The sequence below is a fragment of the uncultured Granulicatella sp. genome, from assembly GCF_963515615.1.
Lineage (GTDB): Bacteria > Bacillota > Bacilli > Lactobacillales > Aerococcaceae > Granulicatella.
Genome location: NZ_CAUPZT010000005.1, coordinates 1 through 57,671, shown reverse-complemented (window position 1 = coordinate 57,671; position 57,671 = coordinate 1). Strand labels below are relative to the sequence as shown.

The following is a 57,671-nucleotide window of genomic DNA, read 5'->3' as shown; positions in this document are numbered from 1 at the left end:
CACCTGATTTAAATGAAAGGCTCATATTTGTACCTGTATCCCCATCTGGAACCGGAAATACATTCAATGAATTGACAAATTCAGCATTTTCACTTAAACGTGCTTCACCAATTTCTACCATTGCTCGAAAATCTTGAGCCGTAATAATATTTTTTGTTACCATTGATTCTTATATCCTCCTGACACACCATCAAAGCTTACGCTTCAATGATTTTTACTCCTTGAACATAAACATTAACAGTGTTCGCGGAAAATCCTAACATCGTTTCTAAATTATATTTTACTTGTTCTTGAACATTGCGACAAATTGCAGAAATTTTAGTACCGTAACCTACGATAATATATACATCAACAGCTACGCCTTCTTCCTCTTGACGAATCACAACGCCACGAGAATAATTTTCTTTTTTCAAAATTTCATTTAAATTATCACGAATATGATTACGGCTGGCCATTCCAACAACTCCATAGTTATCTGTTGCTGCACCACCAACTACAGTTGCAATTACTTCATTGCTTAATTCAATTAACCCTTGTTCTGTTTGAATTTTGACTGTCATTTTAGTAACCTCCTTAAAATTCGTACAATCTATTTTTACAGACTGTTCGATGATTCTCTATCATTTTATCATAAATGATTCATTTTACCTAACTTTTTATGCATTAAAATGCGCTACCAGAATGGATTTAACAAAATATTATACTTTATGTTAGAGTCTAGCTTGCATTCTATCGTCAACTGTGATAAATTATTTAAGTATATGATTTAGTTTAAAAATTATATCAGCTGATCAATGATTTAAATTAAAGGAGGAGAATGACCATGGCTAAAGTATGTTATTTCACTGGACGTCGTTCTGAAACAGGTAACACTCGTTCTCACGCTATGAACGCTAACCGTCGTACTTGGAAACCAAACTTACAAAAAGTTCGCGTTTTAATCGATGGAAAGCCTAAAAAAGTATGGGTTTCAACTCGTGCATTAAAATCAGGTAAAGTAGAACGCGTTTAATTTACACAAATAAAAAGACTGGACAATGTCCAGTCTTTTTTCTTTATTTAATATAAGTAAAACTCTTTCCAATAATGACGGTTGTTGTCAAATTATGGAAAACTGCTAATGTACTTGGCGATAAAAGATTAAACAATCCTAATCCCATTAACGAAGTATTTACCCATACAGTTGTATTCAAGTTTCTTCCTAATTGTTTTTGTAATTTTGCAGAAATATCATCTAAAACAAGAATTCCAGATAAAGTTTCTTCTAAAAATACAATATCACTAGCTTGTCTTGCAATATCTGATGAACTTGCCATTACTACCCCAACATTTGCTTTAGATAAAGCAGCTGAATCGTTTAGACCGTCACCAATCATAAAGACACGATGCCCTTTAGCTTGTAAATCTTGAATCACTTGGTGCTTCTGTTCTGGTTTCACTTCTGTATACACTTCGTCAAATTGAATCAGCGAACAAATGGATTCTGTTCGTTTCTTCGTATCTCCAGTTAATAGAATAATACTCTTTCCACGTTCTTTTAACGATTGTAAAACTTCAATCGTTTCTGGACGCAATGGTGTATCAATTAAGAAAATAGCAATTAGTTTTCCTTTATAGCCTAAATACAATAGGTGATACCATTGAGTATACTCTTCAATAATTCTAGCTTGTTCTTCAGAAATTTCCACGTGATGTTCATTCAACAATTCTAAACTTCCGATAACAACTTTTTCACCATCAATCGAAGATAAAATTCCTTTAGAAGCAACATGCGTTAATTTACCATGCATTTCTTCATGTTCAACTCCATCATCTTCCGCCTTTTGCACCACTGCACTTGCAATTGGATGATAAATATGCTCTTCTAAACACGCCGCAATTCGTAATACTTCTTCCTCTGAATAGCCACGATAAGGTAAAATCTTTTGAATTTTTGGAACCCCTGTTGTTAAAGTTCCAGTCTTATCAAACACATAGGTGTCAATCATTGGATATTCATCTAGTGAACTTGAACCTTTTACAACAATTCCTCTTGTAGAAGCTGCTTTAATAGCTGTTAGGTAAGTCACAGGGGAAGATAATTTTAAGGCACATGAATAATCTACTAGTAAGAACGTTAATGCTTTTTGCACGGATCTTGTTAATAAATATGTCAGTGCCATTCCTATGAAATTATATTTCACCAAGCCATCTGCTTTTTCTAATAATTGTTTTTGTTGTTTCGACTGATGTAATTCACTTGTTTTCATTAATTGAACAATTTGTTGTAAACGTGAATTTTGTTCAGCATTTGTAACTTTTACTAATAATTCACCTTGTTCTACAACCGTATTGGCAAAAACAGTATCTCCAATTTTTTTAGACACAGGGAAAGCTTCTCCAGTTAATGAACTTTCATTTAAAAATCCACGACCAGATACAACTGTTCCATCAAAATAAATTTCTTGTCCTTCAGTAGCAACGAATACATCGCCCACTTCTACTTGATGACTTAACTTTTTGAATCGTTCTCCGTCTTTTTCAATCCATAATTCATAAATATTATTTTTTAGATTTTTCTCTAAATCTTCAACGGATTTCTTTTGAGACCATTCATCTAAATCATCTCCAAGATTTAATAAGAACATAATCGTATCAGCGGTTTTATGATCTCCCATTGCCATAGATGTTACAATTGCAACAAAGTCCAAAATGCTCATAGATAATTTCTTTTCTAAAACAGATTCAAATGCAGCTTTTCCGAATTTCTTCATTTTCCATAATAACCAGAAAATTTTTAATGGTTGCGGAATAAGCACTTTTGCCATTATTTTACGATAAACATGAGAAGCTACAATATCAAATGGCGTAACATTTTTCTCTACTGTAAACTCTCTTTGTTTTTCATTTAAAGCAGCTACATCTAAATGGTCTAGGAAACGATAAACACTTGATTCATGTCCTGTTTCAAAAGTAAATGCAATATGCTTTTCATCTTTATAACAAATAATTTGCGTAATTTCTGGAAATGATCTCTTTTCCTCTTCCAAATACAACTGAACAGCAGCTGTACATCTAAAAGGCACTTCCAAACGCATTCTATTTTTTGATTGAGCCTTATTTAGTACTTTCATTATTGTTCACTTGTTTCTACTGTTGCTAAGTTAGCTGCTTTTTCTTCAGCATATAAGTCATTTGCTTCAGCTAATACATCATCTGCATGTTGTTTCAATTGAGAAACTGTTGCATCTAATCCATCTTTTAATTTGTAAGATACTGCTACAGCTTTTGCAGCAATATGTTTTGTGTCTTTGTTTGCTAAAACTTTAAGTCCTAATGAACCTACTACAACTCCACTAACAAAAACGCTCGTTTTTTTAACGATTTTTCCTAATTCAAATACTTCTCTTAACATAAAAGTCCTCCATTTTATACTATTTTTTAAGTCTATATATAGACTCATATATAGTATACAGTTTTTTATAAAAAATTCAATCATAAACAAAGAATCACTCCCTATTTCTTAAAGAAAATAATAGAGTGATACCTGAATTAATCCTAAAAATATAATTATATAATCGTTTCATCTCCAAGAATCTCTTGTTTGCCCTACAATAATTCCACCAGACTTAAATGAGATTTTCATTTTATCTTCGATAAACTCATTACTAATCAATGCGATTGGAAAATCATAATCTTGGTTGCTCAATGTATATTTCACATTTTTTAAAGTCAATTGCTCTATAGGCCCGGTTGTAATAAAAGATAAATACTTCGTATAGTCTAATTTTTCAATGACATAATCTCCTGGAATTAAGAAAGAAATATGATTCCATTCATCTTCTAACGAAAGATAAGGAATTAATACTTGTAATTCTGGGCGAAACATGGTCCACAAACAACTAATCGCATGGTCCACTCTCCCCCCAAAAGCACCTAATACATGAATCTTTTGCTGAGGATATACCTTAGCAACCCACATCAACGCTTCTTCAAAGTCTGTAAAATCTTTTTCAGAAGGGAATTCAATCATGTTAGAAGCATAATTTTTTAATATTTCTTTATCTTCAACTGAAATAGAATCGAAGTCACCAATTGCCAAATCAATCGTCAACTCTTCCTCCATTAACTTCAAACATCCCCCATCTACTCCAATAAAGTGAAATTTTTGGTTATCTTTTTGTTGGAGTTGCTGATGAAGCCATCTGCGTATAGCACCCTCTTCCAAAGGTCCCCCAATTACTACAATTATCTCCATACTCAAATCCTCTTTAAGCTTCTTTTATAGAATCAATCGCTTTTTTTATATCATCTGCATAGTAAACATAAGATCCAGCTACAGCAACATCTACCCCTGCTTCACGACATAATTTAGCAGTTTTTCCATTTACACCACCATCTACTTCAATTAAATAATGGTATCCTTGTTCATGACGTAATTCAACTAATTCTCTTACTTTATCTAATGTTTCAGGAATAAATGCTTGTCCCCCAAATCCTGGGTTAACAGTCATCACTAATACTAAGTCTACCATTCCCAATATAGCACTAATCGCACTAACTGGAGTACCTGGATTAATCACAATTCCTGCTTTTACTCCTTCAGATTTAATCAGTTGCAATGTACGATGAATATGATTGGTTGATTCAATATGAACAGAAATATAGTCCGCCCCCGCTTTTGCAAATTCCTTTACAAAACGTTCAGGTTCTTGAACCATTAAATGACAATCTAATGTTAATGTTGTAATGGGACGAAGCCCTTCTACAATATTTGGTCCAAGTGTTAAGTTAGGAACGAATTGACCGTCCATTGCATCGATATGAATCCAGTCTGCCCCTAATTGTTCTACTTTCTTAACGTCTTCTCCTAATGTTGCAAAATTTGCACTTAAAATTGAAGGTGCTACTTTCATGTTTTTGACTCCTTTATAACGATTATTTTTTTCTTTGATACATTGGTTTTCTTTGGCTAATTTCTTCATAGAAATCTTGATAATGGTCATATCTTTCTTGCCAAATTTTCCCCTCTTGAACGGCTTCTATCACAGCGCATTGAGGTTCATGTTGATGAGAACATTCTCTAAATTTACAGTGAGTAGAGTATTCTTCAAATTCTGGGAATAAATAAGGTAAATCTTCTTTTTCCACACCAATAAAGTCTACCGTACTAAAACCAGGAGTATCTGCTATCCAAACTTCTTCTACTTCATGTAAAGAAACTTGTCTAGTCGTATGTTTCCCCCGACCTAGTGCGCTAGAAATTTCTCCAGTTTCTTGATTTAACTCTGGAATTAATTGATTCAACATCGTTGATTTCCCAACCCCAGATTGCCCTAAAAAGACAACTAGTTTCCCTTTATAGGAAGCTAGAAATTCACTTTGGTGATCTTTTACTTCTGAAGAATACCATACTTCATATCCTACTTCTTGGTATTTCTTCTTCACTGCTTCAAAGCGTTGTAATTGTTCTTCAGTTAATAAATCTACCTTCGTAATTAATAAAACAGGTTGAATTTCCATTCCTTCTAAGTACACTAAAAATCGATCCACTAAATGTGTTGAAAAATCTGGTTCCACAGCAGACATCACAACGATACCAATATCTACATTGGATACAGGTGGACGAATCAAAGCATTTTTCCTAGGATGAATTTTTTCTAGTACTCCTTCTTCCAGAGTATCACTTGTAAAATCCACAATATCTCCCACCAATGGAGACTGTCCTCTTTTTCTAAAAACTCCACGTGCTCGAGTTTGGTACACTTGATGATCTGACTCGATATAATAAAAGCCACTTAGGGCTCGAATAATTTTTCCTTGAGGCATAATAGCTCCTTTATTTTTGTTATCAGTTACATTATAAAGAGTTTCAATAGAAATTGCTATGCTTTCTACTCGATTTCCTTTTGAAATATCCAGAATGTCTCATTCTGGGTGCTAAAGAAAAAGAGTTTCCATAGTAGTATGAAACTTGCACAGCAAGGCTGCTGCCTTCCTAATACTACTATCAAAAAACTCTTTTTCTAAAAATTATTTTTTTAATAAATACCATCCACTAATAATTGCAACAATGCCCATAAAGGCACTTGCCATATAAAATGGCGCAATAAACGGATTCCAATTCATCCATTCAGGGAATTTTGTCATAATAACAGGTGTCAAAATCACCCCAACATTTCCACCAACTAACACAATACTCGTCGTTAAATGAATCTCCTCTTTTTCAAAAATTCTCGAAATAAAATAGAAAATATAAGACATCGTACCTACAAAACTTACCCCTATTAAAACACTCGCTACATAATATAGAGCGATATGTTTAAAGAAAATAAAAATCAAACTACCCATTGCCATACTAAGTAGCATCATAGGTAAAGTTAAATCTTCAATTTTCTTCAATAACATTCCAAAAATAAAACCAGCAATCGTACCACTGAGTGCTAAAATCGTTAATAAATTACGAGACAGATCAACCTCTAATTGATAGTGCGTTAAAATAAGTGATGGAATCTTTATAGTTAATCCCATATAACTCACCCCTACTAAAAAAGTAAGCAGTGTTAACACAACGGTCGCTAAACGAATGTTACCTTTTTTCTTAGCACGTTGTTCAACTGAAGTGTTTGGAACATATCGATAAAATAATAGGAAAATCGGAATCGCAATTAAATAGGTTAAAAATACCGCTCGTTCACCAAATAGTAATAAATAACCTGATAAAAATGTCATCAATGCTTTTCCAATATTTAAGAAAGCTGTTCTCATCCCAATCATAGTTGCTTTTTCATCTGATTCAAAAAAGTCACTCATTAAACTAATGGATAAAGAATTAAACAATCCAATTCCTGCTCCTAATAACATTCGACTTGTCATTACGAATTTAAAATTCGTTATAAACGCTGGAAGTGGTCCAAAAATAATGATTAAACCAATTCCTAATAATACCGTATTCTTTTTCCCAATTTTATTCATAACAAGATTACTAAGTAACACAAAAATCGTAATCATCATTGCAGGAATGGTTGCTAAACTCTCCACAGAAGCTAAACCTAGTTCTGGATTCATCCCATGGTAATACTCGTATAATTTAGGTAGTACTGGGGAAATGGCTAAATGAGACATTAATAATGTCGAAATACTCACTAATGAAAATTTTGAAATAGTTGATACCTTCATATACCTAACTCCTTAAAAAACATTAACTGAATGATACTAAGAATCGTCAAGTGCTAGTAAAATTCTCTTATTTTCTTAATCCATCCCATAAAACTACTCGCTCATTTTGTAAAGACTTTTGCACATCAATGATTCTTTGATTCGAACTTCCTCTAAATTGCAATGTTAAATCTCTTTTTTTAATATCAAATCGTCCATCTACTAAAATATCAAGTTCCTGTAGCAATGCTTTTTTATCGGGTGTTTCTAACTGTAACTCTTCCCAAGTATAGCCTGTCCATGACCAAATATCTTTAGACTGTCCATAAACACTTCGTAATTTACGAACAAGAGATAAACATACTTGCGTATTCAAAAAAGGTTCTCCCCCTAACAGCGTCAATCCCTGGCAATAACTAGCTCCTATATCTTGTATAATTTGTTCTTCTAATTCTTCTGTATAAAGAATTCCCGTATTAAAATTTTGTGCTTTGACATTATAGCAACCTTCGCAAGCAAATAAACAACCACTCACATATAAGGAACAACGCACGCCTTCCCCATCTACAAAATTATAAGGCTTATAACTAGCAATTTTCCCTTTAGAATATTGCTCACTTGTCCATTCCCCCGGTTTTGGAAACTTCATACCCAATCCTCCTAATTTCTTATATTTCGTTCATTAGAGAGATGTTTAACCCGTGATTTAATTTCTTGGTGTCTTCCGTGAACCATTGGACGAGCTTGAGGATTTCCTAAGTAACCACAAGTTCGTTTAACGACATCACAAGTTTTCGGATTTCTATTTTTACATATTGGACATTCAAATCCTTTTGCAGTTGGTTCAAACTCCCCTTCATAACCACATTCATAGCAACGATCAATCGGTGTATTTGTTCCAAGATACCCCACTCTTTCATATGCATAATCCCAAACTGCTTCAAGCGCTTTTGGATTTTGTTTCATAACGGGATATTCGCAATAATGAATAAATCCTCCTGAAGAATAATCAGGATAATCTTTTTCAAACTCAATTTTTTCAAATGGAGTTGGTGATTTTCTCACATCATAGTGGAAGCTATTTGTATAATATTCTTTATCTGTAATATCGGCTACATTCCCAAATTTTTCTTGATCTAATCGACAAAAACGATCTGTTAAACTTTCACTTGGAGTTGCATAAACACTAAAATGATAGTCATATTCATCCGACCATTTCTTTGTTTTTTCGCTCAATCGTTTCAAAATATTTAAGGTAAATTCTTTTGCTTCTGGATTTGTTTCCCAACAATTTCCAAAAAAGACAGTAGCCGTTTCATATAAGCCAATATATCCAAGAGATACTGTTGCACGACGATGTTTAAATACTTCATCTACCGCTTCATCATTCATCAATCGTTTACCAAACGAACCATAGCGATATAAAATAGGCGCATTCGCTGATTTTGCCTCTTTACAGCGTTCTACCCGATACACTAATGCATCTTTACAAATTTGTAATTTTTCTTCTAAAATACTCCAAAATTGCTCTTTATCATCATCTGATTCTAACGCAATTCTTGGAATATTTAATGTCACGACTCCTAAATTCATTCTTCCGTCCGAAACATCTTCGCCTTTTTCATTTTTCCAACCTTGCAAAAATGAACGGCAACCCATCGGCACTTTAAAGCTACCCGTAATTCTAACAATTTGTTCATAATTTAAAATATCTGGATACATTCTTTTCGTTGAACATTCTAAGGCTAATGTTTTGATATCATAATTTGGATCCATATTTTCTAAATTCACACCACGTTTTAACGTAAAAATTAATTTAGGGAAAATAGCCGTTCTTTGTTCTTTTCCAATTCCTTTGATTCTAACTTTTAAAATCGCTTTTTGAATTTCTCGTTCAAATAATGACATCCCTAATCCAAATCCTAGTGTTGTAAATGGCGTTTGCCCTTGAGAAGTATAGAGTGTATTAATTTCATACTCTAAGGATTGCATAGCATCATAAATATCTTTTTTCGTTTTTTCTAATGCATACGCTTCTTGTTTATTTTCACCATCCACCCATTTTTTAGCATCATGCAAATGTTTTTCATAATTCAACTTAGCATAGGGTGCTAATACTTCATCAATACGATTCGCAGAGCATCCTCCATATTGGCTTGAAGCAACGTTCGCAATAATTTGTGCCATTTGAGCAGTAGCTGTTTGGATTGATTTTGGACTTTCAACATCCGCATTTCCAATTTTAAATCCGTGTTCAAACATTTCCTTAAAATCAATTAAACTACAATTCGTCATTGGCAAATATGGATGATAATCTAAATCATGATAGTGAATATCGCCTTTTAAATGCGCATTTGCAACATGTGGTGGAAGCATCTTTAATCCGAAAGCTTTCCCAACTGTTCCTGCCATCAAATCACGTTGCGTATTAAAGACTTCACTATCTTTATTTGCATTTTCATGAATAATACTTGCATCTCTTTGACTTAATTTCGTTAATCTCTGGGTAACATCCATTTCTTTTTGTCGTTTTTTATCCCACTGAATTCGAGTCGCAAGAAATTGATTCGCTAATACCGTCTCTCCTTCTTTTTCTAAAAATTGAATAACTATATGTTCAATTTCTTCTGATTTGATTTCTGCTAGTTGTAACCTTTCTATTTCTGATAAAATCTTTCTCGTAAGTTCTGCTAGTACTTCTTTACGTTTTTTTGAAAGTTCTCCATATAAACTTTTCTCTGCTTTTTCTAAGCCATAAAAGATTTTTTGATGATTAAAAACTTGTATTCTACTATCTTTTTTTGTTACAAATAATTCTCTCACACTCATTCCTCCTTTACACTTTTTGTAACCCACACCATCATACACCTATATATTGTGTTTTTCAACTATTTTTAAAACTATATATAGTGTTTATTTGTACAAAAAAACTTCTATAGAAACTCTCGTCTCTATAGAAGTTTAATCTTAAACTCTCTAGACTAATGAAGAAAACTCACTATAATCATACTCCCTATGAATTTCTTCATGTTAACTTAGAAAATTTTAATGCTCTGCCTTAATTTCTTTACCTGCTACGGTAGTTGTTTTCAATAAAGCCTGAAGATTTTCTTTCATTACTGAAATATAATCATCACCCTTATCCATTTCTTCTTTTGTTAAAGATTCTAATGGATTTAACACCTCTAACACAACTCCCGTTTCTGTTGCTAGAGTCTTCGCAATTTTTTCTGATGCATTTTCTTCAAAATAAATATAACGAATTTCATTTTCTTTAATATACTTCGTTAATTCAGCTAGACGAGCTGGTGAAGGTTCTGCTTCTGGAGAAATCCCTGCAATCCCTACTTGATTTAAACCATAATCTGTTGCTAAATATCTAAACGCTGTATGTTGTGTCACAAAATTCTTTTGCTTCGCATCTTTTAAAGCTGCTGTGTACTCATTATCTAACTGCGATAATTTTTCTAAATATGCTTGTGCATTTGTTTTAAATGCAGATGCTTTTTCAGGAAATGCTTCGCTTAATTGAGCTGTAATTTTTTCAACTAATAATTTTGCTTTTTTAGGAGATAACCATACATGTGGATCAAACTCATGATCATGTTCATCATGATGTTCTTCACCTTCGTGATCATGTTCATCTTCAATTGGCAATAATTCCATATCTTTTGTTGCTTTAATTTCTTTTACTTTTGAATCTGTTAAACTTTTCATCACAGTTGGAACCCAAGTTTCCATATTTTCGTTATCATAAACTAAAGCATCTGATTGTGAGATTTTTGCAATATCTTTCGCCGTTGGATCATATTCATGAGGTTCAGTTCCGGCACTAATTAATAATGTAACATTCCCTTCTTCTCCAACGATATTTCTAGTAAAGTCATACATTGGGAAAAATGTTGTCATAATATTTAATTTAGATTCTTTTTGAGGTTTTGTAGAAGTAGTTGGTTGAGAACAAGCACCTAATAAAAACGCTGCTCCTAACACTGCTATAATTTTTTTACTTACTTTCATCATTGTACTCCTCTTATTTTTTCTTTCCACGTTTCGCTTCATGAATCAATTTCAACGCACGTTTACGAGTTTTAATATTTGGACTTTTCATTTGTCTATATGCTGTTGCTAGATCTTGTTTCATTTCTTTCCCTCCATTACTATGAATTACCAGCTTGCTTTGACAACACCTGGAATTAATCCTTTATGAGCTAAATCACGGAATTTAATTCTTGAGATTCCAAATTTTCTCATATAGGCTCTTGGTCGACCATCCACCATATCTCTATTTTTCACACGATTTGGATTTGAATTAATGGGTAATTTACGAAGAGCTTCATAATCCCCTGCTTGTTTTAATTCATATCTAATTTGAGCATATTTTTCAACTAATGCTAATTGTTTTTTATGTTTTGCAATTTTTGATTTCTTAGCCATTTGTTCTCCTCTTTTCATTTTTACTTTTTCTTAAATCGTAACATTTACGTTTTATGATTATAGCAGTTCTTTTTTTGTTTTGCAATAGGTTTTTACTGTTTTTTTCAAAGAAAATGAAAAAACTGCTGGTATTAAACCAACAGTTTTCATTTTATTATTGTTTTAATCGACGGTGTTTAGAAACACCAATACGGTTAATCGCTTTGTTTAGTGCAATTTTCGCACGTTCTACTTCACTCTTAGAGCAATTTTTATTTTGAATAATTGCTTCTGCTTTATCACGTGCTTGTTCTGCACGACCCACGTCAATATCACGTGCACGTTCTGCAACGTTCGCAATAACCGTTACGACATTATCACGTACTTCCATAATTCCTCCACCAATCGCAATATAATCGGTAGGTGAATCTTCTAAGAAACGTTTTACCCGTAATTCACCAATTTTTAACGGCAACATGATTGGTGCATGGTTTGGAAGAATTGTAATCCCTCCATCAATGGCTTCTGCACTAACCGAATAAGAACGGTGATTATAAACTTTCCCTTCTGGTGTCGTTACGACGACTAAAAGTTCTCGATTTTCAAGCATGATTAATTACCTCCTCGGTAACCTGCCGCTTGTGCTTTTTTAAGAACATCTTCAATCGGTCCAACATTACGGAATAAGTCCTCAGGAATATCATCATATTCTCCATCAATAATTCCTTTAAAGCCACGTACTGTATCTTTAATAGGCACATATGATCCAGGTTGACCTGTAAATGCTTCTGCAACGTGGAAGTTTTGAGATAAGAAGAATTGAATTCTTCTTGCACGGTTTACAATAATTTTTTCACTATCAGATAATTCATCAATCCCTAAAATAGCGATAATATCTTGTAATTCACGATAACGTTGTAACATTTGTTGAACTTTCATAGCTACTTCATAGTGTTCTTCTCCAACAATTTCTGGAGTTAATGCACTTGAAGTTGAAGCTAATGGATCCACCGCTGGGTAAATCCCTTGCTCCGTTAAACGACGCTCTAAGTTTGTTGTTGCATCTAAATGGGCAAATGTTGTAGCTGGCGCTGGGTCAGTATAGTCATCGGCAGGAACGTAAATAGCTTGAATGGATGTAATAGATCCATCTTTTGTTGAACTAATACGTTCTTGTAATTGTCCCATTTCAGTTGCTAATGTTGGTTGGTATCCTACAGCTGAAGGCATACGACCTAAAAGGGCTGATACTTCTGAACCAGCTTGAGTAAAACGATAAATATTATCAATGAATAATAATACATCTTGTTTTTGCTCATCACGGAAGTGTTCAGCAATCGTTAATCCTGTTAATGCAACACGCATACGTGCTCCTGGGGGTTCATTCATTTGTCCAAATACCATGGCTGTTTTAGCGGATACCCCTGAATCTTGCATTTCATGATAAAGGTCATTCCCCTCACGAGTACGTTCTCCTACACCCGTAAATACAGAAATACCCCCTAATTCTTCAGCAATATTATGAATCAATTCTTGAATTAATACAGTTTTACCTACTCCGGCACCTCCGAATAATCCAATCTTTCCTCCTTTTAGATAAGGAGCTAATAAGTCAATGACTTTAATTCCTGTTTGTAGAATTTCATATTGACTACTTAATTGTTCAAATTTAGGAGCTGGTTTATGAATTTCATCACGTCTAAAATCTTCAGGAAATTCCTCTCCTAAATCAATTGTATCTCCTAATACATTAAATACTCGACCTAAAGTTTCTGTTCCAACTGGAACACTAATCGTACGTCCTAAATCAATAACTTTCATGCCTCGTTGAAGACCATCAGTTGATTCCATGGCAATTGTACGTACAGCACCATCCCCTAATTCAACAGCTGTTTCAAGCGTAATTGTTTTTTTATGCCCTTCTTGATCTTCTTTAATAACATGTAGGGCATTGTGAATATCAGGCACGCCTGCTTCTAAAGGAAATACAACGTCCACAACTGGTCCAACTACTTGCAAAATTTCTCCAGTTCTCAAAAAAATTTCCTCCTTTCACTCTTACTGTTCTTCTAGAGCTGCTGCTCCGCCAACGATTTCAGTTATTTCTTGTGTTATTTGTGCTTGACGACGTTGGTTTAAATCTTGTGTCAAATCACTAATTAAATCTCTCGCATTATCCGTTGCACTTCTCATGGCTGTCATACGTGAAGCATGTTCAGCAGCTTTTGCATCGATAATTGCCCCATAAATTAGAGATTCAGCATATTGAGGCAATAATGTTTCCATAATAATTTCTTTATTTGGCTCAAAAATATAATCTAACTCATATTCTTTCGCTTCATCTTCATCTAAGTCAATAATCGGTAACATTTTTTCAACACGATAATTTGATAATAATGCATTCACATGGTGATTATAACAAACATAAAATTCATCAAATTCACCTTGTCTAAACATTTGTACAGCACTACTTACAATTTTACGTACTTCTTCAAATGATGGAATATCACTGACTTCATTAATTTCTAAACGAACATCAATCCCCATCTTTTTAAAGAAACGACTTGCAGCTCCACCAATCGTTAAAATTACAAATTCATCTTTTGAATCATGATCCGTTTGTAACATTTCACGTGTTGCTTGGAAAATAGAAGAATTATAACTTCCTGCTAATCCTTGGTCAGATGAAATCACAAGATAACCTGTTTTTCGAACGGGTCTCTCAATTAATAAATCATGATAATCAATAAATGATTCATCTTCATCATGAATAACTTCTTCCTCTAATTCTTCATCTTTATGATCATGCTGTGCATATAGTAAGTGAGTGACAACTTCACGGATTTTTTCAGCATAATCATGATATCGACGAACGGCTTGTTCAGACTTAGCTAGTTTTGAAGCAGAAACCATTTGCATAGCACTTGTAATTTGACTTGTTTTTTTCGTTGAAATAATACGCTTCTTCAAGTCGTTTAATGAAGACGCCATACAATTCACCTCTTCTTTCTAGTTCGTATTATTTTGAGCGTTCGTATAGATGAATTTGTTTAAACTTCTCAATTACTTGATAGAAAGCTTCTTCATCAGGAATTTTTTCTTCATCACGAATACTTGCTAAAATATCTGCATGTTCATTTTCTAAATGTTGATACAATGCTTTTTCGAAATCTTTTAATCTTTCAATAGGAATTGAATCTAAAATTCCCTTTGTTAATGCAAATAAAATTGATACTTGATGTTCAATTGGTAATGGTCTATGAACATCTTGTTTTAATACTTCTACGGTTCTCTTACCACGATTTAATTTTTGTTGAGTTGCCGCATCTAAATCAGAGCCAAATTGTGTGAAGGCTTCTAATTCACGGTAACTTGCTAAGTCGATACGTAATGTACCTGAAACCTTTTTCATCGCTTTAATTTGCGCTGATCCCCCTACACGTGATACAGATAATCCAGCAGATAAACCTGGACGAACACCTGAATAGAATAAATCACTTTCTAAAAAGATTTGACCATCTGTAATAGAAATTACGTTAGTAGGAATATAAGCAGAAATATCTCCCGCTTGAGTTTCAATAATTGGTAAGGCTGTTAAAGAACCGCCACCTAGTTCATCATTTAACTTCGCTGAGCGTTCTAATAAACGAGAGTGTAAATAGAATACATCCCCTGGATACGCTTCACGACCTGGAGGACGACGAAGTAATAATGAAATTTCACGGTAAGCTGCTGCTTGTTTTGATAAATCATCATAAACAATTAAAACATCTTTTCCGTTATACATAAATTCTTCTCCCATTGCAGTTCCTGCATACGGAGCAATATAGAGCATTGGAGCTGGTTGTGAAGCACTAGCAGATACAACTGTCGTATAATCCATTGCTCCATAACGTTTTAATGTTTCTACTAAAGCTTTTACAGTAGATTCTTTTTGCCCAATTGCGACATAAATACATAAAGTATCTTTACCTTTTTGGTTTAAAATTGCATCAATAGCAATACTTGTTTTACCTGTTTTTCTGTCTCCGATAATTAATTCCCGTTGACCTTTACCAATCGGAACTAATGCATCGATTACTTTTAATCCAGTTGCTAATGATTGGTGCACACTTTTACGTTGCATTACACCAGGTGCTTCATTTTCTACTGGACGACGTTTTGTTGTTTCAAGTGCTCCTAAGCCATCAATTGGACGACCTAAAGCATCCACAACACGACCAATCAAAGCATCTCCTACAGGAACGTCTAAAATACGACCTGTACGACGCACTGATTCTCCTTCATGGATATTTTCATACGTACCAAAGATAATAACACCAACATCATTCTTTTCTAGATTTTGTGCCATACCATACGTACCATTTGAAAATTCTACTAATTCACCAGCCATCACGTTGGTAAGACCGATGACACGAGCAATTCCGTCCCCAATAAATGAAACTTCACCAATCTCTTCAATATGTTGTTCCGCTTCAAAGGAATTAATTTGGTTTCGGATTCCTGCTGTAATATTACCGAATTCCGTATCCATTGTCTCACCCCTTCAATCCTGTTTGACAAATTTTTTTCTTAAACTGTTCAAGTTTATATAATAATGTTCCATCTAGTAAATATTCTTTTGTCTTTAATTTTACTCCACCTATAACAGTTGGATCGACAGTATTAACATAAGAATCATATTCTTTTTTTGTTTTCTTTTGAAAAGCCTGCGCAATACGTTCGATTTGTTCCTCCGTTAATGGAATCGCTGAAATCATTTCAAGTCGATTAGCTGAGTAAATATCTAAAAATGCTTCTACTGCTTCAATTAAATATGATGATTCATCCGGATGTAAGTACGGTCTTAAATAATCTTGTGTACTTTGGGATAAACTTGAAACAGCTTCTGATAATATTGACATTTTCTCATCAACAGATACTTGTTCTAAGTGCATCAATTGACGAAAACGTGCTGTATTTTGAATGCCTTCTAATACTTCTTGCAATTCTTGTGTAACAATATTTAAAGTTCCGTCATACTTTACTTGTCCATAAAAATGACTGGCTGCTTTGACTAATTCTTTATGAAATTTCACCATCAGCTTTCCAACCCTTCAATAAAGGATTCAATCACATCTTGATGTGTCTGCTCAGTCAACTCTTTATTTAAAATTTGGCTTGCAAGTTGAACGGATAAATCCACGATTTGTCCTTGCATTTGTGCTAAAGCACGTTGTTTCATGGAATCAACTTCACGTTGTCCATCTAGTTTCATTCTAGAAACAACATCTCGTCCTTCTTTAATCATTTCATCTTGCATTTTTGAAGCAGCTTCTCTTGTCGTATTTAAAATTTCTTGACCTTTCGCTTCTGCATTATGAATAATTTCTTTCGCATTTGCTTGAATTTCTTCAGCTGCCTTACGTTTTGCTTCTGCTTCATCTAAATCTTTACTGATTTTTTGACGACGAGCCTCTAATGTAGCTTCAATTTTATCCCAAGCAAAATGTTTTACTAAAAATAGTAATAAGATAATTGAAATTAAGACAATAAGTGTATTTCCAAGAACAGGGCTACCTGTTAACATATACTGAAACATCCATCATCCCTCCTTTTCAACAAATTTATCTTTTAAAATAATTATTTGATGAAAACTAGGATTAAAGCAATTAATACCGCAAAGATTGGCATCGCTTCGATTAAGGCTACCCCAACGAACATTGTTGAACGTAATTCATTACTCATTTCTGGTTGGCGTGTCATTGATTCAATTGTTTTTACGATAACTGCTTGGTTACCAAAAGCGGCTGCTAAAGCTGCCCCTGCTACTGCGATCGCTGCTGCTAATTCTGTCATAAGTTAATTCCTCATTTCTAAAAATTATTCATGTTCTACTTTATGTGCAATGTACACCATTGTTAATGTACAAAATACATAGGCTTGAATTGCTCCGATTACTACAGAAAATCCTTGCCAAACAACTCCTAATGGAATTGCAAAAATATATGTTAAGATTCCAAAACTGGATGAAAACATCACAATTAATCCTAACAATACTTCACCTGCATAAATATTTCCGTATAGACGGAATGCAAGTGTAATTGTATTTGTAAACTCTTCAATTAATTTAATCGGTAACATTAAAGACATCGGACTCAAATAAGAGTTTTTGATATAGCCTTTTAATCCCATTTTTTGAACACCAGAATAGTGTGCAATTAAGGTTGTCATCAACGATAATGCCAAACACACTTCCGGACTTGCTGTAGGAGAAGCAAAGTAACTATGTTCTCCATAATGGAAATAAATCACTAAACCGACTATATTGGCGATTAAAATAAATGAGAAGAGTGAAAATACATATAAGTAATATGACTTGCCCGTTTCTTCATCTACTGCACCGTTTACAATCCCTTTTGTAAAATCCATTAGAAATTCAAAAACATTTTGCATCTTTCCTGGTTTCATAGAAACATTTCTAGCAGCTACCATTGAAAAGATGGTAACTACTAATACTGTCACTAGACAAGAAAGTAAGATTGGAACTGAAAAAGACAAACCAAAAAATTCTATCGTTTTTGGTAAAGCTTCCATAACTCATACTCCCTTATTTATTCCAAATAAAAAACTGACAAATTCCACCTATCGCATTCATTCGCTTCACGGTGATTATTGTCAGAATTCATGGCAATAGTCAGACGCAAAAGCGTGACTACGAGTTTATTTATTTGGTTCCAAATAGGCGATCACCAGCATCGCCTAATCCTGGAAGGATATAGCCGTTTTCGTTTAATCGCTCATCTAATGCCGCAGCATAGATGTCAATTTCTGGGTGCGCTTCTTGAAGAACTTTTACTCCTTCTGGCGCAGCCACAAGACAACAAAACTTAATCGATTCAGGGTGCGCTCCACGTTTTAATAACGCATCAATCGCAGCCACTGCAGATCCTCCTGTAGCTAACATTGGATCAACTACAAATAATTGTCTTTCAGAAATATCTGAAGGCAATTTTACAAAATACTCAACAGGTTGTAATGTATCATGATCACGGTACATTCCAACATGTCCAATTTTGGCAGCTGGAATTAATTCTAAAATTCCGTCAACCATTCCTAAACCAGCACGTAAAATAGGAATGATAGCAACTTTTTTACCCGCCAAAGTTTTCAATGTTGTTTTTACTAATGGAGTTTCAATCTCCACATCTTCTAACGGTAAATCTCTTGAAACTTCATATGCCATTAACATTGAAATTTCATTTACAACCTCACGAAAGACTTTTGTTCCACAATCTTTTTGTCGAATCATCGTTAATTTATGTTGAATTAAAGGATGATCTAACACATTAAACTTACCCATCTTGCTTGCTCCTTCCATAATATATTTTCACTATTTGTTATTCTACAAAAAAATGAATCAAAATACTAGTATATAAATAGGAAAAAAAGAGTTTTTCCCTTAAAATTTCATTAAGAAAATTTTGCTTTCATTTTTTATGTGACTGATTACATTGTGTTATTCATATAATGGAAATTGTTTTGTCAACTCTTGTACAGATTGACGAACTTCGTCTAATTTTCCTTCATCGTTTGAATGAGCTAGTGTTTCTACAATTAATTGAGCAACTGTTTTTGCTGCTTCTTTATCAAAGCCACGTGTTGTAATTGCTGCTGTTCCAACACGAATACCACTTGTTTTCATAGGTGGAAGTGGGTCAAATGGAATTGCATTTTTATTCACTGTAATTCCTACTCTATCTAATAATTCCTGAGCTTCTTTCCCGTTCAAACCAGTAGAAGTAATGTCTAATAATAATAAATGATTATCTGTTCCACCAGAAATTGGGCGAATTCCACTCTCATTAAACACCTCCGCCATTGCTTTTGCATTTTCAACAACATGTTCGATATACTCTCCAAATACTGGTTGAAGTGCTTCATGGAACGCAACTGCTTTAGCTGCAATCACATGTTCTAATGGCCCCCCTTGAATACCTGGGAAGATGGCACTATTAATTTTTTTCGCAAATTCTTGTTTTGCTAAAATTAAGCCACCTCTTGGTCCACGTAATGTTTTATGCGTTGTCGAAGTGACAACATCTGCATAAGGAACTGGGTTTTGATGAGCTCCTTTTGCCACTAATCCTGCAATATGCGCCATATCTACCATGAAATAAGCATCAATACTTTTAGCAATTTCACTAATACGTTTGAAATCAATTTCTCTTGGATAGGCAGACGCACCTGCAACAATTAGTTTTGGGCGTTCTGTTTTAGCAATTTCTTCTAAGGCATCATAATCAATCATTTCTGTTTCCGGATTCAATCCATACGCAATAAAATCATAATCTTGACCAGAGAAGTTAACTCCCATTCCATGGGTTAAATGACCGCCATGACTTAAATCCATTCCTAAAATTTTATCCCCTTTTGAAACAAGCGTTCGATAGGCTGCCATATTCGCTTGAGAACCAGAATGGGGTTGAACATTAGCATATTCCGCTCCAAATAATTCTTTTACACGGTCGATTGCTAATTGTTCAATTACATCGATATATTCACATCCACCATAATAACGGCGATTTGGGTAACCTTCAGCATATTTATTCGTTAAAATGCTACCTTGCGCTCTTAATACGGCAGGTGAAACGAAGTTTTCTGAAGCAATTAATTCAATCCCATGCTTTTGTCGCTGGGCTTCTTTTCCAATTGCCTCAAATACTAGTGTGTCTTCTTTAAACTGTGTCATTAGCTTCACTCCTTTTCTTCAATAGAATTATTCTAACATAGTTTGTCAGTATCCTCAAAATTAGTAGCTTCTCTTTTTCTATAGTTCTTTTTTTATAACACTAGATGCTTTTTCTAAGCGATTCATATACGCCAACCCCGCACCTTCTTTAACACTTGCCTGCGCTAAAATAATAGTCGCATCGGTATGATCTAACGAGCGCAAAGCATTAAATAAATGATGATTCATATCTACAAGAGAATCTTTTTTACCTAATGAATAAGACTCTTTCACTTTAGAGCTCACTACATCTAAAATATCAGTCGTTGCCATCACTGCAACTTGTTCACCTTGTTTTTGATATTCTTCAATAAGTGAATGCCAAAACTCTAAAGAACCTTCCACCACAACGACTGGGGTAGTTGGAGCATAGTGGCGATATTTCATTCCCGGTGATTTAGGCGTTACTTTTTCCCCGGTTGTTGTTTTCATATAGTCCACTAATGGTCCAATAATTGGTTCTATTTCTTCTTTTGTAATGACTCCAGGACGTAGAATAACGGGACCTTCTTCATTCGTTAAATCAATTACTGTAGATTCAACACCGACACTTGTATCTCCACCATCTACGATACCCGCAATTCTTCCGTCCATATCTTCCACCACATGTTCGACTCTTGTCGGGCTAGGCTTTGTCGATTGATTAGCACTTGGTCCAACTAATGGAATTCCAACTTGTTCAATTAATGATAATGTCAACTCATGATTTGGCATTCTAAACGATACAGTCGGTAGTCCTGCTGATAACGCTGGTGCATAAATACCAGATTTCGCTTTTAAAATCATCGTTAATGGCCCTGGCCAAAAATGTTTTGCTAATAATTTTGCATTTTCTGGAAATTCTTCAACAGTATTAATGACTTGATCTACAGAATGAACATGAACAATTAATGGATTATCACTCGGTCTTCCCTTTGCTTCAAATACTTTTAAGACTGCCTCTTGGCTTGTTGCAATTGCTCCTAATCCATAGACCGTTTCTGTTGGGAAAGCGACAACTTCTCCTTCTTTCAATAAAGTAGCAGCTTTATCTAATGTTTCTTGCTGAAAAATTTGTGTTTTCATGTTACTTCCTCCTTCCTACAATAATCATTCGATCATTTCCTGACAAATCTTTATGAATACTCACTTCTCGATTTGGACAATAGTATTCAAATAATTGTTGAACAGCCTTTCCTTGCTGGAACCCAATTTCAAAAAAGGCTTGTCCTTCTTCTAATAAATAATTTTCTAAATTTTCTACAATATTACGATAAATCGCTAACCCTTCATCTTCAGCAAAAAGAGCTAGTTCTGGTTCAAAGCGTAAAACTGATTCATCCATCACATTTTTCTCTGAAACATCAATATAGGGTGGATTACTGATGATAGCTATAAATTTTTGAAGAGAAACTTCTTGAAATACATCACTCAAATATAAAGAGACATTGTTTAACTTGTATTTCTCTTTATTTTTCTTAGCAACTTCAAGCGCTCCTTCAGAAATATCTACTCCCTGATAGGAATAGTCTGGACATTCTAAAGCTAATGTATGAATGATACAACCTGTCCCTACTCCAATTTCTAACACTTTCCCACCAGAATATTTAGCTAAAAAGGTAATGATTTTTCCAACTAATTCTTCTGTCTCAGGTCTTGGAATTAAAGTATCGGGACTCACGATAAATTCACGCCCATAAAATTCTGCTTGTCCTGTAATATATTGCAATGGTTCAAAATTTGATAAACGAATGAGTAATGATTCCATCTGTTCCCATAATCCAACTACTGCAGGCTGATTCAAATGAATGAGTAAATCTGTCATTGTCCACTGATTCAAATATAAGCTTAATTGACGAGCATACCAGTCACAATCTTCTTTCGAAAACGAAGGTTGTCTTTCTTGTAAAAAACAAGAAGCCCTAACTAGGACTTCCTGATTCGTTGGATTAGTTATTTCCATTATTTAATTGCTCCAATTTTTCAGTGTGATCGTATAAAATTAATGCATCGACAATTTCATCAATTTTTCCTGCAAGAACTTGGTCTAATTTTTGCAACGTTAATCCAATACGGTGATCTGTCACACGGTTTTGAGGGAAATTGTATGTACGAATACGTTCTGAACGATCCCCTGTACCAACGGCAGATTTTCTATTTGCATCATATTCTGATTGAGCTTCTTGAGAGATTTTATCGTATACACGAGCACGTAATACTTTCATCGCCTTCTCTCTGTTTTTTAATTGAGAACGTTCATCTTGCATAGCTACGACAATACCTGTTGGTAAGTGAGTTAAACGAACGGCAGAAGCTGTTTTATTAACGTGTTGTCCACCCGCACCAGAAGCATGATAAATATCTACACGAATATCTTTATCTTCTAATTCAATCTCTACTTCTTCAGCTTCAGGCATGACTACAACTGTTGCAGTTGATGTATGAACACGCCCTTGTGATTCTGTTGAAGGAACACGTTGTACACGGTGAGCTCCTGATTCATATTTTAATTTTGAGAATACATTATCCCCTGTAATCATTAAAATAACTTCTTTATATCCACCAATACCTGTAACGTTAGCATCCATTACTTCTACACGCCAACCTTGTGACTCAGCATATTTTTGGTACATAGATAATAAATCTCCCGCAAATAATGCTGCTTCATCTCCACCAGCAGCTCCACGAATTTCCATAATAATGTTTTTACCATCATTTGGATCTTCTGGTAATAATAAGAATTTTATTTTTTCTTCTAATTCTACTTTTTCTTTTTTAAGAGAAGCTAATTCTTCCTTAGCCATTTCAGCCATTTCGCTATCTAAGCCTTCTCCTAACATTTCTTCTGTATCTCCAATTTCTTCCACTACTTGCTGATAACGTTTAAAAGTTTCAACTTTCGGACGCAAATTAGACTCTTCTTTTGTTAATTCCATGAAACGTTTTGTATCACTAATGACATCTGGGTCACTTAATAACTCAGATAACTCATCATAGCGAATAATAAAACTATCTAATTGATCAAACATAATTTCCTCCTTAATTTCTTTCTTTACCTGGGTGTGAATAATGATAACGACAAACGGGATAATACGATTCATTCCCACCAATTTGTATTTGTTCACCCGTATAAACAGGTTTTCCATCTACAACACGCATATTCATACTTGCTTTTTTATGGCAGTACCAGCAAATCGTTTTAATTTCCTCAATTTTATCAGCATATAATAATAAATACTTAGAACCTGTAAATAATTCATTTTGGAAATCATTTTTCAATCCAAAAGCCATTACTGGAATATCCAAAATATCCACAATATGCGCTAAATCTAAAATATGTTCTCTACTTAAAAATTGAGATTCATCAATTAAAATACAAGCAGGTTTTACCTCTTGTTCTTTTACAATGGCAATAATATCTGTTTCATCATAAATCGGAATCGCTTGTCTTCGAATTCCAATACGACTGGAAACATATCCTACTTCATCACGATCATCGATTGCACTTGTAAATAATAATACAGATTTATTTTGTTCTTCATAATTATGAGCAACTTTTAAAATCTCAATCGACTTTCCACTATTCATTGCACCATATTTAAAAAATAATTGTGCCACAATTTTAACCTCCTGACACTTTTCATATACCCTTAACATCTTACGATAATATCGAAAGTTGTGCAACGAAAAACTATAAAAAATCACTATGAACTTTTTCATATAATTCCAAACAAATTCTTATTCATTTCTTAATAAGAAAACAAGCGAATTGTATTCCTTTTCAGTGAATTTATGCTACAATAAAAAAGAATATTTTTTGAAAGGATGCACATTTCGTGAATATACGTACCAATTTTGCTATTCAAGCGGGAAAATTCACTCGCTGGGCACTTCAAACTTTTACAAATGGTGGAAGTAGTTTACCAGGAAAAGTAGCTCATGCTATTGATCCACATATTTTAAAACATTTATCAGACCATTATGAAGTTATTATTGTTAGTGGAACAAATGGAAAGACTTTAACGACTTCTTTAATCGTTCAATTATTAAAACAAAAATACCCAAATATTTTAACGAATCCAACTGGAGCAAATTTAACACAGGGGATTGTTTCTACTTTCTTAAATCATACTCCTGTTAAAGGTGAAAAAAATATTGCTGTATTAGAAGTAGACGAAGCAACGATTAAACATATTACACCATTTATTCAACCAAAATTATTCGTATTTACAAATATTTTCCGTGATCAAATGGATCGTTTTGGTGAAATTTATACAACTTATCAATATATGTTAGATGGGGCAAGCTTTGCTCCAGAAGCAACTATTTTATCAAATGGAGATGCGCCAATTTTTAATAGCGATACTCTTCCAAATCCAAGACTGTATTTTGGATTTAATCATGCAGAAGATGGTCTCTATCAAGCTCATTACAATACGGATGGTATTTTATGTCCACATTGCCATTCCATTTTACAATATAATTTTATTACGTATAGTAATTTAGGAAAATACTACTGCCCTAACGGAGATTTCAAACGTCCCGAATTAGACTATGCCGTGACAGAGTTAACAGAATTATCTCTAACAAAATCTTCTTTTAAAATTGATGGATTTGATTTTTCACTTCCAATTGGTGGACTATACAACATTTATAACGCCCTAAGTGCTTATTCTACAGCTAGATTTTTCGGCTTAACTCCTGAAGAAATTCAGGCAGGATTTGGACAAGCACAAAGAGTCTTTGGGCGTCAAGAAATCTTTACATTGGAAGACAAAGAAGTCATGATTAATTTAATTAAAAATCCAGTAGGATTTAACCAAATCGTTCAACTACTAGGTTATGAAAAAGAAGAATTTTCACTTGCTGTCTTATTAAATGATAATTACGCAGATGGACAAGATATTAGTTGGATCTGGGATGGCGAATTTGAAGAACTCGCAAAACTTACTCCAAAACAAACATACATTGGTGGACTTCGAGTTGACGACTTAGAAACTCGAATGGAAGTTGCAGGATTTACAACTCTTACCAAAACAGAAAACAATGATGACTTAATTGAAAAATTAAAATCAGTAACAACGAAAAAAATTAATATTTTAGCAACTTATACGGCATTATTACAACTCCGTAAAGACTTAGCTAAACATGGTTACTTGAAAGAGGGAATGACTTCATGAAAATCAGAATTTGTCATTTATACGGAAATTTAATGAATACTTATGGAGATAATGGAAATCTACTGATGCTCCAACACCGAGCAAAAAAATTAGGCTATGAAGTCGAAACGACATTGATTAGTTTAGGGGATCCATTTAATCCTGAAGACTTTGACATCGTCATGTTCGGTGGTGGTCAAGACTATGAACAAACGATCGTGGCTAAAGACTTACAATCCAAAAAAGACGCATTAATCCACTTCATCGAAGATGATGGAGTTGTTTTAGGAATTTGCGGTGGCTTCCAATTATTAGGACGTTACTACATCAATGCAGCCGGAGAAAAATTAGATGGAATTGGCGCAATTGACTGCTATACAAATGGTCAATTTGACCACCGATTTATCGGAGATATTACAATTCAGGATGAAGAAACAGGAGAAACATATGTTGGTTATGAAAACCACATCGGAAGAACTTACCTCTGCAAAGGTCTTAAACCATTAGGTACCGTTACTAGTGGAAATGGAAATAATGATGAGGACAAAACAGAAGGTGTGCATTACAAAAATGTCTTCTGCTCTTACTTCCATGGACCACTGCTCGTTCGAAATCAACATCTTGCTGATCGTATGATTGAATTAGCTGCACAACGTCAATTAAGTAAACAAAAAGAATCATAAATTACAGAAGCATAGAAATGTTCGAGATACATTTCTATGCTTCTTTTTGTTGTGATATAATAACTATAATAATATTAAGAATTGGAGTAGAGAAAATGAAACCAAAAAATAGATTTAGAGATATCGTGATACCTGCATTACTATTCTGTTTACTAATCTACACTTTTCTATTTGATGGACATTATACGGAGATTGCTCTTTTTTTAAATATCATCTACACTTACTTAATGTACTTTAAAAAGGATCGCAAGAAGTAAACACATATACACTTTACCTTTATAAGACTTTCTAAAAACATTAAATAATTCAAAAAAATCAAAGGCTTAGAAATATTGATATTTCAACATTTCTAAGCCTTATTAGTCGTAAAATAAGTTAGAACTAAAATTTTTTCAATCTATTCCACACGTTTTATTTAACTTCGTCAGCTATTGATTAAATCGTTCATAGACATCCTTGAAAATTCTATCACATTTACTAGGTCAGATGCTGACCATTCTTTATTGATTAACGCTTTAAGAATTTCTTTTTTCTTGTCACTCATTAAATAACTTCCTTATATTTTGTTTATTGACAATTTATATAAGCAATACTATTGCAAAAAGTTTGCTTATGCACTATTATGTGAGCATATAAAATAAGAAAAGCAAAATAATAGCGTTATATCAGTCTTGGTGGACATTTTCATTCTGCTTTTCGTTTGTTTTGTTGTTAAAAATTAGCTTACACGAATAGTATAGTCGCTTATACGCAAACCACCAATAGTTCTTTTTCCTTTAAGCGAATTTAGGTTTCGTGTTCTCTCAAGAGGAGTAATTATCATGGATATTGTAGAAAAAGTAAGAATGCTATGTAATGAAAAAGTCATGACGATAGCAGAGTTAGAAAGGAATTTAGGCTTAGGAGCTGGGACTGTTAGTCGTTGGAACGTAAGAGTTCCTGGTGTAGATAAAGTACAAAAAGTAGCCGATTATTTTTCAGTTACTACAGACTATCTCTTGGGTCGTGTCGATACACCCAACTGGGCAACTGAACAAAATGTGCTAGATATTGAACGTGCATTACACTTAAATAACAATGTAGTAGCTTATGATGGCATTGAGTTAACAGAAGATGAGAAAGAGCAAGTTAGTGCAATCATACGAGGAGTTTTATGGAAACATCTAAAAAATAAACAGTAATAAAAGGGAGAATATGTTTAGAGATAAAAACTTTACTAGAAACATATCAAACGGTTAATCCGTTTTTCTTAGCAGATAATTTAAACATTCCGTATCATTATGTAAACTTTCGAGAAAAACTAAAAGGAAAAAATATTGTATATGATGAAGAAATAATTATTCTGCTAAAATGACTCTATTAAAGAAACACCTACAAATTATTTAGTGATGGCTCATGAGTTAAAACATGCGTTAGACCATTCAGACTTAATAAGCTACTATTCGCTATGTTATGGGGAAAATTAGAAAACTAGAACATAAAGCTAATACGTTCACATAGCAATTAATGTATTATTTTCAAAAAGAACAAGAATTGGAATTACCAAATGAAATTCAAATAAAGTGGAAAAGAGTTTGATTGATATGCAAAACAATTTCTTTGCTACCAACCTTAAATTTTTACGGACTAAAAAAGGATTAGAACAAAAAGATATTTCAGATTTTTTAGGTTTGAAATCTCCAACTTCTGTAACCAATTGGGAAAAAGGGACTAACTTAGCAAGAGCAGGTCATTTATCAGAATTAGCATCATTTTTTGGTGTTTCTTTACATGATTTGATGAATGTAGACTTAACAAAAGCATCTACTCCAGAATTAATAAACAAAGATGAACAAGATATTCAAAAAGACATAGAAATATTAATAAAAAAACTAGATGATGGATTATATTCTAAAGATACTGCTGAGTATGATGAAGAAACTAGACAGTTATTAATAGCATCATTAGAACAAGTAGCAATGATTGCGAAACTTGCATCAAAAAAATTCAAGCCGAGAAATTTTAAAGAAACAAAGGAACCCTAAAGATATTTAGATTAGTAAAAAGGTGGTTTCTAATATGAGTACAATAGGTAAAAGCATTCAAAAAATAAGAAAAAGCCAAGGTCTAACTCAAGTTCAATTAAGTAAGTTGACAGGATTTAATCAAAATACCATTTCTAATCATGAACAAGGAAATCGTTCTATAAATGAAATAGATATAAATATTTACGCTCAAGCTCTAGGAGTATCTCCTAAAGAATTATTCACATCATATAACGATGAGATTGAATTGACACAATATATCGGTAGTCGCATCAAATACTATCGTAAATTAAACAAAATGAATCAAGATGAATTGGCAACAGTATTAAATACCACAAAACAAAGCATCAGTAGATATGAAAAAGGTATACGCAAAGCCAATCAAGACATATTGTTTCAAATGTGCAATGTATTCGATGTACCTATAGATGATTTTTTCCCTTCCAAACATGATAGCAATAAAACATTAGATTATTTAATAGTCGTTTTGAGAACATTAAATCCAGACAGACAAGCAAAAGTATATGATTTTGCAATGGAACAATTAAAAGAACAGAGTGATACTTAAATTAAGAGGGAAAAAATGGTAGATATGTTTAATAATGATATTTTAAAATGAGAAATTATTATTAGATTAATATCCAACTTTTCGTATATTTTTCGCGTGATTATAAAACTAACTTGTAATAAAAGTGTTGATATTACGCTATATTTAACGATAATTAATCGCGTGATTTTCGCGTGATTTTCGATTGGAGGTTTTAAATTGAATGTTGAAAATAACAATTTAGAATATAAAAAAGCAGAATCTCAACTTCCAACATCTTTTTGGGAGACCTATTCAGCTTTTGCAAATACAGACGGTGGAACTATTGTTTTAGGGATTGATGAAAATAATAAAGAAAACCAAATTCAAGGGGTTAAAAATCCTATAAAAATAAGGGATGACATCTTTGCTCAAGCAGAAAATAAACAAAAAGTAAGTCACAATGTTTTGAATTCAAATGACGTTGAAATCCTAGATATAGATGGTAAAGAAACTAAATTAATACTTGTTACAGTTTCTGAAGCCCACCCTAGCAAAAAGCCCGTTTATTTAAAAAACAAACTAGAACTATCATATAAAAGGCTTGGTGCAGGAGATGTAAAACTAAATAATGATGATTTGAAATATTTAATTTCTAGTTCCTCTTCTGAAAGTGACAATGAACTTCTGAATGGTTATGATGAATCTGATTTAAATCATAACACTATTGACAAATTTAGATCTCTATTAGTTAGCCAAACCAATAACGAAAAATATATAAATATGACAAATCGTGATTTACTTATTGAACTTGGAGCTATGAAAAAAGATAGACAAAATAATGAATATAAACTCACTAGTGGTGGATTATTATTTTTTGGGAAATTCAATTCTATTACTGATAGATTTCCTAAATTTCAATTGGATTACTTTGAAAGAAGTTCCTCATTATCAGAAAGATGGTCAGATAGAGTTTCTACAGGAGATATGTTTTATCCCGATTTAAATGTGTTTGATTTTTATCTTATTGTGCTTGATAAATTACTTAAAAGTGTAAAAGATAGTTTTAAATTGGATGAAAATCAAATGAGATTACCAGTTAAATCAGAATTAGAAGAAGCCGTTAGGGAAGCTTTTACAAATTGTTTTATGCATGCTTACTATGATTCAGACATGCCCATTGTGATTAACGCTTATGAAGATTATTATGAATTTAAAAACCCTGGCAAGATGAAAGTTAGTATCAACGAATTTATACACGGTGGGTCTTCAGTTACTAGAAATAGCACAATTCCAACACTACTAAGAAGAGTTGGTTTTTCTGAAAAAGCAGGCTCAGGTGGTCCAAAATTATTTGATACTGCATCTAAATTACATTTGAAACTTCCTGAAATATATACTGATTTTGATAAAACAGTAGTCAATTTATGGAAAGTTGATTTATTATCGTCTTATAGAGATTTACAAGGTATAGAACTAGATATCGTCAAATTTATAATTGAGAACGGTAGCATTACAAAAAACGATGCTTTAGAAGTTTTATCTATTACTGAATATCAATTTAGAATTCATTTAACAAATTTACTTGAAGCTAAACATATTGAGATTGAAGGAAAAGGTCGGTCAACTAGATATAAATTGCCTGCTAATTCTATTGAACGCGTACACCAAATTAAACAATCATTAAAAGAGTTAGAAAATTCTATCAATAAATAAAAAAGTCCGAGGCTTAAAATCAAAGAGATTTTAAGCCTCGGAACATTTACGGAACAAAACCATCAGAAACGTTGATATATCAACATCTTTTATGGAGCCGGCGGGAGTCGAACCCGCGTCCAAATATATCGACACAATCAAATCTACATTCATAGTTTATCGATTTAAAGTTTCGCTACTGATTAGCTGATAAACAAGCATCATCTTAAGCTAGCCTGATTATCTCTGTTTCACTTAGACAGACGGAAAAGTGAACCGTATCCCACTAATAATGAGACCTGGACCCGAGCACATGGGCGATGCCGGACAGATCTTAGCTTGCAGGTATTAAGCTGCGAAAGCTAAAGTGTTTGTTTGTTGTTTGTCAGTTATATTTAACTGTAACGTTTTTACGTAGCCGTAACCTACGAAATGCATTGAAAGCTCAACCTATACCTGTCGAATCCGTAACGACCCCGTATATTCCTTTATACTAACAAAAATTTAACCTTCACGCAAATAATAACTGCTATTATCTATATCTACAAAAGATTATGAAGTGACCCCAAAAAGTCTAACTTTTTGGGGTCACTTCAATTTTATAAATCTTTCTGTGTTTATTTTTCAAATAATGTCATTGGTAATAATGAGAATTCACGCTCTACCGCTTCTTTTCTCAATGCAAAATGACTAGTTTGATTTAATGCTTTCAAATGATACTGCCCATTTGAATATTCCACAATATTTAAAGAAGAATTATCAATCATATCTGATAATTTAAAATCAGGAATTAATTCATGTAAAATATTACGGATCGTCATTCCATGGCTAACAATTAAAATATGTTGATTCGTATCACGATGTTTATCGATTACTTTAATCAACCCTTGTTCTACACGAGTCCAAAATTCCATAAAGTTTTCTCCAATATGATCTGGATCCATTTCTTTAATTTGATTCATCTCTTCTATGACATTTCTACCATCATTTTGATCAAAAGTACGTTGTAATGTTTTATATAAATTCGTCCAAACTTCTGTTGCATTTTGTCCTTCTAAACTTCCGAAAGAAACTTCACGGAATTCTGGCATCATTTGTATACTTAATTGATTTCTTAAAGGATGATCTCTTAATACTAATTGAGCTGTTTCAATCGTTCTTCTTAAATCACTTGTATACACTGCGTGAAATGGAATATCTCTCATTCCTAATCCTGAACGAATCGCATCCAATCTTCCTTCTTTTGTTAATGGAGTATCTGCCCAGCCTTGAATTTTATTATATCGATTAAAAACTGTCTCGCCATGTCTCATGAAATATAATGTAACACCTTTATCTGCCATGATGTTTCCTCCTCAAATCATTTGCTACTACCATTGTACTCAATTTCACTCAAAAAATCATATATTTAGGATGAAAGTTTTGAAAAATCCCAAATATCTGTTGCTAAACCTTCATAAAATTCCGGCTCGTGACAAACCATTAAAATACTACCCTTATATTCTTTTAAGGCACGTTTTAATTCGTCCTTAGCATCCACATCTAAGTGGTTCGTTGGTTCGTCTAACACTAATACATTCGATTCATTATTCATTAATTTACAGAAACGAACTTTTGCTTGTTCTCCCCCGCTTAGTACTTGAATCTGACTTTCAATATGCTTACTTGTTAATCCACAACGAGCTAATGCCGCACGAACTTCTGGTTGAGTCATTGATGGGAATGTATCCCAGATTTCTTCCAAGGCTGTGTTACGATTTCCTTGAGGAGTTTCCTGTTCAAAATATCCTAAATCAATATAGTCTCCTCGAACAACATTTCCTTCTAATGGCTTAATAATTCCTAATAAGCTCTTTAATAGAGTGGTTTTCCCGATACCATTTGCTCCGACAATCGCAATCTTTTGTCCACGTTCCATTTCTAAATTCAACGAACCCGTTAAAGCACGATCATATCCAATGACTAATCCTTCTGTTTGGAAAATATAACGACCTGGCGCACGAGAAGTTTTGAACTCAAATTTAGGTTTTGGTTTTTCACTTGCTAGCTCAATTACTTCCATTTTATCTAATTTCTTCTGACGTGACATTGCCATATTACGAGTAGCTACACGAGCTTTATTTCGATTTACAAAGTCTTTCAAATCTGCAATTTCCTTTTGTTGACGATTATAAGCCGCTTCTAATTGAGATTTCTTCATCGCATACACTTCTTGGAATTGATCATAATCTCCTACATAACGACTTAATTCTTGATTATCCATATGGTAAATTAAGTTGACAACACTATTTAAAAATGGAATATCATGCGAAATTAAAATGAACGCATTTTCGTACTCTTGTAAATAACGTTTTAACCATTCAATATGTTCCACATCTAAGTAGTTTGTTGGTTCGTCTAATAATAAAATATCTGGTTTTTCTAATAATAATTTTGCAAGTAAAATTTTCGTACGTTGTCCACCACTTAGTTCACTCACATCACTATCCATACCAAATGCTACAACGCCCAAAGCACGAGCCACTTCATCGATTTTTGCATCTAAAATATAAAAATCATGACTATCTAAACGCTCTTGAATTTCTCCAACTTCTTCTAACATTGCATTCATAGAAGATTCATCTGCATCTCCCATTGCCATATATAATTCATTCATACGAGCTTCCGCCACAAATAAATCATCAAATGCTTTACGTAATACTTCTCGAACGGTCATTCCTTTTTCTAACACTGTATGTTGATCTAAATAACCAACTTTTACATTTTTAGACCATTCGATTTTTCCTTCATCTGGTTGAAGTTTCCCCGTTACAATATTCATAAAAGTGGACTTACCTTCACCATTCGCTCCAACTAATCCAATATGTTCCCCTTTTAATAAACGGAAGCTGACATCATTAAAAATTGCACGTTCCCCAAATCCATGGGTTAATTTTTCTACATTTAAAATACTCATTGATTTTCTCCTTCAAATTTCTCTGGGTCATTGTATCATATTTATAAAAGGAATATCAAAATATAGGTGGAAAAGAAAAAAACTTTGCTACTATCGCAAAGTTTTTTTCTTTTCTACTACGCAAATTGCGCATGATATAAATCAGCGTAAATACCATTTTTCTTCAATAATTCCTCATGCGTACCATCTTCTGCTAAACCATCCTCTGTTACTACAATAATGCGGTCTGCATGTTGAATCGTTGCTAGGCGGTGCGCAATAATAAAAGTCGTTCTTCCTTTTGCAAGTTCATCAAAGGATTGTTGAATGAATTTTTCCGTTTGCGTATCTAATGCACTTGTTGCTTCATCCAAAATTAAAATCGAAGGATTTTTTAAGAAAATACGAGCAATCGATAAGCGTTGTTTTTGTCCGCCGGATAGTTTTACTCCACGTTCTCCAATTTGAGTATCCAACCCGAACTCTAAATCATCGACAACTTCTCTTAATTTAGAACGCTCAATAGCTTCTTCTACTTCTTCATCCGTTGCATCTAATCGTCCATAAAGTACATTTTCACGAATTGTTCCATTAAATAAAAATACATCTTGTTGAACAACTCCAATTTGACGTCTTAACGATTGCATTGTAAAGTTTCGAATATCTTGTCCATCGATTAAAATTTCTCCCTCTTGTAATTCATAAAAACGAGGTAATAAATTCACCAATGTTGTTTTCCCTACACCAGAAGGGCCTACAAACGCAACGGTTTCTCCCTTCTTCACATCCATTGAAACATATTCCAAGACTGCTTTATTTTCTTCATATCCAAAACTTACATTGCGATAAGAAATATCTCCTTCAAAATGAGGCGCTTCGATTGCATCAGGTCGATCTTGAATATCCGGTTCAATAGCCATTAATTCTTGATAACGACGGAATCCAGCAACTCCTTTTGGATATAATTCAATCATCGAATTCATTTTATCAATTGGTCGAACAAAGACATTTGCTAGTAAAATATACCCCACTAATTCTCCCGCAGTCAGTTGACCTGTAACGGTAAAATACGAACCTAGCATTAACGTAAATAAATTAATACTACGCATTAATAAATAATTAAACGAACTACTTGAACCCATTGTTTTATAAAACTGAATTTTATTCGTACGATATTCTTGAATTAATCCTTCAAATAATTGCTGTTCATGTTCTTCATTGGCAAAAGCTTTTACCACTCGCATCCCACTTAAAACATTTTCTAAACCAGCAGAATAGTGAGCTAATCCTTTATAAATTTGACGATTAATTGCTGACATCTTTCGATTAAAAACTGCTAAAGCAATCGCTAAAAACGGAACAAATACAATTGTCCATAAAGCTAACGTAGGCTGAACTTGGTACATCAATACAAACGACCCGATTAACGTCATAATAGCAATAAATAATTCCTCTGGCCCATGATGCGCTAATTCACTAATATCAAATAAATCACTTGATAAACGGCTTAATAATTCACCAATTTTCATGTTATCAAAAAATGAAAATGATTGTTTTTGGATATGAGCAAATAAATTTCTTCTCATATCCGTTTCGATATTAATTCCTAATAAATGCCCGAAAGCTACGACAATATAATTTAATACTGTAGAAGTCGCATATAGAAGTACTAAACTAAATCCTACTATAAGGATAATTCCAACATTTTGTTGTGGTAACACTTCATCAATGACGCGATGAACCATTACGGGAAAGGCTAATTCTAAAATTGCCACAATAACTGCACAAGTAAAGTCTAATAAAAATAATTTTCGATACGGTTTATAATATTTAATAAATTCTTTTAACATCTACTAACTCTCTCCTTTTGCATAATGCATGTTACTCCAGTCTTTCCATTTATAAACGAAATGTCCATATAAAACCGTTAAAGCATTCGAAAGTAACATCGCAATCCAAATACCTGTAGCTCCTAACTCTGTTAAGCTTCCTAAAATCCAAATAATTGGTAAACGAGCAACCCATAAACGTCCAATCGACATATTCATTGAATATTTTGTTGCACTACAACCTTGGAAAAATCCACTATACACAGAAAACATCCCCATAAAGAAGATAATGAATGCTGTGTAATATAAATATTCAACCGCACTATTCCAAAGAATCGTATCCGTTACATCTTTAATAAAAATATGAAGTAAAGCATCTTGCCACATAAAAATAGCAACACTTCCAAGTCCAGAAATAAGTAACACCCAAATCAATGCTCGTTTGAAAATCGCATGAGCTCGGTCAAATAATCTAGCACCCATATTTTGCCCAATGATAGCAGTTAAAGCAGATCCAATTCCCATTTGCGGTTGCGTTAAAATATCTGAAATACGATTGACCATAGAATAAGCTGCAAGAACAGAAGTCCCGTATGACTGAATTAATCCATTTAATACAGTAAAACCAAAAGCAGCTCCCCCATATCCAAATGCAGAAGGCCATGCTACTTGTAAAATTTTACGAATAACAGATGAATCATAATCTACTTCATACAATGGAACATGAATAATGGATTCTCTTCTAGTAGCCATAATCGCTAAAAACCATAATATAATTTTCGCAATTACCGTTGCCCAAGCAGCTCCTTCAATCCCCGCATTTAATCCAGGAATTTGTGTAAAAGGAATTGTTGCAAAAATAAATATCGGATCTAATAGGACATTCGTGATAGAAGAAATCGTACTTACAACCGTAATCACTCTCGTTCTACCTTGCGCATTCAGCAATGCTTGATATCCAAAATAGGCAAAATCAAAAAATAATCCAATAAAATTGATTTTTAAATACGAAGTCGACTTCTCATAAAAGACGCCACTGGCTCCCATCCATTCCACAAATTGACCAGCAAAAATATAGCCAATCGTTGATAATAGAAAGCCAAAAACAAACGTTAACGCCATCGTATTCCAAGTATACTTCTTCGCTAATTTTAAATCATTCGCTCCAAAATATTGTGCAATAAGAGCCGTTGCTCCAACACTAATTCCCAAACCAATTGAGATAAACAAAAAATTTAACGGCCAAATAAACGCAGTCGCCGCAAAATCTTCAGCAGACAACTGAGCTACATACAATCCATCCGTTAAATTATATAAAGTTCGAATTAAATTATTAATCATTAAAGGAGTGGCAATCGTTAAAATGACTCGATTAATATTTCCACTCGTTATAAAATTTTTTGTATTCTGTTTCTCCATTTTAATCACCTTTAACAGTATACAAGATTTTGAACTATTAAGGTAGTGTTATGGTGTTTCTATGAAATATGGATTGGATGAATATAAAATAAAAGAGAAAAAAATTTTTTTATAGTAATAAGCACATGAAACCGCAGAGCTGCTATCATCCTTTACTACTATCAAAAAAATCCCCTCTCAAACGCCCCCTCATAAAGTCACGAAAAAAGAGAAATGGATTTTTTATAGTAGTAAGCACATTAGTAGCCACTTGTGGCTACTAATGTTAGGAAAATTCGAGACCAAGGCTCGAATTTTAGGCATGAGACCGCAGGGCTGCTGCCGTCCTTTGCTACTATTAAAAAAATCAATTTCTCTTCCGCTCCAAGAAAAAAAGGACAAGCTTCGCTTGACCTTCCAATTACTTTTCTCGAAATTACTTTTTAGTTTCTTTGAAAACAACGTGTTTACGTAATTTTGGAGAATATTTTTTTAATTCTAAACGTTCTGGGTTGTTACGTTTGTTTTTGCTTGTTAAGTATAAACGTTCACCTGTTTCAGCACATTCTAATAAAATGTTGATACGCATGAATGACACCTCTCATTTCCAAATAGATTCAATAACTCATCGATTTTTTACGATTTGCCTGTTTATAATAACAAAATCCTACACACTTGTCAATGGCTCTACTACAAATTCCAAATAATTTTACTTATCTGTAAAGTTTCAAAGTAACTTCTAGTTAAGTATCAAAACTAGAAGTTAATCTTAGATATCATTCTGATTAATACAAATGAATCCATTCCCCTTAACGGAACAATATCATCTTATTCGGAATAATATTTTCCATTTAACGGAACAATACTCATTGATGAAAAATCAGCCACATTTTCTGCTGCTAATTATTCCATTAAGTCCCATTCATTCGCCAAATCCTAAAATAATTCTCACCGCTTATTCCGCCAATTTTTCCTTAATACTTTCCACATAGTGATAGGTTTCGTTTCCAGCAATTCCGCCATCACCCACGGCTGTTGTAATTTGTCTTAAATGTTTTTGACGTACATCCCCTACTGCATAAATACCAGGAATACTTGTTTCCATTTTTTCATTTGTGACAATCCAGCCTTCTTCATTTGTAATTCCCAAATCTTTAAACGGCTCTGTTAACGGTAATAACCCAACATAAATGAATACTCCCGCAGCTTCTACTTGAGAAAGTTCCTGAGTTTGAGTATCTCTTAATGTAACATGAGTTACTTTTTGCTCATCTCCTGAAATTTCTTCCACCGCTTTATTCCATGAAAAGTCCATTTTTTCATTTGCAAATGCACGATCTTGTAAAATCTTTTGTGCACGTAAGGCATCTCTACGGTGAACAATCGTCACTTTATTCGCAAATTGTGTTAAATACGTTCCTTCTTCAACCGCAGAATCTCCTCCACCAATTACTAATAAGTCACTTCCTTTGAAGAATGCTCCGTCACATACCGCACAATAAGAAACGCCTCTTCCAGCATATTCTTCTTCACCAGGAACTCCTAATTTACGGTGATAAGAACCCGTAGCAATGACTACTGCATAAGCGGCATAAGATTTTTTACCGGCATGGACAATACGTAAATCTCCATCCACTTCAATCCCACTTACATTTCCATAAGCATATTCTGCACCAAATTGCATTGCACCTTTATACATATTCTCTGCTAAATCTGGACCACTAATATTGGAAAATCCCGGATAATTTTCTACATCGGAAGTATTTAATAATTCTCCTCCAGGAACACCTTTTTCTAAAATTAATGTTTTTAAATTTGCACGTGAAGCATACAATGCTGCTGTCATTCCTCCAGGACCTGAACCGATAATAATCACATCATAAATTGTTCTTTCTTCCATAATTGAATCTCCTTTACCTTTAGTTATAAAAGAAGACTGAACAAAAACTAGTGCCTTTTTGCCATTTTTGTTTGTTCAGTCTTTTAATGTCTATTCTATTTTATTCTTTTTCAGTCGATTCAACAACTTTATTGCTTGAAGATTTTCCTTCTAATCGATGAGCTAAATCAATAATATAATCTTTTAATTTATCTTTAATTTCTGGATGCTCTAATCCGAACTCGATACTTGTTGTCATATAACCAAGTTTATTTCCAACATCATATCTTGTACCTTCAAATTTCTTAGCAAATACACGTTGAGTTTGGTTTAATGTATCAATCGCATCTGTTAATTGAATTTCTCCACCAGCTCCTGGTTCTTGTTTTTCTAAAATATCAAAAATTTCAGGAGTTAATAAGTAACGACCAATAATTGCTAAATTACTTGGTGCATTCTCTGGTTTTGGTTTTTCAACAAAATGGCGAACATTATACATATTATCCGCTACTTTACTTTCTGGTTCAATAATTCCATATTTGTTTGTATCTTCCATTGGAATTTCCATTACTGCAATATTGGAAGCATGAGTTTTTTCATATCCTTCAATTAATTGTCTTGTTAATGGCACTTCTGCTTTAACAATATCATCCCCGAGCATTACAACAAATGGTTCTCCACCAATAAAGGCTTTTGCTTGTAATACAGCATCTCCAAGACCTTTTGGATAAGATTGACGAACAAAGTATAATTTAATTCCTGTTGTTTCTTGAACTAATTCTAGCAACTCCGTCTTTCCTTTTGCTTCCAAATTCGATTCTAATTCAATATTAGAGTCAAAATGGTCTTCAATTGGACGTTTACTTTTACCCGTAACAATTAAAATTTCTTCGATTCCTGAAGCTAATGCTTCTTCTACAATATACTGAATCGTTGGCTTATCTACAATTGGCAACATTTCCTTTGCCATTGCTTTTGTTGCAGGCAATAATCGTGTTCCTAGACCAGCTGCTGGAATAACTGCTTTTTTTACTCGTTTCATTGTAAACCCTCCATTTGTTCTTGATGTGATTTTAAGGATACTTCTGATTTCCTTTCTCTTTCCATCAATTGTAAAACTTCTGTTTTAATATTTTTTCCATCATATAAAATATTGTACACAGCATTTGTTATTGGCATTTCAATTCCTTTTTCCTGAGCTAATTTGTAAGCTGCTTTACATGTTTCAACTCCTTCAACAACCATGCCCATATTTCCTAGAACATCTTCTAATGATTTTCCTTGACCTAATTGATCCCCTGCACGCCAGTTTCTTGAGTGAACACTGGTACAAGTTACAATTAAATCACCAACACCACTTAATCCAATAAAGGTTAATGGATCCGCTCCGAACGCCACTCCTAAACGACTAATCTCTGTTAATCCACGAGTCATTAAAGCAGCTTTAGCATTATCACCATAGCCTAAACCATGTAAAGCTCCCGCACCAACTGCAATAACATTTTTTAATGCTGCTCCTAATTCCACACCAATAACATCCGTGTTTGTATAGATTCTGAAATAAGAATTGCTAAATAATTGTTGGACAACTTTTGCGGAAGATAATTCCTCGCATGCAGCTGTTATCGTTGTTAAATCTTTTTTAGCAACTTCTTCCGCATGACTTGGTCCAGAAAGAACTACAATATCTTGGTACTTCTCTTCTGGTAATTCTTGTTTTAAAATTTCAGAAATTCTCAAATAACTTTCTTGTTCTAATCCTTTACTAGCATGAATAATTACAGGATTCCCTTCTAATAAAGGTGCCACTTGTTTTGCTACTAATCGAATTACTTTTGTTGGAAGAACAAAGAGAACGGCAGTTGCCCCTGATAGAGCTTTTGCTAAATCAGTCGTTGCATAAATTTCATCGTTTAGAATCACTTCAGGTAGATATTGATGATTCATATGCTTTGTATTAATTTCTTCAATTTGAGAAGTATTAATGCCCCACAAACACACTTCATGACCATTATCTTGTAAAACCATAGCTAATGCTGTTCCCCAAGAACCTGCTCCTAAAATTGCAATTTTTTGTTTCATAAACTGACTCCTTTAAATCCATAAATCCGATGATTTTGGATCATCAACGGATACATAAGTAGGTCTCTGTGGATGATTTTTTCTTTGCATCCATACCCAAACAATTGCTCCAATCACTAGGACTAAAGATAATGCTTGAGAAATACGGATCACTCCAAATAGCCATAAACTATCTGTACGCATCCCTTCAATGACAAAACGACCGCATCCATACCAAATTAAATAGGTCGCTGCAATTTCTCCAACTTTGATAGGAGTTTTTTTTCTTAAAACTAGTAATAAAATAACCCCTAAAGCTGACCATAACGATTCATATAAAAAAGTTGGATGATAATAAACACCATTAATATTCATTTGCTCAATAATAAAACTTGGCAAATGAAGATTTTCTAGAAATTGTCTTGTAACTTCTACTCCATGAGCTTCCTGATTCGTGAAATTCCCCCAACGTCCAATTGACTGCGCTAATAAGACAACAGGCGCTAAAATATCTAATAACAAAGTAAAAGAAACTTCTTCTTTTTTACAAAACCAATATGTTGTCAATGCTCCCGCAATTAATCCACCATAAATGGCAATTCCGCCTTCCCAAATTTTAATAATATCAGCAGGATTTGCAATATAATGCTTCCATTCAAACAACACATAATAAAATCTTGCTCCTAAAAAGGCTAATGGAATTGCCCAAAATACTAAATCAACTACAAAATCTTTTCGAAATCCTTTTTTCGTTGCTTCTCTATCGGCTAAAGTTGCTGCAATATAAATAGCAGAAGCAATAATGATACCATACCAACGAACTTGTAAAGGTCCAATTTCAATTGCTATTGGATTAATCGTTTGAAGTAAAATTTCATTCATCTTTCATCCTCCTAACGTTGGCTGTTTTCAGCAATTAATTGCCCTAAACGCTCTTCAAATGTTTTTGTTGCATCATAGCCCATTTTTTTCGCACGGAAATTCATCGCTGCAACTTCTAAAATAATCGATACATTTCGACCCGTCTTAACAGGGATTCTCATTTTTGGAATCGTAACACCCATAATTTCAGTCGGTTCAGCTGCTCCACCTAAGCGATCATACTGTTTATCGGGTGTCCAGTTTTCTAAATGAACTAATAAATCTACTTGTTTCGAGTCTAAAATGGCCCCTGCACCAAACAACGTCATGACATCAACAATTCCAATCCCACGAATTTCAATTAAATTATTTAAAATTTCAGGTGCTTCCCCTACAAGAGTTAATTCATCATGTTGATATAATTCCACTCGGTCATCCGCTACTAGACGGTGACCTTTTTGAACTAATTCTAATGCCGTTTCAGATTTACCAACACCACTTTCACCAGTAATTAACATCCCAATACCATACACATCCACAAGTACCCCATGCATCGACATACGAGGAGCTAAGCGGCTCTCTAAATAGTTTGTCACACTACTGGATACATGAGTCGTTCTTGAGCTTGCTTGTAAAATAGGAATTTTTGCTTCCTCAGCTGCTTGAACTAATTCTTCTGGTGGTAATAATTTTCTAGATATCACAAAACAAGGTGTTTCAGGCGTACATAATCGACGCATTGTTTTTAATCTTGTTTGTGAAGATAGTTGCTCTGCAAAAGATAATTCTGTTCTTCCTAATAATTGTATTCTTTCAGATGGATAAAAGTTAAAATATCCTGCTAACTCTAGTCCCGGTCTTGAAATTTCACTTGTAGTAATTTCTCGTTCTAAATATTCTAAACCATACAATGGTTTTAAATGCAGTTTTTCCGCAAGTTTTTCTATAGTTACGATTGATTTCATATCATCCCTCATTTTCTACTTATTCTATTCTATCATACCACATTTTTATACTTCTCGGGTAAATTCTATATCAAAACTTAATAGATAATATTTTGAAAAACTGATTTACAAAAACTCTTAATTCACAAAAAAGCCCCTACTCAATGAGTAGAGACTTTTAAGTTGTCCTAAAAGGACTAAATCAATTATGTTGTCATCTAGTGACCTTATGTAGTTATTTTATAATTTACTATATTCAAAGTCAATCAATATTCCTTTAAAATACTTTATTACAAATATAGAGAATAGATTTTTATAAGAATTTTTTTAAAGCATCTTCTATAATCCCTAATGTGTCTGCTGATACAACTATATCTTTTAATAAAGACTGGCTATTAATAGGATCTAAAATTCTTAGTTTACTGATTGTTGTTACTTGATTTAATAGAGCTAGGCTTCCTTTTTTCAATTTTTTTATTTTATCAACTAATCTTTCAATATATTTACCTTGCTGAGTTATTTTTCTCAATAATTTTTCATTTTCTAAATATTCCGCAGTTACACGTAACAACTCTTCAGAAAAATATTCTAAAATTTTTGTATCAACCTCTTTTTCTTCTTGTTTTTCTTTAATAAACCTTTGAATTTTTTTCGCTTTTTCATTTACTTCAATTAGATTTTTCTCAACAATAACCTTTTGCTCATTAAATACTTTAATACTATTAAAAGCCTTCTGAATCAACAACTTATGGATTTCATCTGACAAAGAAAGTTGATAATATTTTAAATTCGTTAAATCTGTTGTTTCTTTAATTGAGGTAAGCGGTAATATATGAAGTAAATGATTTTTACGTGAATCAGTCTTATTAAGAACTATAGCATAGTGTATTCCACCATATTCATAACCAATATTAAAACCTAAATCTACATAAATAATACTTCCCCTTTTAAATGCTGGTAAACTCTTAGGATTAAAATTTTTCTCTCTTTTTAAATATTTTGTCCAACTTTCTACCCATTGATCTATCTTATCCGCTCTCTTATCATGTGGTTCACCAGATTTTATTAAAAATTTTAAATAATCTTCTAATTCTTGAATTACTTTTTCAGTATACTTAAGAATTTCATCATTTGTTCTCCCACTCCCCATATTTTTTCCCTCCTTAATTTATTTGATTATACTTTAAATAACTTAAAATACCTAATAAATTTATTTCCCACTTTAAAAATACCGGCCTAAATTTAGATTCACTACTCTAATTTTAGGTCGGTCTATTCTAATAATACTCTTCTTCCTTGAAGAAATTTTCCACAAATTTTCTGAAAATATTTAATAACACACTAACAACGATTAACATCCAAAACGATGTCACGTGAATTCCTGGAACAATTCCCATCATTAACCAAAGTATTAGCGCATTAATAATTAACATAAACACACCAAAACTTGCTGCAATTAATGGAATAAAGGCAATCATCAAAATTGGTCTCACGACAACATTTAATATCGATAAAACAATCGCCGCAAACAAAGCTGATCCCCAATTAGTGACAACGAATTGAGGGAGCAATGCTGCAATGACCATAAATCCAACTGTGTTAATAGCGATTTTTCTTAAAAACATTTACCTAAAAGTCACTCCAATCAGAATCGTCTTCTTCTACTTTGCGAGCTTCTTTTCTTGGTCGATTGTAAGAATCATAATAATAGTTTTGATTTCTTGATCTTTTGTCTGATGGAATAATAATCGCTAGTAAAATATATAATAAGATTGGCATTCCTGACCATGTTAACAATACAAAGATGACTCTTAAAATACTTGCATCAACGTCTAAATATTCTGCAAGTCCACCTATAACCCCTGCTAGTATACGATTATCTTTAGAACGCATTAATTTTTTTCTTTTCATAATTTTCTCCTCTTTACGAATTTATCTCTATTGTACCGGATTTAATGTCACACTTCCAGTCGTTGTTTTCCCTGTAATTCTAACAGGAACTGTTTCTTTTTGTCTTCTTAAAACGACTGAATGACTTGTCACTGTTTTTTCATGTTTAATCACTTCATATTGTGCATCATCATAATGTAATTTCCCAAGTGATGTACTTAAGGCTGCTTCTACTTCTAATGATTCTGGTACATCTAATTGTACACTTCCATTAACTGTTTTAGCCATCACTTGTTTGGCATTTGGTACTACTTTTTTCACTTTAATAGAACCATTCACTGTTTTTAGTGTAGCACTTTCTGCTTCTGCATCAAAAATAATATTACCATTTGTTCCATCTAAAATGGAATCTTTGAATTTTCCATCCAATTGTTTAATCGTTCCATTTTTACTTGTAAGTTCTAACATGATTCCACTCACATTTTTCACAGAAATTTCTCCATTTTGTGATTCTGCATAAAAATCTTTTCCAGTGAAATCCTTCATTCGAATGCCGCTATTCAACCCTTTGACACTCACATAATCATACTCTTTTTCTGGGAAAACAAAAGTAACATCTGCATAAACTTTTTTACTTGGAATAAAGAATTTAAATGTATCGTTCTCTAGACTAACATTCAATCGCTCATTGATATATTGTTCAATTTCTTCTTGCGTTTCAAATTCTTCATTTAATCGAAATTCTCCTGCAATCGTTACGGTAGATTGAGGAGCAGTTTTCATTTTGATATCCCCATTTGCCACTTTAATTTCAATAATACCAATTTCTCCAAACTCTTCTTCAAAAGCATAAGAGTGACTTGTTTGATAGAAAAATGGGGACATCGTTGAAAAACTAGGGTGATCTTTAATCGTAGCACTGACATTACGAGCTGTTTCAGCAGCTGCTTTAGCAAATTGACCTGCAAATCGCCCAATAATTCCACCTAACTGTGATAAAGAATCACTTGTTGTTTGTTGCCAATCTGTTTCTTCAATTTTTTGTTTTGCCTTTTTGAGTTTTTCATCAAACTCTTCTTTTTTCAATCGTTTCATTTCATCTTGTGCTGCTTTTTTCTCTTCTTCTAAACTTCTTTGTTGAGAACGTAAGACTTCTAATTCTTCACTAAGTCTTTGTAATTCCATTTCTTGTTCTAACGTTAATTTATCAAGAGCTTTTGCTGTATGAAGTTCTTCGATTCTTTCTTCTTTTTGTTTCACTTGTTGAGTCACTTGGTTTAATGTTTCAAATTCTTCATCCCATTCACTTGAAAAATTTGTGACAACAGATGCGATACTGTCTAAAACTGTGTCGAATTGTTTTTCATCTTCTTTTTGGTAAGTAGATGCATCTTTTTTCTCTTGCTCACTCACTTTTGAAGCTTCCCCTTGATTTTTTCCAAGCTCTTCTAATAAGGAAATCGCTTCTTGCGAGCTAATCACTCCTTTTTTTACTAAATCTAAAATACGTTCTTTTTCATTCATATCGGATTCCTCCATTCATTTTCTAATATCATTTACAAGTCTATTATGCCTTTTTCTATTTTAGATGTCATAGGTCTTAAGTTTGATTCTTAAAAATATATTTTTGTGCAGAGTCTTCCCTTCTATGCTAAAATAAACCTACTATATTGAATGAAATTAAGGAGACTTTATGACGATTGAGTTAAAACCACATGAAAGACTAGATAGATTAGAACGAGAAAATATTGATATTATCCAAAGTTCTGAAGTATTTTCTTTTTCAATTGATGCAGTATTATTAAGTGATTTTGCTACTATCCCTCATCAAAGAAAAGCAACCATTGTAGATTTATGTACGGGAAATGGAGTTGTCAGCTTTTTACTCAGTGCTAAAACAAAAAATAAAATTCTGGGCATTGAATTACAAGAAGCATTATGTGATATGGCAAATCGAACCATTCAACTCAATCAATTAGAAGAAAAAGTAGAAATACTCCAAGCAGATGTTCGAGAAATTACAACGATTCTAAAGAAAGACTCAATTGATGTTATTACATGTAATCCTCCTTATTTCAAATTACAAGAACAAGCTCTCGTTAATCAAAAAGAAGCGTTCACGATTGCTCGTCATGAAATTCATTTACCATTAGAAGAATTGCTGCAAAATATATCCGGATTACTAAAGATGAAAGGAAAAGCATTTATTGTACATCGACCAGATCGTCTGACAGATATTTTAACAATAGCCCGACACAATCGACTAGAACCCAAACGAATTCAATTCATTCATCCAAAAGAAGGAAAAGAAAGCAATATTGTCCTCATTGAATTGATAAAAGACGGACAACTAGGTGGCATTCATATTTTACCACCGATTACTATTTTTGATGAAAATAATCAATATACGGATAAATTAAAAGAAGTATTATGGGGTTAATGAAATGGGAACACATTTTATATATGTTGCTTTATGTAAAGATCACACTTTATATACAGGATACACAACAAACGTAGAAAAAAGAATCATGGCTCATAATAATGGAACAGGAGCTAAATATACAAAAACAAGACGGCCTATTACCCTACTATATGCTAAAGAATATGCTACAAAATCTGAAGCACTGAAAGCAGAATATGCTTTTAAACAACAAACACGTAGCCAAAAAATAAACTATCTAAAAGCGCAAGGTGTGAAAATAAGAAAAATATCCAAGCCTATCATTCAATTATTACAACAGGAGGAACTGTCATGAGACAAAAAAGTTTTGAAACATCCCCTTATGGAAAGTTATACTTAATCCCTACTCCTATTGGGAATTTAGACGATATGACTTTTCGTTCCATTAAAACATTACAAGAAGTTGATTTTATTCTTGCGGAAGACACAAGACATACTCAGAAATTATTAAATCATTTTGAAATCCAAACTCCTCAAAAAAGTTTCCACGAACATAACACACAGGAACGGATTCCCTCTGTTATCGAATGGTTAAAAGAAGGGAAAACTATTGCCCAAGTGAGTGATGCCGGAACTCCTTCGATTAGTGATCCAGGATTTGAACTTGTTCAAGCTTGCATTCAAGAAGGAATTACGGTTATTCCATTACCGGGTGCTAATGCTGCAATTACTGCACTCATTGCATCAGGATTAGTTCCTCAACCATTTTATTTTTATGGATTTCTTCCTAGGAAGAAAAAGGATCGAGTGGCTGAGTTAACTGCTTTATCGAGTCATAGCGAAACAGTCATTTTATATGAGTCTCCTTATCGATTAGACGATTGTTTTAGTCTGATTGCTCAAGTCTATGGTGAAGAAAAAGAAGTCGTTTTATGTCGAGAATTAACGAAAAAGCATGAAGAATTTATTCGTGGGACTGCTGTAGAATTGAAAACACTCTGTGAGAAAGAAGAATTGAAAGGAGAATGTTGTATTTTAATTGGATCTACTCGTCCTGAAGGGGTAACAACTAGCATTGCGACTGAAGAGACTGCTTCTTGCGAGCATTTAAGTTTAGAAGAACAAGTCCAATGGGCAATGGAACACCAACAACTTTCTCAAAAAGACGCCATTAAATGGGTGGCAAAACAAAACCAACTAAAAAAACAAGACGTTTATAAGTTGATACATCAAGAATAGACGTAAATAAAAACAGAACAGACTTCCTTTAGTTACAAGGTCGCCAGCAGCCAGCTAACGCTGTCTCATGGCTAAATTTCGAGTCTAGGTCTCGAAATTTCCCTATAATATTATTTTTGCTACTAAAAAAGTCTGTTCTAGTTTTTTATTATTCTTATTCATCTTTCACACAAAACAAATGAAAAAATTCTTGATAGTGCAAAATAAAAATACAGAAAAAGCTTTTTAGTAGCAAAAGTAATATAAGCCATTTGGCTTATATTACAGGGAGAATTCGAGACCAAGGCTCGAATTCTAGCCATGAGACTCGCATAGCGAGGCTGCTGGCGACCTTGCAACTAAAAAGCTTTTTCTGTATTTTTTCATAACCGCTGGTACACATTATACAAATTGATAAATAGTAAGACTATCATCAGTAAATGATAACAGGTTAGTACTTGTTGGTGGGTTAATTTCTTTTGAATTTTTGTCCCAAAATATCCACCTAGAAATGCAAAAACAATAATCAAAATTACTAATAACCCATTCCACTCAATCTGGTGCAAATGCGTCACAATGGAACCCATTTTCATAATTTGCGCGAAGAAAATCATTTGAATCGAATAAAAAGCTGCTTCTTTTGATTTCATTGAAAAGAAATATAATAACAGCACAATATTCAAAGGCCCTCCCCCAATTCCAAGGAAAACAGATACTAAACCTACACTCCACCCTAAAACCATAATCCCAAACAATTGGTTTAAGGAGTGAGTCGCAATTTTTTCTTGGAAAAAGGCATATATAATAATTCCCAGTAGAATGATTACTAATAAAATCGATTGAGATAAACTCACCAATCGATTCCCCCAATATTGTAAAGCCATCTGGAAAATCTGTTCCCCAGATAATCCTCCCAAAATTGATCCTATCGAAAGACCTAATGCAATTTTTCGCTGACTATTTTTTACATCATCCCATCTTTTATAAAGCGAAACAATACACATGGAAAATACTGCAATTGTCGAATACACACTAATCATCGCTGCTTGATCTAACCCAACAAAATCAAAAGCCGGTTTAATAATAATTCCTCCACCTAATCCCGTTATTGCGCCAATAAAGGTCGCAATCCAGACGATGATGCTATAAATTGCTACGTACATATGATTCCTCCTCAAAACGGACACAACGAAATCCCATATGACTTGTTGTAGACGTTACAAAGGCGCCATTTCTAGCAGCTACTCGATATCTATTACAATAAGAACAATGACATAAAAATGATCCCCCACGAATGGCAAATTCTCCACTTGGTTTTATTGAATCCAAGGAAATTCTCTCTTCTACTAAAGGTAAAACGATTCCTCTTGGATGACTACACCATTCCCAAACATTTCCAATCATTTGATATAATCCAAAATCATTCGGTTCAAAAGAATACACAGGAGCTGTTCCAACAAATCCGTCTAATGCGTCATTGACATTTGGAAAATCTCCTTGCCATGTATTCGCACGATAACCTGATTCAGGTACTAAATCCTCTCCCCAAGGATAGGTACTTGTACTCATTGCTCTAGCAGCATATTCCCATTGCACTTCAGTTGGCAATTGCAAATTAGCCCATCGACAATATGCAATAGCATCTTCTAACGCGATATGAACAACTGGATGTTCTTCAATTCCCTCTATACTAGAACCTTCTCCAAATGGCTGTGCCCAATGAGCATTTGGCACGACTTTCCACCAAGAAGATCCTGTTACATGAGGATAATTCTCCCTTTTTTCCTCAGACAACAATAAATGAAATACATAGGAATCTCCTAATCTTTCCGCTAAAGTTTGATAACCAGTGGCTTGTACAAATTCTAAAAATTCTGCATTTGTCACCGGAGTTTTTGCCATTTCAAATGCATGAACATCTTTTTCAACAGCTGGACCTTCATAATCTTCTACAAAACCTTGATGAGTAGAATCTCCCATTAAGAATTTCCCTGCTGGTATTTGAACAAATTCCATTATGCTTCCTCCTTATAAAGAGTCGCACGAATCGCTTCTACTGGGACTTGATGTAATTGTCCATCTTTTACAAATCCTTCCGGACGATTTTGTAAATATTGCACAAGTTTTACTGTTAACTCTTCAATAACTGGAACATAACTTTTTTCTGATATTAGGTTTTTCATTTCATTTGGATCCGTTGGCATATGGAATAATTGATATTCATTTTTCACAGGATACCAAATGAATTTCCAATCTTGAGTTAAGACAAATTGACAAGAATCTTCTCCCTTACTATGTTCCCCATGGAAATCTTGTCTCCAACCTTCATAATGACCAAACAATAATTGCTTCACACTCTTTCCATCCACTTCTACATGTTCTCCAAGCGCTAAATCTACTAATGAAGGGAAAATATCTTGTAATTTTACTAATTGCTTAATTGTTTTATGACTGGCTGCAATGATATTTCCTGGATCATAAATAAATGATGGAACTTTAATACTTCCTTGATAAGGATAGGCTTTTCTAAATAAATAATGTTCTCCTAATTGATCCCCATGATCAGATACAAACCAAATAATGGTATTTTTATCTAAATCAAATTCTTCCAACGCGGTTAAGAAACGGCTAATTTGATTATCGATATGAGAAACTAAGCCATAATAAGCTGCTAACATTCTTTTTTGAGCGTCTGGTTTTAATTTTCCACGATGAGCATATAAGTCTGGTATTTTTTCTTCTAGTCGTTCCCAGTTTCCAATATGCAAATCTGTTTCATCTGGCAATGCATCCATATATAAATCATAAAAATATTTTGGAGGATTTAAAGGTGCATGAGGTTTTTCAAATGACATTTTTAAGAAAAATGGCACTGAAGGATCTCGACGTTTTAAAAATTGAATGGATTCGCTCACTACCCAGTTCGTTGGATGATATTTTTCTGGCAATTCCCAAGGACGAACATCCCACGAATTACAATTGACACCATCATCAATCATATCAATATCGTGGCCTAATTCTTTTTTCAAAAATTCTAAATAATCACTAGAAGCTTCAAAATTTTGTCCATAAGCTTTCTCATATTTTCGATCGACATGTAAATACCCATCGTGTAATACGACATGGTCAAATCCCATTCTTTTTCTTGAAGGGTAAACATGCATTTTTCCAATACACTCTGTTTGGTATCCCCAATCTCTAAATGTTTGAGGCAATGTATTCGTATAATTCCAAGGAACTTCGTCTTCATATCCAACACGACCCGTAGAAGATTGATCCATTCCGGTTAATAGGGCTGCACGTGCTGGTACACAACTCGGAACAGGAGAATAGGCTTGTTCGAAATTATATCCCAAAGAAGCCATCATATCTAAAGTTGGTGTTATCGCAAAATGTTTTGGATCATTAAAAGATAGCGCATCGGCTCTCATTTGATCCACCATTAATAAAATAACATTTGGTTTTTGTTTCATATCTTTCACTCCCATTTCTTACGTATATTTATTATATACGATTGTATTTTTGATAGAAAGGTTAACCTTACATAATATATTGCTTCATTTTATCAAGATATTGCTTTCTTTAACAAAAACGAATACTAGCAACTGATGCATTTTCTATTTGTGGCAAGGTCGCCAGCAGCCTCGCTTAGCGAGTCTCATGGCTAAACTTTGAGCCTGGGTCTCAAAGTTTCCCTGTAATATAAGCCATTTCACGGCTTATATTACTTTTGCTACGGAGAAAATGCATCAGTTGCTAGTATTCTACGTACTTTACATATCTAGGAAAAATATCATGTTTATAAATATTAAATCCAATGAATAAGAGCATACAAACCATTTTCAATGTAGCAACAGTCATATAAGCCAGTTTGGCTTATATGAGAGGGGAAATTCGAGACCGTGGCTCGAATTTTAGCCATGAGACTCGCTTGCGAGACTACTGGCGACCTTGCTACTATTAGGAAATGGTTTGTATGCTCTTATTCTACGTCATTCACATATACTGATATTTATTGTTTTTCACTAAATAAAATTTCAGTACAAAACATGCAGTTTTCATCGTTATCACGACGTTTTCCATAATAAAAATTACAAATATGGAATCCTTGGTCGTAAATATTTTCCAAATTAATTAATGACTGACTGCGTTTTTTCTTTTGCTCCACCTGCTCATTTGATTGATCCGTTGGAACTGTTTCGTCGATGGTATCTAATCGTTCTTTTAAGTGAAGATTTTCCATCGTTAAATTATGATTTTCTTCAATGACCACTTGTAATTCTTGACTAATTTCTTCTAACAATTCTAATTGTTGATGAACTTGTCTTTTTAATTGCTCTACTCGGTCATATAATTGACGATTCGTCATACCATCTCTCCTTTCTTACTAAGGAATCATTAATACCCATTGTTCTAGGGCCGCTTGTATTCCTACATTTGATTGCACTTTTTCTAACACTTTACTCGTCTTTTCATGTAATTCAATCCATTTTTGAACAGATAACTGATTCACAATCGTTTGTAAAGTAGCTGCTTTATCCTTTTGAATTATTAGCTCTTTAGCACCTATTGCCATATAAAGAGAATCTCTTACATAAATGGATAATAATTCTAAAAATCGTTGACCTTCTGCTTTCGAAGTCAATAACGGCATCATTTGCGACTGAATTGTTACAAATGCCATCGAACGATTTTGGAATACTCGTGTATACCATTGCCAACTATCTTGACGCAATTGTTGGAATGATTCACTATTGGCTAATTCTAATGCCTCATTCAAATCACTTGTCAATGTTGCTAATAAACGAGAGACAGAAGGAATTACTCCTGCTTCTTCTAATTGATTCGTTAAAGTTTCCATAACAGGCGTTGCAAAATGAACAATTTGACAGCGAGATTGAATTGTTGGCAATACTTTACTGAGTCGGCTTGTTAATAATAAAAATAATATCGAAGACTCTGGTTCTTCTAAAAATTTTAACAAACTATTTGCTGCACCAGTCGTTAATGTATCCACATCATGGATAATACACACTTTCGTATGTCCTTCCATTGCTGTTTTGGATAATTGTTGTTTTAACTCACGCATTTGGTCTACTTTTAACGTCTGCCCATCTGGAGTAATCTCCATGACATCAGGGAAATTTCCCTCATCAATTCTTCGGCAATAATCACATTGGGAACAAGGTTCTTCATAAACATCTCGTTCTTGGCAAAAAACTAATTTAGCAAGAAACAGGGCTAGCTCTCTTTTTCCAACTCCTTGCATTCCTTCAAATAAATAGGCATGACCTAAGCGATTCTTTTGAATAGCATGAATAAAAGATTGCTTCAACATCTTCATACTAGAAACGATAAAAAGCATCTACTGGAACAACAAATACTGTTGCACCACCTACACGAATTGGAACGGGCATCGACATTCCTGCTTCTAATGTTGTATCTAAGTGTACTGGCGGAGTTGTTAATTGTTCTCTTGATTCACAGTTTTCACGAATAATTGATAAGACTTCTTCCACACGTTCTTCTTCAATCCCTACTAAGAATGTTGTATTTCCTGCTCGTAAAAATCCACCTGTAGTAGATAAACGAGTGGCACGAATATTTGCATTTGCAAACTCATCGCTTAATAAATGACTATCTTTGTCTTGTACAATTGCAATAATTAATTTCATATTATCTCTCTCCATTCGTAAAATATTCTGGATAGCGTTCTACTAAAGCTGTTAAACATTCTTGCACAACTTCATCCACTGTTTTTGTTGCATCAATTTGGATAAAACGTTCAGGATCTGTTGGAATAATATCCAAATATCCTTGTCGAACCATTTTGTGAAATTGTAATCCTTCTTGATCTAATCGGTCAAATTGACGATTCCCTTTTGCTAAATGAATTCTTTCTAATCCAATTTCAGCTGGAATATCTAAATAAAGCGTCACATCTGGTGTTTTTCCCGCCGTTGCAAATTGATTTAATTGATACACTTCTTCAATACCAATGCCACGAGCTACCCCTTGGTAAACTAATGAACTATCTACAAATCGGTCGCAAAATACAATGCCACCTCTTTCTAAATTCGGTAAAATTCGATCCGTTAAATGTTGTCTTCTCGAAGCAGCATATAAAATTGCCTCTGTTCGAACATCCATTTCTACATTTTGAACATCTAAAATAATTTGTCGAATATCTTCTGCAATTCGACTTCCTCCAGGTTCTCGAGTTGAAGTAATGGTCACATTTGTTCGTTCTTCTAATAATGGAATTAGCTTTTCAATCACAGTTGTTTTTCCTGCTCCATCTGGGCCTTCCATCGTAATAAATAATCCCGCCACAATACTCCTCCTAGTTTCGCAAATTCTATTTCATTTTATCATATTTTCCAATGAACTTAAATTCAAAATTCAACATTCAATCGAAAATCGAAAACCTGAGAGTCAACTACTACATAGAAAAACTTCTTACTTAGCAACTTCCCCTTGCCACTCATTCATTCCACCTGTAACATTAATAACATCAAACCCTTGTGCTTCCAAAAATTCACACGCTCTACCTGAACGTCCACCTGCTTGGCAAACGACATAGTAAGGTTGATTTTTATCTAAATTTGTATAAGTTGTGGCTAATTCACTTAATGGAAAATTATCTGCTCCTGGAATATGTCCAGCTTGATATTCATCTTTTTCACGAACATCAATTAAAACGACTTCCTCTGATTGGTTTACTGTTTGAAATTCTGCTGCTGTAATATTTTTCATCTTCCTAACTCCTTTTTATCATCTGTTTTGTTTAATTTTAACATACTTTTATACAAGGTACACTTATTAGAGTTTACTGAGCAAAATTGAAAATGCCTAATAACTCGTCATAAACAGAATCAATACTTGAACAAACTTGAGGATAAACTTATATTTCTTTTCCTCTTTTTGATGAACGTTAGGTGGCAAAATTTGTTTTGTCCTACTATTTCCTCCATTTCTACTTCTTATTTGTAGTATAGAGGAAGTTCATATCGGATAACAGTCAGCTCGTTATTGGGCGCTTACGAAAGTAGGCAATATAAAAGTGTAAAAAAATTACAAAAAATACGATAATACCAACGATTATCGCAATTTTTTCTTTTACAAGTCTCAAACTTCCATTAACTAGAAGTTACTTTGAGACTTTACGATGAAATACAATTCAACCCTAGAAGTTGACAACTAATTAAGAATAGTATACAATTAATACAGGTTTGGGAATGATATTCGCCATTCCGACTCTCGCGGATGATATCTGGCGAGTTTTTTTATTGCTCGTAATCTAAATAATTCATTGTTTTTCGGTAGATTTTCTCCATTACAATATCATAAAACGAAATAACCTCCCCATCTTCAAAACGAATATTGAGAAAAGTACCTGATTCTACATCAGCTAAAGCAGTATACTTTGTTTTATATTCTTTCAACCTAGTTTCTCCTGCTATCATAGAACATAAAAAGTCAACAATTTCTAATCCACAATGACTTGGAATATATTCACTTCCAACCTCTTCTTTTCTAATAAATCTAATTTCATCAAGCATTTCTATCGCTACTTTTTGTTGAACATTGTCACTGCCGATTGCCACAGTATGATTATATGCTTTTTTCAGGTCTGTTCTGGCATCAAATTCTCTTCCATCAGCATCGAATCTGAGTTTTGTATACATCTTTTTTGGAATTTCTTCATCGAAATAACGAGCACTAGGAATAGACTCACCTGAAACATATCTCTTTAATAATGTCATTAACAAAGAATCTAAATGTTTTCTCATAGCTACATAAGGAATAGCATTTAAAATATTTGGAGCAATATTTCTACTCAGTGAATTTTTCATCTGTAAAGAGTTAAACTTATTTCTCTTCACCAAATAATTACCTTTCTTCCAATAATAATCTGTATGTACAATCATAAATTCATTTTCTTGGATTAAAACTAATAAATCTTTAAAAAATGATTTTAGTGTATCTACAGAAAACTCATCATCAATTAAGAAATATTTGTACATAGAATTAGAGCTATTTCTTTCTTCTTCTACTAATAATTTTCTAAATTCAACAAAATGTAAAGCCTTCGTTGAATCAAATTTATATTTTTCACGAAAGTTTTTCCATTCTTTTTCTAATTTTTCTTGATATGTACTCTGATGAAATGTCAGACTGGTAATAGAATATTCTTGGAATACCTCAATATTCTTATCACGCATTATCTGTGTTAAATAGTTTTGCTTACATTCATCAATATAGGTATAAAACAATCCTTCTACTTGCACACAATCATCTTCTTTCACTTTTTATGATAATCGTAACATAAAATCAGAAGTAAAAAAAGAGAGTTAATGGAAACCCCAGTAATTTCAACCGAAAATAAAATATAATCTTCCAACGCCTAGTATGAAAACGCTTTCTAAAATAATGAAAGAAGAAGGATAGAAAATAGCGGAGATACTATTTTCTATCCTTAATTTTGAAGTTAGAAATTCATTAATAAACTTTCTTTAATCAATCTACTTAATTTTTTTCCTCTTCTTCGTCTTCTTTCTTTCCAAAAACTACTAATCCGAAACCTGAAAGAATTGAGGCTACTGCTGCAGAGAAGATTCCTAGTCCATCTGCAGTACCAGTATTTGGCAAGATATTTTGGTTTGTATCTTGAGTTTGTTGTACTGGTTCACCTGTTGTTGCTGGTGTTTCTTGAGCTGGTGTTTGATTATCTTTCGATGTTTCTGATTCATCACTAGTCTTCGGATTTTGTTCTAAATCACTTGTTGGTGTCTTACGCGCTGGCGTTGTTACATCAACTGGTTTAGATGGTCTCTTGTTCGGCTCTGTTACTGTACCTGTTCCTGGGATATCTTTCTTAGGAAGCTTGTCATTTGGTACTTCACCTGAACCATTGTCACCAATTGTTACTACGATCGTTGTTCCATTTTCACCTGGGATTTCTACCTTAGTTCCTGGTGGGTATGTTGACCCATCTGGTTTCTTAGGTGTCACTACTGCATCACCATTTGGTTTTTGATGAATTTCAATCTTACCTGGTTGTTCAGTTGTTGGTGTTTCTGGTGTAGTTGGTGTAACTGGCGTACCTGGTGTGAATTTACCTGGCGTTGTTACCCCTGGAACTTCCACTGTTGGTTTGCCTGGTTCTGTAATCTTACCTGTTCCTGGTACTTTTCCTTCTGGTAATTCACTGTTTGGTACTTTACCTTTACCGTCTTCACCGATTATTACAACGATTGGTGTTCCATTCTTACCTGGAATTTCTACCTTCGTTCCTGGTGGATATGTTGTTCCATCTGGTCTCTTAGGTGTTACTGTTACATCCCCAGTCTTAGGATCTTGGTCCAATTCTACCGTTGGTGTTACCTTAGCTGGAGTTTCTACTGGAACTTCCACAGCTGGTTTTGCTGGTTCTGTAATCTTACCTGTTCCTGGTACTTTTCCTTCTGGTAATTCACTGTTTGGTACTTTACCTTTTCCATCTTCTCCAATTGTTACGATGATTGGCGTACCATTCTTACCAGGAATTTCTACCTTCGTTCCTGGTGGATATGTTGATCCATCTGGTTTCTTAGGTGTTACTGTCACATCTCCTGTATTTGGATCCTGTTCTAATTCTACAGTTGGTGTCTTACGTGCTGGCGTTGTTACCACTGGAACTTCTACAGGATCTTTTCCTGGTTCTGTAATCTTAGCATTCCCTGGTACTTGACGATCTGGTAAGTCTTTATTCGGTACTTTTCCTTTTCCATCTTCTCCAATTATTACGACAATTGGATTATCCTTATCTTTACCTGGAATTTCTACCTTAGTTCCTGGTGGGTATGTTGACCCATCTGGTTTCT

61 protein-coding genes and 1 other RNA gene (1 of these 62 running past the window's edge) are annotated in these 57,671 nt (G+C 33.7%); 10 read left to right on the top strand and 52 right to left on the bottom strand.

All coding sequences use genetic code 11. The features are described 5' to 3' along the window. Together RYL55_RS02075 and RYL55_RS02070 are read right to left on the bottom strand one after the other, a co-directional pair. On the bottom strand, positions 1 to 163 hold the 5' end (the start) of the coding sequence (locus RYL55_RS02075; protein WP_315006845.1) for a DAK2 domain-containing protein. The gene continues 1,517 nt to the left of window position 1, outside the view; only the first 163 of its 1,680 coding nucleotides appear in the window; the start codon lies at positions 161 to 163; the stop codon falls past the left edge of the window. Positions 164 to 197: 34 nt separating this feature from the next. Further along, positions 198 to 560 carry an Asp23/Gls24 family envelope stress response protein gene (locus tag RYL55_RS02070; protein WP_227930892.1) on the bottom strand — a complete coding sequence of 121 codons (363 nt, stop codon included), beginning with the start codon at positions 558 to 560 and terminating at the stop codon, positions 198 to 200. A 263-nt stretch (positions 561 to 823) separates the two neighbouring features. Between RYL55_RS02070 and rpmB the strand changes: the two genes are divergently transcribed. Continuing rightward, positions 824 to 1,012: a 50S ribosomal protein L28 gene (rpmB, locus tag RYL55_RS02065; RefSeq protein ID WP_006703478.1), complete on the top strand. Its 189-nt coding sequence runs from the start codon at positions 824 to 826 to the stop codon at positions 1,010 to 1,012. Between the two features lie 43 nt (positions 1,013 to 1,055). Here rpmB and RYL55_RS02060 read toward each other — a convergent pair whose 3' ends face one another. From RYL55_RS02060 to RYL55_RS01940, 25 genes are all read right to left on the bottom strand, one after another. Then, positions 1,056 to 3,113, bottom strand: coding sequence for a heavy metal translocating P-type ATPase (locus tag RYL55_RS02060; protein ID WP_315006844.1), 2,058 nt, complete (start codon positions 3,111 to 3,113; stop codon positions 1,056 to 1,058). Further along, positions 3,113 to 3,394, bottom strand: coding sequence for a DUF6110 family protein (locus RYL55_RS02055; protein WP_314110541.1), 282 nt, complete (start codon positions 3,392 to 3,394; stop codon positions 3,113 to 3,115). Before RYL55_RS02055 ends, RYL55_RS02060 begins: the two co-directional genes overlap by 1 nt. 168 nt (positions 3,395 to 3,562) lie before the next feature. After that, positions 3,563 to 4,237: a thiamine diphosphokinase gene (locus tag RYL55_RS02050; protein ID WP_315006841.1), complete on the bottom strand. Its 675-nt coding sequence runs from the start codon at positions 4,235 to 4,237 to the stop codon at positions 3,563 to 3,565. Positions 4,238 to 4,250: 13 nt separating this feature from the next. After that, positions 4,251 to 4,895, bottom strand: coding sequence for a ribulose-phosphate 3-epimerase (gene rpe, locus RYL55_RS02045; protein WP_315006839.1), 645 nt, complete (start codon positions 4,893 to 4,895; stop codon positions 4,251 to 4,253). Between the two features lie 22 nt (positions 4,896 to 4,917). After that, on the bottom strand, positions 4,918 to 5,808 hold the full coding sequence (gene rsgA / locus RYL55_RS02040; RefSeq protein ID WP_315006837.1) for a ribosome small subunit-dependent GTPase A: 891 nt from the start codon (positions 5,806 to 5,808) through the stop codon (positions 4,918 to 4,920). A gap of 204 nt (positions 5,809 to 6,012) precedes the next feature. Beyond that, a complete protein-coding gene (locus RYL55_RS02035) occupies positions 6,013 to 7,158 on the bottom strand; it encodes an MFS transporter (RefSeq protein ID WP_315006835.1) in 1,146 nt (381 codons plus the stop codon). A gap of 67 nt (positions 7,159 to 7,225) precedes the next feature. After that, a complete protein-coding gene (gene nrdG, locus RYL55_RS02030) occupies positions 7,226 to 7,786 on the bottom strand; it encodes an anaerobic ribonucleoside-triphosphate reductase activating protein (protein WP_315006834.1) in 561 nt (186 codons plus the stop codon). Positions 7,787 to 7,797: 11 nt separating this feature from the next. Beyond that, entirely contained in the window at positions 7,798 to 9,966 is a 2,169-nt protein-coding gene (gene nrdD, locus RYL55_RS02025; protein ID WP_315006832.1) for an anaerobic ribonucleoside-triphosphate reductase, read from the bottom strand. 216 nt (positions 9,967 to 10,182) lie between these two features. Next, positions 10,183 to 11,160, bottom strand: a complete 978-nt coding sequence (locus RYL55_RS02020; RefSeq protein WP_315006830.1) for a metal ABC transporter substrate-binding protein — start codon at positions 11,158 to 11,160, stop codon at positions 10,183 to 10,185. A gap of 10 nt (positions 11,161 to 11,170) precedes the next feature. Beyond that, positions 11,171 to 11,281 carry a putative metal homeostasis protein gene (locus tag RYL55_RS02015; protein ID WP_227930882.1) on the bottom strand — a complete coding sequence of 37 codons (111 nt, stop codon included), beginning with the start codon at positions 11,279 to 11,281 and terminating at the stop codon, positions 11,171 to 11,173. A 23-nt stretch (positions 11,282 to 11,304) separates the two neighbouring features. Beyond that, positions 11,305 to 11,574, bottom strand: a complete 270-nt coding sequence (rpsN, locus tag RYL55_RS02010; protein WP_315006828.1) for a 30S ribosomal protein S14 — start codon at positions 11,572 to 11,574, stop codon at positions 11,305 to 11,307. Positions 11,575 to 11,728: 154 nt separating this feature from the next. Next, positions 11,729 to 12,163 (bottom strand): F0F1 ATP synthase subunit epsilon, encoded by a 435-nt coding sequence (locus RYL55_RS02005; protein WP_315006825.1) that lies wholly within the window; start codon positions 12,161 to 12,163, stop codon positions 11,729 to 11,731. A gap of 2 nt (positions 12,164 to 12,165) precedes the next feature. Then, positions 12,166 to 13,590: a F0F1 ATP synthase subunit beta gene (gene atpD, locus RYL55_RS02000; protein WP_314110556.1), complete on the bottom strand. Its 1,425-nt coding sequence runs from the start codon at positions 13,588 to 13,590 to the stop codon at positions 12,166 to 12,168. Between the two features lie 21 nt (positions 13,591 to 13,611). Beyond that, a complete protein-coding gene (locus tag RYL55_RS01995; protein ID WP_315006823.1) occupies positions 13,612 to 14,544 on the bottom strand; it encodes a F0F1 ATP synthase subunit gamma in 933 nt (310 codons plus the stop codon). 28 nt (positions 14,545 to 14,572) lie between these two features. Next, a complete protein-coding gene (gene atpA / locus RYL55_RS01990; protein WP_314110560.1) occupies positions 14,573 to 16,087 on the bottom strand; it encodes a F0F1 ATP synthase subunit alpha in 1,515 nt (504 codons plus the stop codon). Between the two features lie 4 nt (positions 16,088 to 16,091). After that, positions 16,092 to 16,634, bottom strand: a complete 543-nt coding sequence (gene atpH, locus RYL55_RS01985; RefSeq protein WP_315006821.1) for an ATP synthase F1 subunit delta — start codon at positions 16,632 to 16,634, stop codon at positions 16,092 to 16,094. Next, positions 16,634 to 17,134 carry a F0F1 ATP synthase subunit B gene (atpF, locus tag RYL55_RS01980; RefSeq protein WP_315006819.1) on the bottom strand — a complete coding sequence of 167 codons (501 nt, stop codon included), beginning with the start codon at positions 17,132 to 17,134 and terminating at the stop codon, positions 16,634 to 16,636. Before atpF ends, atpH begins: the two co-directional genes overlap by 1 nt. Before the next feature lie 41 nt (positions 17,135 to 17,175). Next, positions 17,176 to 17,391 (bottom strand): F0F1 ATP synthase subunit C, encoded by a 216-nt coding sequence (gene atpE / locus RYL55_RS01975; RefSeq protein ID WP_006703461.1) that lies wholly within the window; start codon positions 17,389 to 17,391, stop codon positions 17,176 to 17,178. A gap of 24 nt (positions 17,392 to 17,415) precedes the next feature. Then, the gene (atpB, locus tag RYL55_RS01970) at positions 17,416 to 18,129 is read right to left on the bottom strand and encodes a F0F1 ATP synthase subunit A (RefSeq protein ID WP_315006817.1); all 714 of its coding nucleotides are present in this window, start codon (positions 18,127 to 18,129) and stop codon (positions 17,416 to 17,418) included. Positions 18,130 to 18,259: 130 nt separating this feature from the next. After that, entirely contained in the window at positions 18,260 to 18,895 is a 636-nt protein-coding gene (gene upp, locus RYL55_RS01965; RefSeq protein WP_314110568.1) for a uracil phosphoribosyltransferase, read from the bottom strand. Between the two features lie 156 nt (positions 18,896 to 19,051). Next, positions 19,052 to 20,284 (bottom strand): serine hydroxymethyltransferase, encoded by a 1,233-nt coding sequence (glyA, locus tag RYL55_RS01960; RefSeq protein ID WP_315006814.1) that lies wholly within the window; start codon positions 20,282 to 20,284, stop codon positions 19,052 to 19,054. 78 nt (positions 20,285 to 20,362) lie between these two features. Further along, positions 20,363 to 21,388: an L-threonylcarbamoyladenylate synthase gene (locus RYL55_RS01955; RefSeq protein ID WP_315006812.1), complete on the bottom strand. Its 1,026-nt coding sequence runs from the start codon at positions 21,386 to 21,388 to the stop codon at positions 20,363 to 20,365. Position 21,389: 1 nt separating this feature from the next. Then, entirely contained in the window at positions 21,390 to 22,265 is an 876-nt protein-coding gene (prmC, locus tag RYL55_RS01950) for a peptide chain release factor N(5)-glutamine methyltransferase (RefSeq protein WP_315006810.1), read from the bottom strand. Then, a complete protein-coding gene (prfA, locus tag RYL55_RS01945) occupies positions 22,252 to 23,331 on the bottom strand; it encodes a peptide chain release factor 1 (protein ID WP_006703455.1) in 1,080 nt (359 codons plus the stop codon). The genes prmC and prfA overlap by 14 nt, the downstream gene beginning before the upstream one ends. 10 nt (positions 23,332 to 23,341) lie before the next feature. Further along, entirely contained in the window at positions 23,342 to 23,920 is a 579-nt protein-coding gene (locus RYL55_RS01940) for a thymidine kinase (RefSeq protein WP_314077572.1), read from the bottom strand. Between the two features lie 218 nt (positions 23,921 to 24,138). Between RYL55_RS01940 and RYL55_RS01935 the strand changes: the two genes are divergently transcribed. The 6 genes from RYL55_RS01935 to RYL55_RS01910 all read left to right on the top strand — a co-directional run bounded on the left by RYL55_RS01935 (position 24,139) and on the right by RYL55_RS01910 (position 30,410). Then, a complete protein-coding gene (locus tag RYL55_RS01935; protein ID WP_315006807.1) occupies positions 24,139 to 25,482 on the top strand; it encodes a Mur ligase family protein in 1,344 nt (447 codons plus the stop codon). Further along, a complete protein-coding gene (locus RYL55_RS01930) occupies positions 25,479 to 26,144 on the top strand; it encodes an adenosylcobyric acid synthase (RefSeq protein ID WP_315006805.1) in 666 nt (221 codons plus the stop codon). The genes RYL55_RS01935 and RYL55_RS01930 overlap by 4 nt, the downstream gene beginning before the upstream one ends. 821 nt (positions 26,145 to 26,965) lie before the next feature. Next, on the top strand, positions 26,966 to 27,325 hold the full coding sequence (locus tag RYL55_RS01925) for a helix-turn-helix domain-containing protein (RefSeq protein WP_315006803.1): 360 nt from the start codon (positions 26,966 to 26,968) through the stop codon (positions 27,323 to 27,325). A gap of 402 nt (positions 27,326 to 27,727) precedes the next feature. Further along, positions 27,728 to 28,168, top strand: a complete 441-nt coding sequence (locus tag RYL55_RS01920) for a helix-turn-helix transcriptional regulator (protein WP_315006847.1) — start codon at positions 27,728 to 27,730, stop codon at positions 28,166 to 28,168. Between the two features lie 34 nt (positions 28,169 to 28,202). Continuing rightward, complete coding sequence (locus tag RYL55_RS01915; RefSeq protein WP_315006801.1) at positions 28,203 to 28,736, top strand: helix-turn-helix transcriptional regulator; 534 nt, start codon at positions 28,203 to 28,205, stop codon at positions 28,734 to 28,736. A 198-nt stretch (positions 28,737 to 28,934) separates the two neighbouring features. Then, the gene (locus RYL55_RS01910; RefSeq protein WP_315006799.1) at positions 28,935 to 30,410 is read left to right on the top strand and encodes an RNA-binding domain-containing protein; all 1,476 of its coding nucleotides are present in this window, start codon (positions 28,935 to 28,937) and stop codon (positions 30,408 to 30,410) included. Between the two features lie 89 nt (positions 30,411 to 30,499). Here the strand turns inward: RYL55_RS01910 and ssrA are convergent. The 15 genes from ssrA to RYL55_RS01835 all read right to left on the bottom strand — a co-directional run bounded on the left by ssrA (position 30,500) and on the right by RYL55_RS01835 (position 45,710). Continuing rightward, positions 30,500 to 30,867, bottom strand: a transfer-messenger RNA (tmRNA) gene (ssrA, locus tag RYL55_RS01905). Positions 30,868 to 31,006: 139 nt separating this feature from the next. Then, positions 31,007 to 31,732 (bottom strand): histidine phosphatase family protein, encoded by a 726-nt coding sequence (locus tag RYL55_RS01900; protein WP_315006796.1) that lies wholly within the window; start codon positions 31,730 to 31,732, stop codon positions 31,007 to 31,009. Positions 31,733 to 31,797: 65 nt separating this feature from the next. Further along, complete coding sequence (gene abc-f, locus RYL55_RS01895; protein WP_315006794.1) at positions 31,798 to 33,345, bottom strand: ribosomal protection-like ABC-F family protein; 1,548 nt, start codon at positions 33,343 to 33,345, stop codon at positions 31,798 to 31,800. Positions 33,346 to 33,461: 116 nt separating this feature from the next. Continuing rightward, positions 33,462 to 35,174, bottom strand: a complete 1,713-nt coding sequence (locus RYL55_RS01890) for an ABC transporter ATP-binding protein (protein WP_315006792.1) — start codon at positions 35,172 to 35,174, stop codon at positions 33,462 to 33,464. A 3-nt stretch (positions 35,175 to 35,177) separates the two neighbouring features. Next, positions 35,178 to 36,572: an MATE family efflux transporter gene (locus RYL55_RS01885; RefSeq protein ID WP_315006790.1), complete on the bottom strand. Its 1,395-nt coding sequence runs from the start codon at positions 36,570 to 36,572 to the stop codon at positions 35,178 to 35,180. 415 nt (positions 36,573 to 36,987) lie between these two features. Further along, a complete protein-coding gene (rpmG, locus tag RYL55_RS01880) occupies positions 36,988 to 37,140 on the bottom strand; it encodes a 50S ribosomal protein L33 (protein ID WP_005607156.1) in 153 nt (50 codons plus the stop codon). Positions 37,141 to 37,506: 366 nt separating this feature from the next. Beyond that, complete coding sequence (gene trxB, locus RYL55_RS01875; RefSeq protein WP_315006788.1) at positions 37,507 to 38,451, bottom strand: thioredoxin-disulfide reductase; 945 nt, start codon at positions 38,449 to 38,451, stop codon at positions 37,507 to 37,509. 100 nt (positions 38,452 to 38,551) lie between these two features. Continuing rightward, entirely contained in the window at positions 38,552 to 39,472 is a 921-nt protein-coding gene (gene galU / locus RYL55_RS01870; RefSeq protein WP_315006786.1) for a UTP--glucose-1-phosphate uridylyltransferase GalU, read from the bottom strand. Beyond that, positions 39,469 to 40,512, bottom strand: coding sequence for an NAD(P)H-dependent glycerol-3-phosphate dehydrogenase (locus RYL55_RS01865; RefSeq protein ID WP_315006784.1), 1,044 nt, complete (start codon positions 40,510 to 40,512; stop codon positions 39,469 to 39,471). Before RYL55_RS01865 ends, galU begins: the two co-directional genes overlap by 4 nt. A 12-nt stretch (positions 40,513 to 40,524) precedes the next feature. Next, complete coding sequence (gene lgt, locus RYL55_RS01860; protein WP_315006782.1) at positions 40,525 to 41,373, bottom strand: prolipoprotein diacylglyceryl transferase; 849 nt, start codon at positions 41,371 to 41,373, stop codon at positions 40,525 to 40,527. Between the two features lie 11 nt (positions 41,374 to 41,384). Beyond that, a complete protein-coding gene (gene hprK / locus RYL55_RS01855; RefSeq protein WP_315006780.1) occupies positions 41,385 to 42,317 on the bottom strand; it encodes an HPr(Ser) kinase/phosphatase in 933 nt (310 codons plus the stop codon). Positions 42,318 to 42,609: 292 nt separating this feature from the next. Next, positions 42,610 to 43,446 (bottom strand): type II toxin-antitoxin system PemK/MazF family toxin, encoded by an 837-nt coding sequence (locus RYL55_RS01850; protein WP_315006778.1) that lies wholly within the window; start codon positions 43,444 to 43,446, stop codon positions 42,610 to 42,612. Between the two features lie 127 nt (positions 43,447 to 43,573). After that, positions 43,574 to 43,921, bottom strand: a complete 348-nt coding sequence (locus RYL55_RS01845) for a phage holin family protein (protein ID WP_006703435.1) — start codon at positions 43,919 to 43,921, stop codon at positions 43,574 to 43,576. A 4-nt stretch (positions 43,922 to 43,925) separates the two neighbouring features. Beyond that, a complete protein-coding gene (locus RYL55_RS01840; protein ID WP_314110603.1) occupies positions 43,926 to 44,207 on the bottom strand; it encodes a PspC domain-containing protein in 282 nt (93 codons plus the stop codon). 27 nt (positions 44,208 to 44,234) lie between these two features. After that, positions 44,235 to 45,710 (bottom strand): DUF4097 family beta strand repeat-containing protein, encoded by a 1,476-nt coding sequence (locus tag RYL55_RS01835; protein WP_315006775.1) that lies wholly within the window; start codon positions 45,708 to 45,710, stop codon positions 44,235 to 44,237. Between the two features lie 169 nt (positions 45,711 to 45,879). On the opposite strand from RYL55_RS01835, the gene RYL55_RS01830 reads away from it, so the two are divergent. The 3 genes from RYL55_RS01830 to rsmI are packed head-to-tail and all read left to right on the top strand — an operon-like array spanning position 45,880 to position 47,826. Then, the gene (locus RYL55_RS01830) at positions 45,880 to 46,626 is read left to right on the top strand and encodes a tRNA1(Val) (adenine(37)-N6)-methyltransferase (RefSeq protein ID WP_315006774.1); all 747 of its coding nucleotides are present in this window, start codon (positions 45,880 to 45,882) and stop codon (positions 46,624 to 46,626) included. A 4-nt stretch (positions 46,627 to 46,630) separates the two neighbouring features. After that, entirely contained in the window at positions 46,631 to 46,942 is a 312-nt protein-coding gene (locus RYL55_RS01825; RefSeq protein WP_315006772.1) for a GIY-YIG nuclease family protein, read from the top strand. Continuing rightward, a complete protein-coding gene (rsmI, locus tag RYL55_RS01820; protein WP_315006770.1) occupies positions 46,939 to 47,826 on the top strand; it encodes a 16S rRNA (cytidine(1402)-2'-O)-methyltransferase in 888 nt (295 codons plus the stop codon). Before RYL55_RS01825 ends, rsmI begins: the two co-directional genes overlap by 4 nt. 362 nt (positions 47,827 to 48,188) lie before the next feature. Here the strand turns inward: rsmI and RYL55_RS01815 are convergent, their stop codons facing one another. The 10 genes from RYL55_RS01815 to RYL55_RS01770 form a co-directional block, all read right to left on the bottom strand. Beyond that, positions 48,189 to 48,968 carry a sulfite exporter TauE/SafE family protein gene (locus RYL55_RS01815; protein WP_315006768.1) on the bottom strand — a complete coding sequence of 260 codons (780 nt, stop codon included), beginning with the start codon at positions 48,966 to 48,968 and terminating at the stop codon, positions 48,189 to 48,191. After that, positions 48,949 to 49,821 (bottom strand): formylglycine-generating enzyme family protein, encoded by an 873-nt coding sequence (locus tag RYL55_RS01810; protein ID WP_315006766.1) that lies wholly within the window; start codon positions 49,819 to 49,821, stop codon positions 48,949 to 48,951. Before RYL55_RS01810 ends, RYL55_RS01815 begins: the two co-directional genes overlap by 20 nt. Beyond that, positions 49,821 to 51,278 carry an arylsulfatase gene (locus tag RYL55_RS01805; RefSeq protein WP_399545463.1) on the bottom strand — a complete coding sequence of 486 codons (1,458 nt, stop codon included), beginning with the start codon at positions 51,276 to 51,278 and terminating at the stop codon, positions 49,821 to 49,823. Before RYL55_RS01805 ends, RYL55_RS01810 begins: the two co-directional genes overlap by 1 nt. Before the next feature lie 539 nt (positions 51,279 to 51,817). Beyond that, on the bottom strand, positions 51,818 to 52,174 hold the full coding sequence (locus RYL55_RS01800; RefSeq protein WP_314078279.1) for an initiation control protein YabA: 357 nt from the start codon (positions 52,172 to 52,174) through the stop codon (positions 51,818 to 51,820). 18 nt (positions 52,175 to 52,192) lie between these two features. Next, positions 52,193 to 53,143, bottom strand: coding sequence for a DNA polymerase III subunit delta' (holB, locus tag RYL55_RS01795; protein WP_315006761.1), 951 nt, complete (start codon positions 53,141 to 53,143; stop codon positions 52,193 to 52,195). A 7-nt stretch (positions 53,144 to 53,150) separates the two neighbouring features. Next, positions 53,151 to 53,480 carry a cyclic-di-AMP receptor gene (locus RYL55_RS01790; protein ID WP_227930835.1) on the bottom strand — a complete coding sequence of 110 codons (330 nt, stop codon included), beginning with the start codon at positions 53,478 to 53,480 and terminating at the stop codon, positions 53,151 to 53,153. A gap of 1 nt (position 53,481) precedes the next feature. Further along, positions 53,482 to 54,138, bottom strand: a complete 657-nt coding sequence (tmk, locus tag RYL55_RS01785) for a dTMP kinase (protein ID WP_315006758.1) — start codon at positions 54,136 to 54,138, stop codon at positions 53,482 to 53,484. Positions 54,139 to 54,264: 126 nt separating this feature from the next. Further along, positions 54,265 to 54,561, bottom strand: a complete 297-nt coding sequence (locus RYL55_RS01780; RefSeq protein ID WP_315006756.1) for a rhodanese-like domain-containing protein — start codon at positions 54,559 to 54,561, stop codon at positions 54,265 to 54,267. A 530-nt stretch (positions 54,562 to 55,091) separates the two neighbouring features. Continuing rightward, entirely contained in the window at positions 55,092 to 56,114 is a 1,023-nt protein-coding gene (locus tag RYL55_RS01775) for a glycine/betaine ABC transporter substrate-binding protein (protein ID WP_315006753.1), read from the bottom strand. Positions 56,115 to 56,334: 220 nt separating this feature from the next. Then, positions 56,335 to 57,671: LPXTG cell wall anchor domain-containing protein (locus RYL55_RS01770; protein ID WP_315006751.1), on the bottom strand; the 1,337-nt coding region annotated here is incomplete at its 5' end.

Bases quoted from the DNA above. Each gene is read 5' to 3' on its own strand.
- RYL55_RS01800 (WP_314078279.1), bottom strand. From the start codon at position 52,174: ATGACGAATCGTCAATTATATGACCGAGTAGAGCAATTAAAAAGACAA.
- RYL55_RS02035 (WP_315006835.1), bottom strand. From the start codon at position 7,158: ATGAAGGTATCAACTATTTCAAAATTTTCATTAGTGAGTATTTCGACA.
- RYL55_RS01865 (WP_315006784.1), bottom strand. From the start codon at position 40,512: ATGAAACAAAAAATTGCAATTTTAGGAGCAGGTTCTTGGGGAACAGCA.
- RYL55_RS01805 (WP_399545463.1), bottom strand. From the start codon at position 51,278: ATGAAACAAAAACCAAATGTTATTTTATTAATGGTGGATCAAATGAGA.
- nrdD (WP_315006832.1), bottom strand. From the start codon at position 9,966: ATGAGTGTGAGAGAATTATTTGTAACAAAAAAAGATAGTAGAATACAA.
- RYL55_RS02020 (WP_315006830.1), bottom strand. From the start codon at position 11,160: ATGATGAAAGTAAGTAAAAAAATTATAGCAGTGTTAGGAGCAGCGTTT.
- holB (WP_315006761.1), bottom strand. From the start codon at position 53,143: ATGTTGAAGCAATCTTTTATTCATGCTATTCAAAAGAATCGCTTAGGT.
- atpA (WP_314110560.1), bottom strand. From the start codon at position 16,087: ATGGATACGGAATTCGGTAATATTACAGCAGGAATCCGAAACCAAATT.
- rsmI (WP_315006770.1), top strand. From the start codon at position 46,939: ATGAGACAAAAAAGTTTTGAAACATCCCCTTATGGAAAGTTATACTTA.
- RYL55_RS01900 (WP_315006796.1), bottom strand. From the start codon at position 31,732: ATGGCAGATAAAGGTGTTACATTATATTTCATGAGACATGGCGAGACA.
- RYL55_RS01850 (WP_315006778.1), bottom strand. From the start codon at position 43,446: ATGGGGAGTGGGAGAACAAATGATGAAATTCTTAAGTATACTGAAAAA.
- RYL55_RS01835 (WP_315006775.1), bottom strand. From the start codon at position 45,710: ATGAATGAAAAAGAACGTATTTTAGATTTAGTAAAAAAAGGAGTGATT.
- rsgA (WP_315006837.1), bottom strand. From the start codon at position 5,808: ATGCCTCAAGGAAAAATTATTCGAGCCCTAAGTGGCTTTTATTATATC.
- prfA (WP_006703455.1), bottom strand. From the start codon at position 23,331: ATGTTTGATCAATTAGATAGTTTTATTATTCGCTATGATGAGTTATCT.
- RYL55_RS02050 (WP_315006841.1), bottom strand. From the start codon at position 4,237: ATGGAGATAATTGTAGTAATTGGGGGACCTTTGGAAGAGGGTGCTATA.
- RYL55_RS02005 (WP_315006825.1), bottom strand. From the start codon at position 12,163: ATGCTTGAAAATCGAGAACTTTTAGTCGTCGTAACGACACCAGAAGGG.
- RYL55_RS01885 (WP_315006790.1), bottom strand. From the start codon at position 36,572: ATGGAGAAACAGAATACAAAAAATTTTATAACGAGTGGAAATATTAAT.
- atpE (WP_006703461.1), bottom strand. From the start codon at position 17,391: ATGACAGAATTAGCAGCAGCGATCGCAGTAGCAGGGGCAGCTTTAGCA.
- galU (WP_315006786.1), bottom strand. From the start codon at position 39,472: ATGAAACGAGTAAAAAAAGCAGTTATTCCAGCAGCTGGTCTAGGAACA.
- RYL55_RS02070 (WP_227930892.1), bottom strand. From the start codon at position 560: ATGACAGTCAAAATTCAAACAGAACAAGGGTTAATTGAATTAAGCAAT.
- abc-f (WP_315006794.1), bottom strand. From the start codon at position 33,345: ATGAGTATTTTAAATGTAGAAAAATTAACCCATGGATTTGGGGAACGT.
- RYL55_RS01925 (WP_315006803.1), top strand. From the start codon at position 26,966: ATGGATATTGTAGAAAAAGTAAGAATGCTATGTAATGAAAAAGTCATG.
- RYL55_RS01810 (WP_315006766.1), bottom strand. From the start codon at position 49,821: ATGGAATTTGTTCAAATACCAGCAGGGAAATTCTTAATGGGAGATTCT.
- RYL55_RS01780 (WP_315006756.1), bottom strand. From the start codon at position 54,561: ATGAAAAATATTACAGCAGCAGAATTTCAAACAGTAAACCAATCAGAG.
- RYL55_RS01955 (WP_315006812.1), bottom strand. From the start codon at position 21,388: ATGAAAACACAAATTTTTCAGCAAGAAACATTAGATAAAGCTGCTACT.
- lgt (WP_315006782.1), bottom strand. From the start codon at position 41,373: ATGAATGAAATTTTACTTCAAACGATTAATCCAATAGCAATTGAAATT.
- trxB (WP_315006788.1), bottom strand. From the start codon at position 38,451: ATGGAAGAAAGAACAATTTATGATGTGATTATTATCGGTTCAGGTCCT.
- glyA (WP_315006814.1), bottom strand. From the start codon at position 20,284: ATGACACAGTTTAAAGAAGACACACTAGTATTTGAGGCAATTGGAAAA.
- RYL55_RS01815 (WP_315006768.1), bottom strand. From the start codon at position 48,968: ATGTACGTAGCAATTTATAGCATCATCGTCTGGATTGCGACCTTTATT.
- RYL55_RS01840 (WP_314110603.1), bottom strand. From the start codon at position 44,207: ATGAAAAGAAAAAAATTAATGCGTTCTAAAGATAATCGTATACTAGCA.
- atpH (WP_315006821.1), bottom strand. From the start codon at position 16,634: ATGGTGAAATTTCATAAAGAATTAGTCAAAGCAGCCAGTCATTTTTAT.
- RYL55_RS01830 (WP_315006774.1), top strand. From the start codon at position 45,880: ATGACGATTGAGTTAAAACCACATGAAAGACTAGATAGATTAGAACGA.
- RYL55_RS01790 (WP_227930835.1), bottom strand. From the start codon at position 53,480: ATGAAATTAATTATTGCAATTGTACAAGACAAAGATAGTCATTTATTA.
- RYL55_RS02015 (WP_227930882.1), bottom strand. From the start codon at position 11,281: ATGAAACAAGATCTAGCAACAGCATATAGACAAATGAAAAGTCCAAAT.
- RYL55_RS01915 (WP_315006801.1), top strand. From the start codon at position 28,203: ATGAGTACAATAGGTAAAAGCATTCAAAAAATAAGAAAAAGCCAAGGT.
- RYL55_RS02055 (WP_314110541.1), bottom strand. From the start codon at position 3,394: ATGTTAAGAGAAGTATTTGAATTAGGAAAAATCGTTAAAAAAACGAGC.
- rpe (WP_315006839.1), bottom strand. From the start codon at position 4,895: ATGAAAGTAGCACCTTCAATTTTAAGTGCAAATTTTGCAACATTAGGA.
- atpB (WP_315006817.1), bottom strand. From the start codon at position 18,129: ATGGAAGCTTTACCAAAAACGATAGAATTTTTTGGTTTGTCTTTTTCA.
- RYL55_RS01995 (WP_315006823.1), bottom strand. From the start codon at position 14,544: ATGGCGTCTTCATTAAACGACTTGAAGAAGCGTATTATTTCAACGAAA.
- rpsN (WP_315006828.1), bottom strand. From the start codon at position 11,574: ATGGCTAAGAAATCAAAAATTGCAAAACATAAAAAACAATTAGCATTA.
- hprK (WP_315006780.1), bottom strand. From the start codon at position 42,317: ATGAAATCAATCGTAACTATAGAAAAACTTGCGGAAAAACTGCATTTA.
- RYL55_RS01825 (WP_315006772.1), top strand. From the start codon at position 46,631: ATGGGAACACATTTTATATATGTTGCTTTATGTAAAGATCACACTTTA.
- RYL55_RS01845 (WP_006703435.1), bottom strand. From the start codon at position 43,921: ATGTTTTTAAGAAAAATCGCTATTAACACAGTTGGATTTATGGTCATT.
- RYL55_RS01920 (WP_315006847.1), top strand. From the start codon at position 27,728: ATGCAAAACAATTTCTTTGCTACCAACCTTAAATTTTTACGGACTAAA.
- prmC (WP_315006810.1), bottom strand. From the start codon at position 22,265: ATGGAAATAACTAATCCAACGAATCAGGAAGTCCTAGTTAGGGCTTCT.
- rpmB (WP_006703478.1), top strand. From the start codon at position 824: ATGGCTAAAGTATGTTATTTCACTGGACGTCGTTCTGAAACAGGTAAC.
- rpmG (WP_005607156.1), bottom strand. From the start codon at position 37,140: ATGCGTATCAACATTTTATTAGAATGTGCTGAAACAGGTGAACGTTTA.
- RYL55_RS01930 (WP_315006805.1), top strand. From the start codon at position 25,479: ATGAAAATCAGAATTTGTCATTTATACGGAAATTTAATGAATACTTAT.
- nrdG (WP_315006834.1), bottom strand. From the start codon at position 7,786: ATGAAGTTTCCAAAACCGGGGGAATGGACAAGTGAGCAATATTCTAAA.
- upp (WP_314110568.1), bottom strand. From the start codon at position 18,895: ATGGGTAAGTTTAATGTGTTAGATCATCCTTTAATTCAACATAAATTA.
- atpF (WP_315006819.1), bottom strand. From the start codon at position 17,134: ATGTTTCAGTATATGTTAACAGGTAGCCCTGTTCTTGGAAATACACTT.
- RYL55_RS02060 (WP_315006844.1), bottom strand. From the start codon at position 3,113: ATGAAAGTACTAAATAAGGCTCAATCAAAAAATAGAATGCGTTTGGAA.
- RYL55_RS01890 (WP_315006792.1), bottom strand. From the start codon at position 35,174: ATGTTAAAAGAATTTATTAAATATTATAAACCGTATCGAAAATTATTT.